The organism is Sphingomonas sp. AX6 (assembly GCF_902506605.1).
GTDB lineage: Bacteria > Pseudomonadota > Alphaproteobacteria > Sphingomonadales > Sphingomonadaceae > Sphingomonas.
Map to the genome: position 1 here is coordinate 1,294,536 of NZ_LR733979.1, position 57,671 is coordinate 1,352,206.

The 57,671-nt window shown below is 64.1% G+C and carries 51 protein-coding genes and 1 tRNA gene (2 of these 52 cut by a window edge); 39 read left to right on the forward strand and 13 right to left on the reverse strand.

Annotated features, from left to right (window positions below):
- From leuC to ENHY17A_RS06410, 15 genes are all read left to right on the forward strand, one after another.
- Positions 1–458, forward strand: the end of a protein-coding gene (gene leuC, locus ENHY17A_RS06340) for a 3-isopropylmalate dehydratase large subunit (RefSeq protein ID WP_159711127.1). 988 nt of this gene lie to the left of the window's left edge; the window shows 458 of its 1,446 coding nt (coding positions 989–1,446); the start codon falls outside the window, past its left edge; the stop codon is at positions 456–458.
- Positions 459–607: 149 nt separating this feature from the next.
- Positions 608–1,237 carry a 3-isopropylmalate dehydratase small subunit gene (leuD, locus tag ENHY17A_RS06345; RefSeq protein WP_159711129.1) on the forward strand — a complete coding sequence of 210 codons (630 nt, stop codon included), beginning with the start codon at positions 608–610 and terminating at the stop codon, positions 1,235–1,237.
- Positions 1,200–2,201 carry an NADPH:quinone oxidoreductase family protein gene (locus ENHY17A_RS06350; RefSeq protein WP_201296347.1) on the forward strand — a complete coding sequence of 334 codons (1,002 nt, stop codon included), beginning with the start codon at positions 1,200–1,202 and terminating at the stop codon, positions 2,199–2,201. The genes leuD and ENHY17A_RS06350 overlap by 38 nt, the downstream gene beginning before the upstream one ends.
- A gap of 212 nt (positions 2,202–2,413) precedes the next feature.
- Positions 2,414–2,737, forward strand: a complete 324-nt coding sequence (locus tag ENHY17A_RS06355; protein ID WP_159711131.1) for a DUF1476 domain-containing protein — start codon at positions 2,414–2,416, stop codon at positions 2,735–2,737.
- Between the two features lie 4 nt (positions 2,738–2,741).
- The gene (locus ENHY17A_RS06360; protein WP_159711133.1) at positions 2,742–2,984 is read left to right on the forward strand and encodes a BolA/IbaG family iron-sulfur metabolism protein; all 243 of its coding nucleotides are present in this window, start codon (positions 2,742–2,744) and stop codon (positions 2,982–2,984) included.
- 5 nt (positions 2,985–2,989) lie between these two features.
- Entirely contained in the window at positions 2,990–3,313 is a 324-nt protein-coding gene (gene grxD, locus ENHY17A_RS06365; protein WP_159711135.1) for a Grx4 family monothiol glutaredoxin, read from the forward strand.
- A gap of 60 nt (positions 3,314–3,373) precedes the next feature.
- Positions 3,374–4,645: a glycosyltransferase gene (locus tag ENHY17A_RS06370; protein WP_159711137.1), complete on the forward strand. Its 1,272-nt coding sequence runs from the start codon at positions 3,374–3,376 to the stop codon at positions 4,643–4,645.
- 274 nt (positions 4,646–4,919) lie between these two features.
- Complete coding sequence (locus tag ENHY17A_RS06375) at positions 4,920–5,288, forward strand: BlaI/MecI/CopY family transcriptional regulator (protein WP_159711139.1); 369 nt, start codon at positions 4,920–4,922, stop codon at positions 5,286–5,288.
- Positions 5,285–6,880 (forward strand): M56 family metallopeptidase, encoded by a 1,596-nt coding sequence (locus ENHY17A_RS06380; RefSeq protein WP_159711141.1) that lies wholly within the window; start codon positions 5,285–5,287, stop codon positions 6,878–6,880. Before ENHY17A_RS06375 ends, ENHY17A_RS06380 begins: the two co-directional genes overlap by 4 nt.
- A gap of 320 nt (positions 6,881–7,200) precedes the next feature.
- Positions 7,201–8,055: an MBL fold metallo-hydrolase gene (locus ENHY17A_RS06385; RefSeq protein ID WP_159711143.1), complete on the forward strand. Its 855-nt coding sequence runs from the start codon at positions 7,201–7,203 to the stop codon at positions 8,053–8,055.
- Positions 8,052–8,759 (forward strand): DUF4230 domain-containing protein, encoded by a 708-nt coding sequence (locus ENHY17A_RS06390; protein ID WP_236547776.1) that lies wholly within the window; start codon positions 8,052–8,054, stop codon positions 8,757–8,759. Before ENHY17A_RS06385 ends, ENHY17A_RS06390 begins: the two co-directional genes overlap by 4 nt.
- A gap of 71 nt (positions 8,760–8,830) precedes the next feature.
- Positions 8,831–9,841, forward strand: coding sequence for a quinolinate synthase NadA (gene nadA / locus ENHY17A_RS06395; RefSeq protein ID WP_159711147.1), 1,011 nt, complete (start codon positions 8,831–8,833; stop codon positions 9,839–9,841).
- Between the two features lie 4 nt (positions 9,842–9,845).
- Positions 9,846–10,688, forward strand: coding sequence for a carboxylating nicotinate-nucleotide diphosphorylase (gene nadC, locus ENHY17A_RS06400; RefSeq protein WP_201296348.1), 843 nt, complete (start codon positions 9,846–9,848; stop codon positions 10,686–10,688).
- Positions 10,689–10,725: 37 nt separating this feature from the next.
- A complete protein-coding gene (locus ENHY17A_RS06405; protein WP_159711151.1) occupies positions 10,726–11,151 on the forward strand; it encodes a hypothetical protein in 426 nt (141 codons plus the stop codon).
- Positions 11,148–11,849: a ribonuclease T2 family protein gene (locus ENHY17A_RS06410; RefSeq protein ID WP_328799130.1), complete on the forward strand. Its 702-nt coding sequence runs from the start codon at positions 11,148–11,150 to the stop codon at positions 11,847–11,849. The genes ENHY17A_RS06405 and ENHY17A_RS06410 overlap by 4 nt, the downstream gene beginning before the upstream one ends.
- Here ENHY17A_RS06410 and ENHY17A_RS06415 read toward each other — a convergent pair whose 3' ends face one another.
- The 7 genes from ENHY17A_RS06415 to gntA form a co-directional block, all read right to left on the reverse strand.
- Positions 11,850–12,281 carry a DUF4112 domain-containing protein gene (locus tag ENHY17A_RS06415; protein WP_236547777.1) on the reverse strand — a complete coding sequence of 144 codons (432 nt, stop codon included), beginning with the start codon at positions 12,279–12,281 and terminating at the stop codon, positions 11,850–11,852.
- Between the two features lie 6 nt (positions 12,282–12,287).
- Positions 12,288–13,757: an ABC transporter substrate-binding protein gene (locus ENHY17A_RS06420; protein ID WP_236547778.1), complete on the reverse strand. Its 1,470-nt coding sequence runs from the start codon at positions 13,755–13,757 to the stop codon at positions 12,288–12,290.
- Positions 13,758–13,802: 45 nt separating this feature from the next.
- Positions 13,803–15,200, reverse strand: coding sequence for a UdgX family uracil-DNA binding protein (locus ENHY17A_RS06425; RefSeq protein WP_159711155.1), 1,398 nt, complete (start codon positions 15,198–15,200; stop codon positions 13,803–13,805).
- Positions 15,201–15,214: 14 nt separating this feature from the next.
- On the reverse strand, positions 15,215–16,462 hold the full coding sequence (locus tag ENHY17A_RS06430) for a putative DNA modification/repair radical SAM protein (protein ID WP_159711157.1): 1,248 nt from the start codon (positions 16,460–16,462) through the stop codon (positions 15,215–15,217).
- 50 nt (positions 16,463–16,512) lie between these two features.
- Positions 16,513–17,343 (reverse strand): alpha/beta hydrolase family esterase, encoded by an 831-nt coding sequence (locus ENHY17A_RS06435; RefSeq protein ID WP_201296349.1) that lies wholly within the window; start codon positions 17,341–17,343, stop codon positions 16,513–16,515.
- A 98-nt stretch (positions 17,344–17,441) separates the two neighbouring features.
- Positions 17,442–18,074: a DUF1989 domain-containing protein gene (locus ENHY17A_RS06440; protein WP_159711159.1), complete on the reverse strand. Its 633-nt coding sequence runs from the start codon at positions 18,072–18,074 to the stop codon at positions 17,442–17,444.
- Positions 18,035–18,721: a guanitoxin biosynthesis heme-dependent pre-guanitoxin N-hydroxylase GntA gene (gene gntA, locus ENHY17A_RS06445; protein ID WP_159711161.1), complete on the reverse strand. Its 687-nt coding sequence runs from the start codon at positions 18,719–18,721 to the stop codon at positions 18,035–18,037. Before gntA ends, ENHY17A_RS06440 begins: the two co-directional genes overlap by 40 nt.
- 109 nt (positions 18,722–18,830) lie before the next feature.
- Between gntA and ENHY17A_RS06450 the strand changes: the two genes are divergently transcribed.
- The gene (locus ENHY17A_RS06450; protein ID WP_159711163.1) at positions 18,831–19,289 is read left to right on the forward strand and encodes a MarR family winged helix-turn-helix transcriptional regulator; all 459 of its coding nucleotides are present in this window, start codon (positions 18,831–18,833) and stop codon (positions 19,287–19,289) included.
- A 68-nt stretch (positions 19,290–19,357) separates the two neighbouring features.
- Complete coding sequence (locus tag ENHY17A_RS06455; RefSeq protein WP_236547779.1) at positions 19,358–19,735, forward strand: Rap1a/Tai family immunity protein; 378 nt, start codon at positions 19,358–19,360, stop codon at positions 19,733–19,735.
- On the opposite strand, the gene ENHY17A_RS06460 is transcribed toward ENHY17A_RS06455, so the two are convergent.
- A complete protein-coding gene (locus tag ENHY17A_RS06460; RefSeq protein WP_236547780.1) occupies positions 19,729–20,766 on the reverse strand; it encodes a YihY/virulence factor BrkB family protein in 1,038 nt (345 codons plus the stop codon). The two genes, ENHY17A_RS06455 and ENHY17A_RS06460, sit on opposite strands and share 7 nt — an antisense overlap.
- 187 nt (positions 20,767–20,953) lie before the next feature.
- Here ENHY17A_RS06460 and ENHY17A_RS06465 point away from each other — a divergent pair, with 187 nt between their 5' ends.
- From ENHY17A_RS06465 to ENHY17A_RS06490, 6 genes are all read left to right on the forward strand, one after another.
- Entirely contained in the window at positions 20,954–23,164 is a 2,211-nt protein-coding gene (locus ENHY17A_RS06465) for an autotransporter assembly complex protein TamA (RefSeq protein WP_443018304.1), read from the forward strand.
- Positions 23,164–27,399: a translocation/assembly module TamB domain-containing protein gene (locus ENHY17A_RS06470; protein WP_159711167.1), complete on the forward strand. Its 4,236-nt coding sequence runs from the start codon at positions 23,164–23,166 to the stop codon at positions 27,397–27,399. The genes ENHY17A_RS06465 and ENHY17A_RS06470 overlap by 1 nt, the downstream gene beginning before the upstream one ends.
- 94 nt (positions 27,400–27,493) lie before the next feature.
- On the forward strand, positions 27,494–28,969 hold the full coding sequence (locus ENHY17A_RS06475; RefSeq protein ID WP_159711169.1) for a flavin-containing monooxygenase: 1,476 nt from the start codon (positions 27,494–27,496) through the stop codon (positions 28,967–28,969).
- 219 nt (positions 28,970–29,188) lie between these two features.
- Positions 29,189–29,953, forward strand: a complete 765-nt coding sequence (gene otsB, locus ENHY17A_RS06480) for a trehalose-phosphatase (protein WP_159711171.1) — start codon at positions 29,189–29,191, stop codon at positions 29,951–29,953.
- A complete protein-coding gene (locus tag ENHY17A_RS06485) occupies positions 29,950–31,749 on the forward strand; it encodes a glycoside hydrolase family 15 protein (protein WP_159711173.1) in 1,800 nt (599 codons plus the stop codon). Before otsB ends, ENHY17A_RS06485 begins: the two co-directional genes overlap by 4 nt.
- Positions 31,746–33,137 carry an alpha,alpha-trehalose-phosphate synthase (UDP-forming) gene (locus ENHY17A_RS06490; protein WP_159711175.1) on the forward strand — a complete coding sequence of 464 codons (1,392 nt, stop codon included), beginning with the start codon at positions 31,746–31,748 and terminating at the stop codon, positions 33,135–33,137. Before ENHY17A_RS06485 ends, ENHY17A_RS06490 begins: the two co-directional genes overlap by 4 nt.
- A 19-nt stretch (positions 33,138–33,156) precedes the next feature.
- Here the strand turns inward: ENHY17A_RS06490 and ENHY17A_RS06495 are convergent, their stop codons facing one another.
- Both ENHY17A_RS06495 and ENHY17A_RS06500 read right to left on the reverse strand, forming a co-directional pair.
- Positions 33,157–34,635 (reverse strand): lipopolysaccharide biosynthesis protein, encoded by a 1,479-nt coding sequence (locus ENHY17A_RS06495; protein ID WP_236547782.1) that lies wholly within the window; start codon positions 34,633–34,635, stop codon positions 33,157–33,159.
- Entirely contained in the window at positions 34,632–35,858 is a 1,227-nt protein-coding gene (locus ENHY17A_RS06500) for a GNAT family N-acetyltransferase (protein WP_159711177.1), read from the reverse strand. Before ENHY17A_RS06500 ends, ENHY17A_RS06495 begins: the two co-directional genes overlap by 4 nt.
- A gap of 151 nt (positions 35,859–36,009) precedes the next feature.
- Between ENHY17A_RS06500 and ENHY17A_RS06505 the strand changes: the two genes are divergently transcribed.
- The 3 genes from ENHY17A_RS06505 to ENHY17A_RS06515 are packed head-to-tail and all read left to right on the forward strand — an operon-like array spanning position 36,010 to position 40,384.
- Positions 36,010–37,164 (forward strand): acyl-CoA dehydrogenase family protein, encoded by a 1,155-nt coding sequence (locus ENHY17A_RS06505; protein WP_159711179.1) that lies wholly within the window; start codon positions 36,010–36,012, stop codon positions 37,162–37,164.
- On the forward strand, positions 37,161–38,786 hold the full coding sequence (locus tag ENHY17A_RS06510) for an AbgT family transporter (protein ID WP_236547783.1): 1,626 nt from the start codon (positions 37,161–37,163) through the stop codon (positions 38,784–38,786). The genes ENHY17A_RS06505 and ENHY17A_RS06510 overlap by 4 nt, the downstream gene beginning before the upstream one ends.
- Positions 38,783–40,384 carry a carboxyl transferase domain-containing protein gene (locus ENHY17A_RS06515; RefSeq protein ID WP_159711181.1) on the forward strand — a complete coding sequence of 534 codons (1,602 nt, stop codon included), beginning with the start codon at positions 38,783–38,785 and terminating at the stop codon, positions 40,382–40,384. Before ENHY17A_RS06510 ends, ENHY17A_RS06515 begins: the two co-directional genes overlap by 4 nt.
- A gap of 32 nt (positions 40,385–40,416) precedes the next feature.
- On the opposite strand, the gene ENHY17A_RS06520 is transcribed toward ENHY17A_RS06515, so the two are convergent.
- The gene (locus tag ENHY17A_RS06520) at positions 40,417–40,833 is read right to left on the reverse strand and encodes an endonuclease domain-containing protein (protein WP_159711183.1); all 417 of its coding nucleotides are present in this window, start codon (positions 40,831–40,833) and stop codon (positions 40,417–40,419) included.
- A gap of 77 nt (positions 40,834–40,910) precedes the next feature.
- Here ENHY17A_RS06520 and ENHY17A_RS06525 point away from each other — a divergent pair, with 77 nt between their 5' ends.
- From ENHY17A_RS06525 to ENHY17A_RS06540, 4 genes are all read left to right on the forward strand, one after another.
- The gene (locus ENHY17A_RS06525; RefSeq protein ID WP_159711185.1) at positions 40,911–42,770 is read left to right on the forward strand and encodes an acetyl/propionyl/methylcrotonyl-CoA carboxylase subunit alpha; all 1,860 of its coding nucleotides are present in this window, start codon (positions 40,911–40,913) and stop codon (positions 42,768–42,770) included.
- 95 nt (positions 42,771–42,865) lie between these two features.
- Positions 42,866–43,318 carry a MaoC family dehydratase gene (locus tag ENHY17A_RS06530; RefSeq protein WP_159711187.1) on the forward strand — a complete coding sequence of 151 codons (453 nt, stop codon included), beginning with the start codon at positions 42,866–42,868 and terminating at the stop codon, positions 43,316–43,318.
- On the forward strand, positions 43,318–44,142 hold the full coding sequence (locus ENHY17A_RS06535; protein ID WP_159714242.1) for an HpcH/HpaI aldolase/citrate lyase family protein: 825 nt from the start codon (positions 43,318–43,320) through the stop codon (positions 44,140–44,142). Before ENHY17A_RS06530 ends, ENHY17A_RS06535 begins: the two co-directional genes overlap by 1 nt.
- A gap of 115 nt (positions 44,143–44,257) precedes the next feature.
- On the forward strand, positions 44,258–45,544 hold the full coding sequence (locus ENHY17A_RS06540) for a methyl-accepting chemotaxis protein (RefSeq protein ID WP_236547784.1): 1,287 nt from the start codon (positions 44,258–44,260) through the stop codon (positions 45,542–45,544).
- A gap of 9 nt (positions 45,545–45,553) precedes the next feature.
- Here the strand turns inward: ENHY17A_RS06540 and ENHY17A_RS06545 are convergent, their stop codons facing one another.
- Entirely contained in the window at positions 45,554–46,636 is a 1,083-nt protein-coding gene (locus tag ENHY17A_RS06545) for an AI-2E family transporter (RefSeq protein WP_159711191.1), read from the reverse strand.
- A 141-nt stretch (positions 46,637–46,777) separates the two neighbouring features.
- Here ENHY17A_RS06545 and ENHY17A_RS06550 point away from each other — a divergent pair, with 141 nt between their 5' ends.
- The 5 genes from ENHY17A_RS06550 to fghA all read left to right on the forward strand — a co-directional run bounded on the left by ENHY17A_RS06550 (position 46,778) and on the right by fghA (position 53,671).
- Positions 46,778–50,143, forward strand: a complete 3,366-nt coding sequence (locus ENHY17A_RS06550) for an amidohydrolase family protein (protein ID WP_159711193.1) — start codon at positions 46,778–46,780, stop codon at positions 50,141–50,143.
- Positions 50,144–50,337: 194 nt separating this feature from the next.
- Positions 50,338–51,450, forward strand: coding sequence for an S-(hydroxymethyl)glutathione dehydrogenase/class III alcohol dehydrogenase (locus tag ENHY17A_RS06555; protein WP_159711195.1), 1,113 nt, complete (start codon positions 50,338–50,340; stop codon positions 51,448–51,450).
- Positions 51,451–51,583: 133 nt separating this feature from the next.
- Positions 51,584–51,967: a VOC family protein gene (locus tag ENHY17A_RS06560; RefSeq protein ID WP_159711197.1), complete on the forward strand. Its 384-nt coding sequence runs from the start codon at positions 51,584–51,586 to the stop codon at positions 51,965–51,967.
- Between the two features lie 7 nt (positions 51,968–51,974).
- Positions 51,975–52,829, forward strand: a complete 855-nt coding sequence (purU, locus tag ENHY17A_RS06565) for a formyltetrahydrofolate deformylase (protein WP_236547785.1) — start codon at positions 51,975–51,977, stop codon at positions 52,827–52,829.
- Positions 52,826–53,671: an S-formylglutathione hydrolase gene (fghA, locus tag ENHY17A_RS06570; RefSeq protein WP_159711201.1), complete on the forward strand. Its 846-nt coding sequence runs from the start codon at positions 52,826–52,828 to the stop codon at positions 53,669–53,671. Before purU ends, fghA begins: the two co-directional genes overlap by 4 nt.
- 16 nt (positions 53,672–53,687) lie before the next feature.
- Here the strand turns inward: fghA and ENHY17A_RS06575 are convergent.
- Positions 53,688–53,761 (reverse strand) — tRNA-Cys (locus ENHY17A_RS06575).
- Between the two features lie 159 nt (positions 53,762–53,920).
- Here ENHY17A_RS06575 and ENHY17A_RS06580 point away from each other — a divergent pair.
- From ENHY17A_RS06580 to ENHY17A_RS06595, 4 genes are all read left to right on the forward strand, one after another.
- A complete protein-coding gene (locus tag ENHY17A_RS06580) occupies positions 53,921–54,598 on the forward strand; it encodes a protein-L-isoaspartate O-methyltransferase family protein (RefSeq protein ID WP_159711203.1) in 678 nt (225 codons plus the stop codon).
- Between the two features lie 17 nt (positions 54,599–54,615).
- Positions 54,616–56,181 carry a TolC family outer membrane protein gene (locus ENHY17A_RS06585; protein WP_159711205.1) on the forward strand — a complete coding sequence of 522 codons (1,566 nt, stop codon included), beginning with the start codon at positions 54,616–54,618 and terminating at the stop codon, positions 56,179–56,181.
- A 15-nt stretch (positions 56,182–56,196) separates the two neighbouring features.
- Positions 56,197–56,778: a DUF2497 domain-containing protein gene (locus tag ENHY17A_RS06590; protein ID WP_328799131.1), complete on the forward strand. Its 582-nt coding sequence runs from the start codon at positions 56,197–56,199 to the stop codon at positions 56,776–56,778.
- 63 nt (positions 56,779–56,841) lie between these two features.
- Positions 56,842–57,671 carry the 5' portion of a histidine kinase famiy protein gene (locus tag ENHY17A_RS06595; protein ID WP_159711207.1) on the forward strand. It continues 778 nt past the right edge of the window, so 830 of the gene's 1,608 nt are visible here — the first part of the coding sequence; the start codon lies at positions 56,842–56,844; its stop codon lies beyond the right edge, outside the window.

Sequence of the window (57,671 nt, forward strand, 5' to 3'; positions counted from 1 at the left end):
AGTCGCTCGATTATATGGGGCTCGAACCCGGCACCCGGATGCAGGATGTCGCGGTGGACAATATCTTCATCGGCAGTTGTACCAACAGCCGGATCGAGGATCTGCGCGCCGCGGCGGAAGTGGTGAAGGGGCGCCATGTCGCGGACGGCGTGCGTCAGGCGCTGATCGTCCCCGGATCGGGCCTCGTCAAACGCCAGGCCGAATCCGAGGGCCTCGACCGCATCTTTACCGAGGCCGGTTTCGAATGGCGCGAACCCGGCTGTTCGATGTGCCTGGCGATGAACCCGGATAAAGTGCCTCCCGGCCAACGATGTGCTTCCACTTCGAATCGGAATTTCGTAGGGAGGCAGGGTCCGGGTGCGCGAACGCACCTCATGTCGCCGGCAATGGCCGCGGCAGCAGCCGTCACGGGGCGGTTGACCGACGTTCGCGAACTGTTGGGGGGTCGAGTATCATGAAGCGCGTAATGTATCTGCTGATTGCCGGCACGTTGTTGACCGGCGCTGCCGCCATTTATTCCACCGGCTCGATGAAGGCCGAAGCGGCCGATAAGCCGGTCCGCGCCGCAAACTAAATCCGCGCGGTTCGCGCCGGGGGGAGTGACAAGATGCAACCCGTCGTCACCGTATCGGGCCGCGCCTATCCGTGGGGCGCGAAGAATGTCGATACCGACATCATCATCCCCGCGCACTGGTTGAAGACGACGACGCGCGAAGGGCTGGCGAAGGGCGCGTTCGAAACGGTGCGCGCGGAACCCGGCAACCTGTTCGACGACCCGACCTACCGGCGCGCGCCCATCCTGATCGCGGGCGAGAATTTCGGCTGCGGGTCGAGCCGCGAGCACGCCGCCTGGGCACTGGCCGATATGGGCGTGGCAGCGGTCATCGCGCCGAGCTTCTCCGACATCTTTTCGGGGAATGCGTTCAAGAACGGCATCGTCCCCGTGGTGCTGCCGCAGGAAGCGGTGGACCGACTGGTCGAAGTCGCGCGCGATCATCCGATCACCGTCGATCTCGATACGATGACGGTCACCACGCCTTTGCAGGACCGGTTTTCCTTCGAGCTCGATCCCTTTCGCCGCGACTGTCTGATGCAGGGGTTGGACGAGATAGGGTTGACCTTGGCCAAGGATACCGCGATTTCGAAATTCGAGGACGGCACGTCGCGTGCGCGTCCATGGATATCGAGGGAGAGCGGAAATGCGCGCATTGCTGTCGAAAGCGCCGGGCGGACCTGAAACTCTAGAATTGGCCGATGCGCCCGATCCGGTGGCGCGCAAGGGCCAGGTGGTGGTCGCGGTGAAGGCCTGTGCGATCAACTATCCCGACGTCCTCATCATCCAGGACAAATACCAGTTCAAACCCGAACGCCCCTTCGCGCCCGGCGGCGAGGTGTCGGGCCTGATCGACAGCGTCGGCGAGGGGGTCGAAGGCTGGGCGGCCGGCGACCGGGTGATCGCGATGACCGGCTGGAACGGCCTGGCGGAGAAGGTCGCGGTCGACGCGGTCAAGCTCCAGCGCCTGCCCGAAGGCCGCAGCTTTGCCGAAGGATCGGCGCTGCTGCTGACCTATGCGACGACGATCCACGCGCTGCTCGATCGGGGCAAGTTGCAGGCCGGGCAAACCCTGCTGGTGCTGGGTGCGGCTGGCGGTGTCGGGCTGGCCGCGATCGAACTCGGCAAGGCCTATGGCGCGCGTGTCGTCGCTGCGGTGTCGAGCGAGGAAAAGGCGGAGGCGGCACGTCAGGCGGGTGCCGACGACACGATCATCTATGGCCGCGCACCGTTCGACAAGGATGCGTCGAAGGCGCTGGCCGAACAGTTCAAGGCTGCGGTTGGGCCGAACGGTGCCGACGTGATCTATGATCCGGTCGGTGGCGACTATGCCGAACCCGCGCTGCGCTCGATAGCGTGGGAGGGGCGCTATCTGGTGGTCGGTTTTCCCGCGGGCATTCCGCGCCTGCCGCTCAACCTGACCTTGCTCAAAAGCTGCGACGTCTGCGGCGTGTTCTGGGGCGCATTCGCTGCGCGCGATCCCAAGGCGAATGCCGCGCATACCGCGACGCTGTTTCGCCTGTGGGAAGAAGGAAAGATCAACCCGCGCGTCACCGAAACCTATGCCTTCGCCGATGGCGGGCAGGCGATCGCCAAGATGGGTGACCGTGGCGCAATCGGGAAGCTGGTGGTGACGGTGGCGGAGTAGCGCACTCCGTCACCCCGGCCGAAGTGCCGGGGTCCACCTAGCCGCTTGCGCAACGAGACGAACTCATTCGCTCCGCTTGCTGCCCGGTGGACCCCGGCACTTCGGCCGGGGTGACGATAGTGGATGTGCTGGTGGCCACGCGCTCCCCGTTGCCAGTGCGCCCCGCCGCCCCTATCTCGGCTGTTCACAGCTTTCAGGAGACGGTGACCGAGATGACGACATTCGATGATCGCGAAAAGGCGTTCGAGGCGAAGTTTGCCCGCGATGAGGAAGTTGCCTTTCGCGTTACCGCGCGCCGCAACCGGCTGGTCGGCCAATGGGCCGCCGCCAAGATGAACCTGACGCCGGAAGAAACCGACGCCTATGCCAAGGCGGTGGTCCAGGCCGATTTCGAGGAAGCGGGTGACGCCGACGTGATGCGCAAGATCGTCGGCGACCTGACGGCGGCAGGCATCGAAACCGACGAAGCCGAAGTCGAAAAGGCGATCGAGGATATGACCGTCGAAGCGCGCCGCCAGATCATCGAGGCGATCTGACCCGATGCCGATGGCAGCGCAAGATATCGAAACGTTGATCAAGACCGGCATCCCCGATGCCGAAGTGGAGATCACCGACCTGGCGGGTGACGGCGACCATTATGCCGCGCGCGTCACATCCGAAAGCTTTCGCGGAATGAGCCGCGTCGCCCAGACCCGCGCGGTTTATGCCGCGCTGGGCGGGCGGATGGGCGGCGAGCTTCACGCGCTGCAACTGACGACTGCGGTTCCGGCCGCCAAGGAGTGACGACTATGACCGACGATCCCCAGGCCCGCATCGACGGGCTCGTCAAATCGAACGATATCGTGCTGTTTATGAAGGGCAGCCCGCTATTTCCGCAATGCGGCTTTTCCAGCCGCGCGATCGCCATCCTCAACCATCTCGGTGCCGAATTCGAAAGCGTCGACGTGTTGCAGGACCAAGGCGTCCGCCAGGGGATCAAGGCCTATTCGGACTGGCCGACGATTCCACAACTCTATGTGAACGGCGAATTCATCGGCGGTTCCGACATCATGATGGAAATGTACGAAAGCGGCGAACTGGCCGAACTGCTGGGTGGCGAAAAGCCCGAGTGATGCCGGTGTCGTCGCACGTGTGAACCGAAACCCCTCGCCTCGCGAGGGAGGGAGCGCAACATGCTGCGACACGCCGATCATCCCTCCACGCCGGGCGGGCATCCGTTGCTGATCTGCGACCTGACGCAAAGCTATAGCCCGCATGGCGGGGGCGGAATCAGCACCTATCTACGTGAAAAACGCGATTATGTGCTGAACCACACACCGCACCATCTGCTTCAGATCGTGCCGGGTCCGGTGGACAAGGTTACGGTAGAGGGCCGCCACATCTTTGCCGAGGTCGGGGCGGACCCGGTGCGCGGCAGTCCGAATTACCGCTTCATTCTGCGCACCGGCGTCGTGCGTAAGCAGCTGGCCGAATATCGCCCCGACATCATCGAATCGCTTTGTCCCTGGGTGCTGCCCTGGACCGCGATTCGCCATCGCAAGGCACATCCGAAAACCGCGCTGGTCGCGGGCTACCGCACCGATTTTCCCAATGCACATGTCTACCGCGTCGGACGCGAAAAGTTCGGCGAGACGGTGGCGCGGGGGTTGCGCTGGCTGATCTATGGCTATGCGGAGATCACCTATCGCGAGTTCGACGGGGTCTATGCCTTGGGCCAGGATGCGCGCGACCGGCTGGGCGAGCGCGGGGTCACGCCTACCGACCTGTTGCCGCTTGGCGTCGATACGGTAATGTTTTCGCCCGACAAGCGTGATCCCGGCTACCGCGCCGAACTCGGATTGCCGGGCGATGGGCCGCTGCTCGTTTATGCGGGGCGGATCGATAACGAGAAGCGTGCCGATCGCCTGATCGGGATGTTCCGCGCGCTGCCGCCCGAACTGGGTGCGGCGATGGTGATGATCGGCGACGGCAAGCTGCGCGCGCCGCTGATGGAACGGGCGCGTGGCTTGCCGATCGCCTTTCCGGGGTTCGAACGCAATCGTGCCTGCCTGGCGCGGTCGCTGGCGTCGTCGGATATCTACGTCTCGGCGATGGCGGACGAGACATTCGGGATTTCCGTGCTGGAGGCCCAGGCGAGCGGACTGCCCGTGGTCGGTGTTGCTGGCGGGGCCATGCCCGACCGGGTCCCCGAGGGGCTGGGGCTGCTTGCCCCCATCGATGACACACAGGGGATGGCACGACACGTCCAAACGATTTGGGAGCAGGGGGCGGGGGCAGTCGGTGAACGCGCCCGCATTGTGGTCGCCGAGCGCTATGGCTGGGATCGCACGTTCAAAACGCTGCTTGAGGAGATCTATCCCAAAGCGCTTGCCCAAGCCGCGCGGCGAAGCGCGTCCGGCATGGAGGCGGTGCGCGACCGCGAAACGACAGCGATGGCCGGGTAGGCGGGCCGACGCGAGAGTCGGAGAAGAGCGTCAGCCCGCCTGGAAGCTTCGAGATGTTCGAGCTGTCCAGAGATAAGCAGACAGCGTGCCAATCGCGACAAAGGCCTAAAATGCCTGAGTTTCTTGGTTAATCCCTTCGGCGACTGCCCTCAAGGTGTAAGCGCCGCCGACACTTTGTAAAATCGTTACGGCCGATGATCGTTCAGCCAGCGTTCAGACCCTTGACTACAGGCGTAATCGAGTTGATTACAGGCGTAGTCGAAAGAGGGTGATCATGAGCGAACGGATCAGCGATGCCGAACATGCGGTGATGGAGGTGCTCTGGGACGAGTCGCCCCTGTCGGCGCAGGACGTATCGGAACGCGCAGCGCCCGACCGGGCGTGGAGCGCCAACACGGTCAAGACGCTGCTGGGTCGTCTGCTCGCCAAGAACATTATCGCGCATGAGGAGGATGGGCGGCGCTATCTGTACCGTCCGCTCGTCCAGCGCGAGGATTATGTCGAGGGCGAGTCGCGGCGATTGATGGACCGGTTGTTCGGGGGCAAATTGTCGCCGCTGGTCGCGCATCTCGCCGAGCGCGATGCGTTGAGTGCGCAGGAAATCGAAGAGATCGAGGCGCTTTTGCAGGCGTTGAAGCAATGATCGCCTGGGCCATCGAGACGCTGGTCGCGACGACGCTGTTGATGCTGCTGGTGCTCGCGATCCGCAACCCCGTTCGCCGCGCGTTCGGGCCTAATGTCGCCTATGCGCTGTGGCTGCTGCCGGTACTGCGCATGGTAATGCCGCCGCTGCCCGCGACGGTGCCCGATCACGGCATTGCACCGCTGTCGGACGCCAGCCAGCAGATGCTCTATTATGTCGTCGAACCGCTGGCCGAGACGCCGGCCGTCTATATCACCGGAGAGGGCGTGCCCTGGGCGCTGATCCTGCTGACGGGCTGGGCGATCGGGGCGGGCGGGTTCATCGCCTATCACCTGATTTCCCATCGGCGGTTTTGCGCCAATGTTCGCCGACAGGCACGCGCCACCGACTGGATGGCCGATGGCCGGGTCGAGGTAATCGAAAGCGATGTCGCGCACGGGCCGCTGGCGTTCGGTATCTTTCGCAAGACCGTCGCGTTTCCGCGCGATTTCGCAGAGCGTTACGACGACGTCGAACGCGATCTGGCGCTGGCGCACGAGCTGGGCCACCACGCCCGCGGCGATCTGATCGCCAACTGGGTCGCGCTGGTGATGCTGGGGCTGCACTGGTTCAATCCGGTCGCCTGGAAAGCATTCCGCGCGTTTCGCGCCGATCAGGAAATGGCGTGCGACGCGCTGGTCCTGTCGGGCCGCGAACCCTCGCTACGCCACGCCTACGGCCTCGCCATCGTCAAGTCCGCGCATGGTGGCGCGGTGTCGGCGGCGTGCCATCTGCATACGATCAACGATTTGAAGGGGAGGCTGAAGATGATGCTCGACAATCAGAAACGCTCGCGGGGGCGCGTGCTCGGCGGAACCGCGGCGACCGCCGCGATCGGCTTTGTCGCGCTGGGCCTGACGGCATCGGGAACCCATGCGGCGGAGACGGTCCGCACCACCGTCGAGGACAAGATCGGTATGAAGCTTGCGGATGTGACGCTGCCGTCGCTGGCGCCGCTGGTCGCGCAGGAGGTGCCCGCCGCACCCGAGCCGGTCGAAGCACCGCTACCGCGCAAACCCCGTACGGCGGACGCGCCCGAAGCGCCGACCGAACCGCGCCTTTTCATGAAGAAGGAGGGGATTGGCATCTATCGCGGGGAGCGTGACGGCCGTGAGATCGTCATCCGCAGCCGCGAGGACATGGACCCCGCCGAACTCGACCGGATACTCGCTCGCGCCGAGCGTTCGCGGATCGATGGCGAAAAGCTGGCTGCTGATCTGGAGAAGCGGATTAAAATCGTCGAAGGCAAATGCGGGCCGGGCGAAGGCGCGATCCGGCCCGGCCTAACGCCGATGGCGGACGGAAAACGAGTCACCATCATTTGCACCGACCGGATCGAGAAGCTGGCCGCCGATGCGTCTGAACGCGGTGCGCACGACCGGGTGCTGGCGCTGTCGTCGGCGCGCATGGGTCGTGACATGGCGCGGATGAGCCTGCGCAACGCCCGTCGCGCGATCGAGGCGCAGGCCGACCTTTCGGCCGAACAACGCGCCCAAGCATTGGCCGGGGTCGATCAGGCGATGGCCGAACTGGAAAGCCAACGAGACGACTAATCCCTCGGGGAGGGAGAGGGGCTTCGTCCGCGTGTTTGCCCTATTTCGCGCGTGAGGTCCTTCGACGGGGCCGGCTCTTCCTTCGTGGAGCCGGTCCCGTTTTTTCTGACATGGTCTTGCTCCCCCACACTCCGCACCGTTCGTCCCGAGTAGCCTTCGAGCGAAGTCGAGAAGGCGTATCGAGGGAGGGTGGCCATCAAACACCCTGTCTCGATACGGGTTCTCGACAAGCTCGAACCCTACTCGACACCAACGGAGAGGCGGGTGCGTCCTGTCTGCAAACCCTTGCCTCGCGCGCTTCCACCCGCCATCTGAATCCAATGACCGAAGCATCCCCAGGCACGCTCGAGCAACTGGAACCGCTCGTCGCGCGGGTGCTGGCGGGCAATCCGTCGCCCTATACCTATACCGGCACGCAGAGTTTTCTGGTCGGCACGAGCGATGTCGCGGTGATCGATCCGGGGCCGGACTTGCCCGAACATCTGGACGCCCTGCTGGCCGCCATCGCAGGCCGTCCGGTCCGCGCCATCCTGTGCACGCATACCCACCGCGACCATAGTCCGCTAGCCGGACCGCTGGCGAAGGCGACGGGCGCGCCGATCATCGGTTGTGCCGCGCTGGTGCTGGAGGATGGCGGTCCGCGCGCCGACGCGGCGTTCGACCGCGACTATGCGCCCGACCGGGTGTTGGCCGATGGCGAGCGGATCGCGGGCGAGGGCTGGACAATCGAGGCGGTGGCGACGCCGGGCCATACGTCGAACCATCTGTGCTTCGTGCTGATTGAAAGCGGGGCGCTGTTCACCGGCGACCATGTGATGGGGTGGGCGACCAGCGTGGTTTCCCCCCCGGATGGCGACATGAGTGATTACATGGCGAGCCTGGAAAGATTGCAGGCACGCGAGGACCGCATTTACTATCCCGCACACGGCCCCGCGGTCGAACGACCGCAGCGGCTGGTGCGCGGGATGCTGGGGCACCGCAAGCAACGCGAGGGCCAGATCGTCCGGTTGCTCGACCGCGGGGTCCATGCGATCCCCGATATGGTGCGTGAGATGTATGTCGGGCTCGACCCGCGATTGCATGGTGCGGCGGGGCGATCGGTGCTGGCGCATCTCATCGATCTGGAACGCCGTGCGCTGGTGCGGGTTGATGGGGACAGATGGTTCAAGGTTTGACGTCCCAACCCCGCTGGCTGGTCCCCGCGCTTGTCGGATTGCTCGCGATCGCAGTGTTGGTCGCGGGCTATTTCGCGTGGGAGCATTATCGTGAACGCTATACCGTCACCGAGACCGAAACCGGCGACACCGTTACCCAGATCATCGCCGCGCGGCTGTCGGCGACAAGTTCGCTCCGCGTCGCGCAGTTGAACGGCACGGTGCAATCGACCGCGGAGGATGTTCGCGGCTTCGGGATGCTCAAGACCGATCAGGTGGTGAAGATGCCGTTCGTCGTCGATTATTTCATCGATGCGTCGCAGATCGGCCCCGACGATATCCGCTGGGTGCCGGAAGCGCGCACGCTGATCGTCGATGCACCCGATGTCTCCGTCGGTACGCCCAATGTGATGGAGGATCAGCGCAGTCTGGTCCGCACGCAGGGCTTGTACGTGACGCGGGAGGCAGGCGAAGCGCTGGCGCGACAGGTGTCGCAGCGCGCCAACGCGCGGGCGCGGGCGGAGGCGCAGTCGCCCGAGCGCATGGCGCAGGCGCGCGAGAATGGGCGTCGCGCGCTCGCAGAATTGCTGGGTGCCCCGCTCGAATCGTTGGGTTACGGTGATGCGCAGGTGGTCGTCAGTTTTCCTTATGACCGCCCGGACCGCTTGCGCGAGCAATGGGACGTCACCAAATCGGTCGATGAGGTTCTGGCCAATCGGCAATGACCCGGCGCGGGCTTGTTTAACCGCGCGCTTTGCGGCACCCGCCGCGGGATATTTTCTAAAGGGCTAAGGTGATGGACGCACGTAACGGTATCGGTGGATCGCTTACTGGCGTCGATCTGCTCGCCGAGATCGATCGGCTGCGCAAGGAGCGCAACGCGGTCATCCTGGCGCACTATTACCAGCGCCCGGAAATCCAGGACCTTGCCGATTTCGTCGGCGACAGCCTGGACCTGTCGCGCAAGGCGGCGGAGACCGATGCCGATGTCATCGCGTTTTGCGGCGTTCGCTTCATGGCGGAAACTGCGAAAATCCTGTCGCCCGGCAAAACCGTGATCCTGCCCGACATGGATGCCGGATGCAGCCTGGAAGACAGCTGCCCGCCCGATCAGTTCGCCAAGTTCCGCGCCGATCATCCCGATCATATCGCGCTGACCTACATCAACTGTTCCGCCGAGGTGAAAGGGCTGAGCGACATCATCGTTACCAGCTCGTCAGCGGAGAAAATCCTGTCTCAGATCCCGGCCAGCCAAAAGATCATCTTCGGCCCGGATAAGCATCTCGGTGGGTATCTCTCGCGCAAGACCGGGCGCGACATGTTGCTGTGGCCCGGCGTGTGCATCGTGCATGAGGCGTTCAGCGAGACCGAGTTGCTGAAGCTGAAGGCGCAGCATCCGGACGCGCCCGTGCTCGCGCATCCCGAATGCCCGCCGCATGTGCTGGACCATGCCGATTATGTCGGTTCGACCAGCGGCATCCTGGAATATGCCAAGACCACGCCTGCCGAGACTGTGATCGTCGCGACCGAACCGCACATCATCCACCAGATGGAAAAGGCGGTGCCCGAGAAGCTGTTCATCGGCGCGCCGGGTGCGGACGGCAACTGCAACTGCAACATCTGCCCCTATATGGCGCTCAATACCGTCGAGAAGCTCTACATCGCGTTGCGCGACCTGGAGCCGCGGATCGAGATCGAAGAGGGCTTGCGCGTCCGCGCCAAGAAATCGCTCGACCGGATGCTGGCGATGGCGAGCGGAACCGTCGGCATGGGCGACCTTGGCCCCGCACCCGTCACTGGCGACTGAGCGGATGGCATTGCCAGACGGGTTCGATCTCGACGCGTTCGTTACCGCGACGTTGGCCGAGGACATGGGCGAGGGCGGGGACATCACTTCCGACGCTGTGATTCCCGCCGATGCGCGCTTTGCGGGCGTGATGGACAGCCGCGACGCGATCACGGTGGCGGGACTTGAGATTGCCGAGGCGTTTTTCCGGCGACTCGACCCAGATGTGGTGATCGAGCGACTGGTGTCGGACGGCGACCGGGCCGCGCCGGGGAGCGACCTGATGCGGCTGACCGGCAATGCCCGCGCGATGCTGACGGCGGAGCGGTCGGCGCTCAACACCGTGCAGCATCTGTCGGGCGTGGCGACACTGACGCGAAGCTATGTCGATGCGATCGAAGGCACCGGCGCGACGTTGCTCGATACGCGCAAGACGATTCCTGGACTGCGGGTGTTGGAGAAATACGCGACCCGGATGGGTGGCGCGACCAATCATCGCATGGGCTTGTGGGACGCGGCGATGATCAAGGACAATCATGTCGCGGTCGCGGGCTCCGTCGGCGAAGCGGTGCGGCGGGCGGTGGCAGCGGGGATCATGCGGATCATCGTCGAGGTCGATCGCATCGACCAGATCGAACCGGCACTGGCGGCGGGCGCAACGCACTTGCTGCTCGATAATATGGGCGTGGAGACATTGCGCGAGGCGGTCGGCGTGGTCAAAAACCGCGTCCATACCGAAGCATCGGGCGGCGTACGGCTCGACACGATCCGCGCGATTGCGGAGACCGGCGTCGATTTCATCAGTGTCGGGCGGCTGACCCAGTCGGCACCCGCGGCCGATATCGGGCTCGACTTCCGCAGCATCTAACGGCACATCTGCCCCTTCGAAATTCTGAGGGGAAACCATGCGTCCGAAGTCGATCCAGCTGTTCGAACGGCTTTATCTCGCGTCTATCGCGCTGACGTTGATCGCGACCGCGCTCGGTTGGGACGCCTTGGTGCGCGGCGCGACGATTCCGGGGGCGGAGGGCGGCGCGGCTGCGGTCGCGGGCATCGCCATCGGCGTCGTCGTGCTGGCCCAGCTGATCGTCTGGTTCTTCGTGGCCAAGCGGGGAAGCAGCGTTGCGAAATGGGCAGCGGTCCTGTTCTTCCTGCTCAATCTGTGGGGCATCGGCGCGACGGTTCAGTTGGCGATGAACGGGTCGCTGCCGTCGGTGCTGACCATCGCCGCGCGCATCGTCGAACTGGCCGCCATCGTGATGCTGTTCCGCGCCGATGCGAAGCCCTGGTTTGCCTATGAGGACGAGGAAGACGAGGCACCCGGCGCGTGATCCGGCTGGGATTGGCGATCGGGCTGGTCGCGCTGCCCGCGCCCGCCATCGCGCAGGCCTATCGCTGCGCCTTGCCAGCCGAACTCCCGCGCCCGCGTCCAGACGGTCCGACCCAGAGCCAGCCCAAGCGCGACATCCCCATCGGCAGCTATACGTTGGCGATCAGTTGGCAGCCCCAGCTATGCCGCAATGCCGGGCGTGACGATCGCCTCGCGTGCAGCAGCGGCAATCGCTTCGGATTTACGCTTCATGGGTTGTGGCCCGACGGAAAGGGGCGCGACTGGCCGCAATATTGTCGCCCCGCCGCGCTGCTTTCCGAACGCTTGATCCGTGCCAATCTGTGCATGACGCCCTCAGTCCAATTATTGCAGCACGAATATGCCAAGCATGGGACGTGCATGGGGGTTTCGCCCGCGCGTTACTTTGCCGATGCATCGCGGCTCTACGCGGCGGTGCGCTATCCCGACATGGATGCGCTGTCGCGGCGGCGCGGGCTGACCGTGGTTCAGTTCGCAGCCGCCTTTGCGCGCGCCAATCGAGGCATGACACCGCAGATGGTCAAGGTCGCGACGACGAAAGACGGCTGGCTGGACGAAGTGCGGGTGTGCATGGACACCCGATATCGCTATCGCATCTGTCCGCCCCGTCAGGGGGCCACCAACAGCGCGCCCCTCAAAATCTGGCGCGGGTCGCGCTGATCAGCCGTTGAGCGTCACCGTCGCCGGGTGATGCTTGTCGAGATGCTTTTTGATGATGCGCAGGTTGCGGGTGTTCGACCGGAAGAAAAAGTCCGGGATCGCACCGATCAGCGGGATCGCGCCCAACGCCCAGTCGATCGCGACATTGCCCGCCATCCGCGACATCGCCAGCTTGCTCATGCCCAGATTGCGCGCTTCCCAGATCATGTAGCTCGAAAACCCTGCGCCGATGAACGAGCCAAGCACCGGCACCGCGTTAAGGATCAGGTCGAGGCCGAAGGGCTGGTTCGTGCCGGGAATGACGAAGCTGCGTTCCAGCAATCGTTCGAGCGCAACCAGGCGCTTGCGGATCGAGGCCGGATCGCTGCCGATCGGGAGCGTCTTTGCATAAGCGCCGAGGCCGGCGGGCTTCATCGGGGTAGGTTTGACCATGAAAATCTAATTGGGGTCGCCGCGCAAGTGGTTCAATGGATGCGACGCGCGCACGTTGGGCTGGAAACGCTGGAGCCGCTGCGCGACCAGTGACCAACGCAGCGGACGTGCGATCAGCACGAAGGGCGTATCGGCGGCCACCGCGATATCGGCGATGGCGATCGCGGCGCGGCGCTCCGCCAGTGTGGGCGCGGCGCGGGCGGCATCGACCGCGGCTTGCGCGTCGTCCGAACAGGGATTGCACGCCATCGCCAGATACCAGCGCGCACTGTCATATGGCGCGACGCGATCGACCAGTCGAAGGTCGGCGTCGGCATCCATCGCCACGCGCGTCACTGGCAATCCGACGCTGGCAAAGCCGTTCGAAAGGAACGCCCATAGCGCATCGCTCCCCGATCCGGACGGCAAGGCGACGCGCAGCGCCGCCGTTTCCTCGCTTTGTGCGCGCCAGATCGAAACCCGCGCCCGCGCCGCCAGCCGCCGGGTGGAGAGGTCGAGCGTCGCCCATTCGGGGATGGCGGGGGACGAAGCGGAATCGAGTTGATCGGGAAGCAAGGTTTCCGCAGCTGCCCAGTCGGGGCGGAGCGCGGTGGTGAACCGCGCGCGGTCGAAAATTCCGGCAATCGCCGCGCGATTGACCGGCTCGGCCAGAAAGCCGTCGCGATTGACGATCGCCAGACCGAACAGCCCGGCGGCGGGATCGATGCGGATCGATGCCGGGGGCAGCTCTGCGGCGCGGACAATCAACCAGTCGTCGAATCCGCCACCCAGCACCAGATCGCTTTGCCGTTCGACGAACCGTGCAACGGCCAATGCGGCGCGTTCGCCACGCAGGCGGACATGCTCGGCTGGCGTCGGCGGATCGATGCTTTCGTCGGCAATGGCCTGAGGATCGCGATCGGGGCGCAGAAGCACGCTCGATCCGTCATCTTCGATGATGCGAAACGGTCCCGACCCCGCAAGCCCGCGCGCCTGAAAGATGGCGAGTTCGGGTTGAGCAAGGATCGACAGTAAATCGGGACGCGGTGCCGACAGTCGGATTTCGATGACCTGCGGCGTCATCACCACGATCTGGTTGATGGCGGTCAGATAGGGGGCGAGCGGATTGCGGCTGTCGGCGGCGGCCACGCGCTTCAATGCGGTAACGACATCCTGGGCAGTGACTTGCGTCCCGTCCGGCCAGCGCGCGGCACCGATCCGAAAGATGTAGCTGCGACCGTCGTCGATCACGATCCAGCGCTCGGCGATCCCCGGCTCGATCCCGCCCGCCGCGTCGAACCGTACCAGCCCCTGTGCAGTGGCACCCAACAGCGCGCGTTCGGTGGGCTCGAGCCAGCGCGCATTGGGATTGGCAAGCTGCGCCTGATCGCCAATCACGCTGGCGACCACAGGCACGTCGTCCGGCCGTCGCTCGCACCCGGCCAGCAGCGATGCGGCGATCAGTGCGGCGAAAGGGAGGATGGAACGACGGGTCACGGGTGCAGGTCTATGGCCCGCCCGCCGCGCTGCCAACCCCGTGCGTTAATCGACGGCCACCCGCTTTGCCGCCATGCCGATTTCCTCGACGAAGCGGTGATATTCCTCGTCCGCCTGTACCGCGTCGGGCAGCCGCAACAGATAGCTGGGATGGATCGTCACCCAGGCCTCGCTGCCATCGGCGAGTTCGTGCGCGCGGCCGCGGGTCGCCTTGATCGTCACCGCCTTGCCGAACAAGGACCGCGCGGCGGTCGCGCCCAGTGCCAGCGTGACTTGCGGGCGAACCAGCAGGCGCTCTTGATCGATCCACCAGCGGCATGCCTCGATCTCTCCCGCATCGGGTTTCGAATGGATGCGTCGCTTGCCGCGCGGCTCGAATTTGAAATGTTTGACCGCGTTGCTGAGGTAGAGGGACGAACGATCGACCCCCGCCGCCGTCAGCGCTTCGTCCAGCTTCTGTCCCGCCGGGCCGACGAACGGGCGTCCGGCCAGGTCCTCCTGATCGCCGGGTTGTTCGCCGACCAGCATCAGCGCTGCATCGACCGGGCCTTCGCCGAATACCGTCTGCGTTGCGCATTTGTGGAGGGGACAACGCGTGCAATGCGCTGCTTCATCACGCAGTTTTTCCAACGCAACCCCGCTATTTCCGCCGGGGCGACTCCGCGACGCTTCGACCATCTTCACTTCCCGCGCCTGAGCCCCAGCGATCAGTGCCGGGATCAGCGCGGTCTCGGGCATGTTCTTCCAGTATTTGCGCGGCATCTCCTTGGTCATCGCGCCGATCTTCACCCGAGCGGGATTGAAGATCGAGGCGTAATAGGTGCGCCACATCTCCTCCAGCGGATCGCCCTGCGGGGCATCCGCTTGGGTCGCGCCCGGCCCTTCCGTCAACCGTTCGCCGTCCCAGTGGATCGAAAGCTCGGGCGTCAGGATCGACCAGTGCATCGATGCGAAGCGACGGACGAAGAAACCGGCATTGGTTCGCACGATATGATGATCGGGTTCGAACCAAGCGACGAAGCGGGGTTCGGCATCCGCGCTGGCGGCGATCTCACGAAAGCGGACGAAGGCGCGCATCTTGTGGATGTCGCGACGCACGGCCTTTGCCATATCCTCGATCCGGCGCAGCAACGGGTCGGCGCGGTCGCCCATGCTGCCGGGCCGCGCGCGGAGTTGCAGCAGCAGCGTGTAGAGCAGCGCGAAGCGTTCGGGGTCGGAATGGCAGATTGCCGATTTGGCCAGCGTGACGAAATCGCGCGATACCGAAAATGCGCCCTCGGTAGCATCCATGGGCGCATCAGCATCGGCGGCGAACAGGTCGCCGGGAATGTCGCCGACTTGCCAGACGATGTCGGCGGGCGAGGTATCGGCGAGCGCAAACCGCCGTGCGGCATCACGCCACCCGTCGAAATCATCCTCGTCCGCGAGATAGGCGATATGCATCCCGCCCCAACCGATCAGGCGGCGAAGAGTTCGAGTTGTTCGCGTTTCGGTGCCACCAACGGTTCCAGGTCGGCCCGGTCACTCAGCACATTGGGCTTCCAGCCATCGGCGATCAGGAACGGGCGAAGCTTGGCGATCGATACCGTCAGCCGTGCGACATCCTCTATCCGCAGCCGCCGCCAGCGTCGCGCCGACAGAATGCCGTTGACCGCCTTTACCCCCAGCCCCGGCACGCGCAACAACGCTTCTCTCGGCGCGCTGTTGACGTCGAGCGGGAAACGGTCGCGGTGTTTCAATGCCCAGGCGAGCTTGGGATCGATATCGAGGCGCAGCATTCCCGATGTGTCCGCTGCCGCGCCGACCTCTTGCGGGGAATAACCGTAGAAACGCATCAGCCAGTCGGATTGATAGAGCCGGTGTTCGCGCATCAACGGCGGGCGCTGAAGCGGCAGCACGCTGCTCGCGTCCGGGATGGGGCTGAACGCCGAATAATAGACGCGGCGCAGGCCAAACCGTCCGTACAAGCCGCTGGCCTTCGTCACGATCTCGGTATCGTTGGCGCTGTCGGCACCGACGATCATCTGCGTCGATTGTCCCGCGGGCGCGAATTTGGGTGCCGACTTATATCGTTTGCGTGCGTCGTGGCCGTCCTCGATCGATCCCCTCAGATGTCGCATCGCGCCTTCGATGCGGGGCGCGGATTTTTCGGGGGCAAGGCGCGAGAGCCCGGAGACCGTGGGCAATTCGACGTTGATCGACAGCCGGTCCGCATAGAGCCCGGCGGCATGGACCAGATCGGGGTCTGCATCGGGAATGGTCTTCAGGTGGATGTAACCGCGAAACTGATGTACCTCGCGCAATTGTCGCGCCACCTCCACCAATTGCTCCATCGTGTAATCGGGACTGCGAATGATCCCCGACGACAGGAACAGACCCTCGATATAATTGCGGCGATAGAAGGAGAGGGTGAGGTCCACCACCTCCTCGACCGTGAATCGCGCACGCTGGACGTTCGAACTCTTGCGATTGATGCAATAATGGCAATCGAACACGCAGGCGTTGGTCAGCAGAATTTTGAGCAGCGAAATGCAGCGGCCGTCGGGCGCATAGCTGTGACAGATGCCGCTGCCTTCGGTCGAACCGAGCCCGCCCTTCTTGCCGCTCGAATCGCGTTTGGACGTCCCCGACGACGCACAGGACGCATCATATTTGGCGGCGTCGGCAAGGATCGAAAGCTTTGCGCGGGTATCGAGTCTGGACATCGATGTTCTAATAATGTTCTTTGGCATCGATGTCTAGAACGCGTTTCAAATCAGCGGTTTGCGGTCGGCCTCCGATGGCGCGAGAAGAACGCCCACATCGCGTCGTTGTCGGCGACGGTCCAGTTGTGGCCGCTATCGGTGTCGATCACCGACACGACCTCTGACTGCGCGTCGCAACCTGCGTGTGCGTCGACGGTGATGTCGGCGGCGCGATGATAGCGGGGAAGGGCAGGGCCGCAGCGGTTGATCGTCGCCCAGCGCGCGACTGCGGTGTCGAGGCTGTAGCCCCAGCGCGCACCCTCGCCGCCTGCATTGGGGTTGGTGCGATCCGCGCCGCCCGAAAACGCCATGACCGGCATCGCATTGGCGGGCGCGCAGTTGCCCTCGTCCACTCGTGTCAAATCGTCCACGCGGGCACGGCCGGCGCGCAGCCCCACGACCGGCGCGATTGCCGCAATCCGGGCGGAGAGTGCACAGCCAAGCCACGAGCTCATCCGTCCGCCCCCCGACAGTCCTGTGGAATAGACGCGGGACTTGTCCACGCACGCGCGCTCTGCGAGCGTATTGATCAGCGCGGCGGTAAAGGCGACGTCGTCGGCATCGCCCGGTCCCGGCACGTCACCCGTGACGGTCGGCACGCCGGGGATGTTCCAGACAAAACCTTTGCCGTCGTTTACGGGAATGCCCGCATCGGGCGCGGCGACGATAAAGCCGTGCTTGTCTGCGGTCGCGGCCATCCCCGAGCTTTTGAGTTGTTCGGCGCCGCGCGATCCACTGCCGTGCAAGTTGAGCACCAGCGGCAACCGCATCTGGCCGTCATATTGTGTCGGCAGATAAACCAGAGCCTGTCGCGTGCCCTTGTCCGTAGCGACGGGGATCATATTCGACCCCGGTTGCAACCCCGGCCCGCACCCTTGCGCCGCAGCGGGTGCCGCAACCATGACAAGGGGGAGGGCGAACAGGGTCAGTCGGGACGTTGTCAGTCTGAACACGGCTCGATCCGGTAATGAATGGGCTTGAAGCTGCCGCCGTTCGAATCGGGTGCGGAGCAGGCGGTCAGGCCGATTACCAGATCGATGGCGGCACGAAAAACGATGCTGTCGCCCGCCTTGCTGATCGGGGGCAACACGCGAATCTTTCCGGTCTCGCCATCGACGGGGACGTTCATGAAGCAATTGAACGCGGTCGGGATGCGATCGGGGGTGACGCCATAAGGCGCGAGCGCTTCGACAAGGTTGCCGAAACAACCGCGATGGCGATCGAGTTTGGGGTAGAAATGGTCGAACGTATCGACGCTGCATGGGGTCAGCAGGAAATCGTGACGCCCTACCGTGTCCGCAACGATCTCCAGCAGCACGTTCGACCGGTTCGAATAGAGTTTGTGACCCGCCGTCAGATAGATCGTCTCGGCATAATCGAAGGTGCGACCCGACGACATGACCTCGTCAATGTCAGCGGCATTGAACGCCAACAGGTCCGCCACCTGTTCGCCGCGCGGGTCGATGACGTGCAGCAATTCGCCCGCCTTCAGTTCGAACGCGGTGCCCGATCGTTCGGAGATGTGACGGGTTTCTATGGTTTCTCTCCACTGTATTCGAACGGGGCCTGCCATTCGGGACCGACGACGCGTCCGCTATATTGTCGCGCTTCGCTGCTGTCGCCGTGCCGCGCCAGCATGGGGTTGCGCGATCCGGCCAGGTCTTCGTCGCGAACCAGGATCTTCTCGCGCATCCCTTCATATTTTCCCTCCGCACGCAGCGTTTCAAACTGGTCGTGGAGGTTGAAGATGATCGTCGGGCGATCGAACCGCCGCGCCGGGCGGCTGGCATTGGGGTGCAGCCCGACCAGAAAGAAAGCCGATCCGCCGAAGCTCAACGAAAAATGGGGGTTGGCGGGATCATGGCTGACGCTTTCGTCATAGGACTGGCCGCGCCACACATCCTTGTCGGACAGCGATTGCGCGCGCTTCCACATCGCCTGTTCGAACTCGCCTTCGCTCAGATCGCCGGGGCCGTCGAACACGACTGCGAAACTGCGAAAAAGGCCGGGATCGCGGCGATACTCCTCGGCCCATTTCAGCAGACCGTCATGGATGCGCAGATCGTCCCACGCGCTGTCGATCCGGTTGCAGGCGAGCACCGCAAGCGTGCCCTTCGCAAGGGCGGCTTTTGCGCCCACGCATGGAAAGCTGTCCGCCTTCACATGGGCGAACAACATCTGTTCCAGCCGTTCCTGCGCGTCGTGCCTCCAGGCAAACATGGATCAAGATTCCCCGGTTTTCTTGGGTTTGCAACGCCTATCATACGTTTCTACCGCCATGATGTTCCGGCTGCTGGACGATGGTTTGTCGATACGACAAGATGCAGGGATGACGACGTTGCGCCTGAACGAATTCCTCCCCTATCGCCTGTCGGTCGCGTCCAACCGCGTGTCGGACCTTATCGCGCGAAGTTACCGTGCGCGGTTCGGGCTGCGGATTCCGGAATGGCGGATGATCGCGGTGCTCGCCGAAAGCGGGGGAATGACCCAGCAGGCGCTGACGCATCGCACGCGGATGGACAAGGTAACGGTCAGCCGGGCTGCGATCGCGCTCGCCGACCGCGGATTGATCGAGCGCCTGCCCAACGACGCCGACCAGCGGTCGCACCTGCTGGCGCTGAGCGGTGAGGGGCGGGCGCTGTACGAGGAGATCGCTCCGCTGGCGATCGAGACCGAGCGGCGGTTGTTCGCGGGCTTTGCTGCCGATGAGGTGGAGCGATTGTCGGAGATGCTCGAACGGCTGGAAGCGGCGGCAGAGGCGTTGGGGCGCCAACAAGGGGCGGAATAATTCGGACCAACGGGGAAGAGAGAAGCGAGAGTTTGCGACCGTCGCATGATCCGCTATCTCCTGCCGCCATGAAAATCCTGTTTCTCGCAGCCGTTTCACTGGCGCTCTGCGCTATGCCCGCCACCGCGCAGGACACGCGTGCCCCCGGCGTGTTCAAAACCGGCGAGCAGCTTTACCAATCCTGCATCTCCGACGTGGCGAGCGATGTGAAGGCGTGCGACTGGTTCCTGATGGGGGCGCACGACATGGCGGCGATGGCCCGCGACCTCGGCTGGATCGACCGGGACAATTTCTGCATGCCGCGCGATGTCGATATCGTGCGGCTGCGCACCCTGGCGGTCGAATTGTGGCGCGATAACGAAGAGTCACGGCGTTATTCGGCCGTCAGCGCGACGCTGAACGCGATCACCGCGGCCTATCCGGGGGCCTGCAAGACCGATCAGTAACGGTCGCGGCGCGGCTTCACCTGGCGCTTGCTGGGCAGCGTATCGGCCATCGTCGCGCCGCGTTTGCCAAGCGGACGTTCATGCCCCGTCGTAGTGTCGATTCCCGTCTGGCGTTCGGATTCGGCGTTGATTTCGGCCCCCAAGAGGATCGCCAGGCTGGAGACGAACAGCCACATCAACAGCACGACGACCGCCCCGAGCGCGCCGTAGGTCGCGTTGTAATTGGCGAAGTTGGCGGCGTAAACACCGAAGCCGACGGTCGCGACCAGCCATAGCACCGTCGCTGCCACCGATCCGATCGACAGCCACGACCAGCGCGCGCGTGCCCGGTCAGGGCCATAGCGATAGACGAAAGCGAAGCCCGCGCTCGCGATCGCGCCTGCCACCAGCCATGTCGCGATCTGAATCAATACCACTCCGGTCGAACCCAGCACGCCGGCATATTGCCCGAGATAGCCGAGCGCACCCGCCGCGAGCAATCCGACGATCGCCGCGAGGACCGCGCCCACCGTCAGCCCTGCGGCGAGCAGCGTCGTGACCAGAAAGTTACGGCTTTCCTCTTCCTCGTAGATCACGTTGAGCGCCTGGATCATTGCGCTTGCGGCGCGCATCGCGCCATAGATCGAAATGGCCAACGCGACCGCCAGCCCGAGCCCGGCCTGTTCGGCTGCGGTCGTCACCACCGAAATCAATTGATCCTCAATCAGGCGCGCGGCATCGACCGGCACGATTTCGAAGATGGTGTCCATGTGCCGCCCCACCGTCGCCGGATCGGCAATCAGCCCGTAGGACATGACGATCGCGCCGAGCAGTGGAACGAACGAGAGAAACGCGTAAAAGGCGACGCCTGCCGCCATCAGCGTCAAATTGTGATAGCCGGTCATCGCATAGATGCGCAGCAGGATGGCGCGCCAGGCCGGCCAAGGATGCTGCCACGGACGCACGGACTCGACTCCGGGAATAGGCTTCCCCTCGTCGCTTTTTCCGGTCGCGTCTGTTTGCGCTGCGGCATCGTCGGCCATCGCGTTCATTCTCCCCGTTTGACATGGCCAACGCGGTCTGTGGCGATTTGGATGCAATGCAGCAAAAAACTTTCGCGTGCAAAAAGAGAAGGATGGGCAAAGGTTGCCGGATCGTTTATCGGACCTGCTCGTTCGAACCGGGTTCGCTATGGACGGCAAAGGCCTGGCCATGCGGATGCGAAGGGGGAACTGCGTGATTTCATCGGGTCGTGATCGTGTCGTGTTGAGCGCATTGCTCGGCGTCGCGGTCATTCCAGCGCTGATCGCGACGGGCGATGCGAGCGCTCAGCAGGCGAATCAAACGACGCCAGCCCCAAGTCCGACTCCGACCGTCACGCCGCCCCCCATCGCCGAAGTCGATCCGGTTGCCGATCCCGATGGCGACGCGCCGATCATTCCCGATGCGGAGTTCGAGGAATCGGTTCCCGAAATCTCCGGCGATATCGATGCACCGCTGGAGGCGATCGACGCCGCCCCGGTCCAGACCGTCCAGCCCATCGCACCGCCAAATCCCGATGCGCCGGTGGCCGAGACCGAGATCCTGGTGCCCGCCATTCCCGCCGGGGATACCCAGGAACTCGCAGCACCGCTGCCGCCGATCGATAGTTTCGACGCGACGCCGGTCGAAGTGGCTGGCGTCGAAGAAGAGGAAGCGGTCGAACTTCGCTATGACGTGGTCGTCAACGGCCTCGACGAACTTGAACTCGAAAGCCGCTTCCGCGATTTGTCCGCGCTGGAGGAGGGCGACGGCCGCGCGGCAAATGCAACGATGGTCGCGGCGCGCGCCCGTGAGGATGAGGGGCTGGCGGTGCGCCTGCTCCAGTCGCTTGGCTATTATGATGCGACCGCACTGTCGGTGATCGAGCCTGCGACCGCCGATCAGCAACTGCGCGCGGTCATCACTGCGACGCCGGGGCGGCGCTACGACCTCGGCTCCATCGATATTCGTGCAAATCCGGTAACGCCGCCCGATCTCATCACATCCAACCTTCCGCTCAAGGTCGGCGATCCGATCGAGGCGGAACGCATCCAGGGCGCGGAGGCCAATGTCAGCCTGAAACTGCCCGAAAACGGCTATCCGTTTGCCGAGGTGGGTCAGCGCGACATCCTGCTCGACGAAACGAATTTTACTGGCGCCTATACCCTGCCGGTCGAAACCGGTCCGCGCGCATCGTTCGGCGGCTTCCGCAGCGAAGGCGATGCCGTGTTCGACATCGACCATATCGAGGTGCTCAGCCGGTTCGAACGCGGCGAGCTCTATGACAGCCGCATGGTCGAAGATCTGCAAAAGGCGTTGGTCGCGACCAGCCTGTTCTCGACCGTATCGGTCGAACCCGTACGCACCGGAGAAGCGGGTCCCGACGGCACCGAGTATGTGACGATGCTGGTGCGGCAGGATGCCGGGCCGCCGCGCACGCTCGCTGCCGAAGCCGGTTTCTCTACCGGACAGGGTTTCCGGATCGAGGGAAGCTGGACGCATCGCAACCTGTTCCCACCCGAAGGTGCGCTGATCGCCTCTGCCATCGCGGGCACCCAGGAACAGGGGATTGCGGGGACATTCCGCAAATCGAACTGGAAACAGCGCGACCGCACGCTGCAATTGACCGCGTCCGCCAATCGGCAGGATTACGAGGCATTCGAAGCCTTTACCGGCGTGTTGTCGGGGCGCGTATCCTATGATTCGACCCCGATCTGGCAAAAGCGCTTTACCTATTCCTATGGGTTGGAGTTGATCGCGACCAATGAGGACCGGTTCGATTTCGATCTGAACGACCGGGTGCGCGATACCTATTTCGTCGGCGCAGTTCCGCTCTTTGCTGGGTTCGATACCTCGGACGATCTGCTGAACCCGACCAGCGGCTATCGGTTGAAACTGAACCTCAGCCCCGAAGCCGCGATCAACGACGGCACGCGGCCTTATGTGCGGGCGATCGTCGAGGGGACGGCCTATTATCCGATCAACGACAGCCTGGTGATCGCGGGTCGCGCACGCGCGGGCACGATCCAGGGGATCGAGCGCGATGCGCTGGCACCGTCGCGGCGTTTCTACGCGGGCGGCGGCGGATCGGTGCGCGGCTTCGGCTTCCAGCAACTGGGGCCGCAAACGCCCGAACTGAACGAGGATGGCGAGCCCGATCCGCGTCCGATCGGCGGGCGCAGCTTCAACGAGTTTTCGATCGAGGCGCGTTACCGCTTCGGTAATTTCGGGATCGTGCCGTTCCTCGACGCGGGCAACGTCTATGAAAGCGAATTCCCTGACGCGAGCGGATTGCGGTTCGGCGCAGGGATTGGCGGGCGTTTCTACACCAATTTCGGACCATTCCGTATCGATCTCGCCACCCCGATCGGTCGTCGCGAAGGCGAACCGCGCGTCGCGCTGTACCTCTCGATCGGGCAGGCCTTCTGATGGTCGAGGATACGCCTCCGATCGCAGACCAGCCCATCCACGAGAAACGCGTCGTCGTGCGCCGTCCGCTGTGGCAGACCGTCGCCAAATCGACCGGGATCGTCATCGGCAGCCTGGCGCTGCTGATCGTCGCGACCGTCTTTTTGATCAATACCGGGCCGGGCAAGCGTTTCGTCGTCGAACAGATCGCCGGATACGAACTGGAAAGCGGCCTGAACGTCCGCATCGGTCGGATCGACGGGTCGCTCTATGGCGCGATGACGTTGCGCGACGTGCGGGTGTACGACCAAAATGGGGTGTTTGCCGCCTCGCCTGAGATCAATGTCGACTGGCGACCCTTCAAATTCGCCAACAATCATGTCGATGTTCGGTCGCTGACCAGCCCGCTCATTCGGCTGGCGCGGCTGCCCGAATTGCGACCATCGAAGACGCCGACCGATCCCGATGCGCCGCTGCTGCCCGATCTCGACATCGACATTGGTGAGCTTCGAATCGACCGACTCGACATCGGCGCGGCGGTCAGTGGCGAGCGGCATGTCGCGCAAATCACCGGTCGCGCGCGGATCGCGGATCGTCGCGCGCAGGTCGTCGCCGATGCGCGCACGCTCGATCTGGCGGGTGCGGCGGGTGGCGACCGCGTAAGCCTACGACTCGACGCCGTGCCCGACGACGACCAGTTCGACCTCGCGCTGCGTATCGATGCACCGCAGACCGGGTTTATCGGCCGCATGGCATCGCTCGAAGCGCCGCTCGCGTTCGCGTTGGGCGGGCAGGGAAGCTGGTCGAGCTGGCAGGGCAATGCGTTCGGCACGCTGGGCGGGGCTCAACTCGCCAACCTCAACCTTTCGGCCCGCAATGGCGCGATCCAGGTGCGCGGCGGGCTGCGTCCCGGCCTCTATCTCGAAGGCCCGGTCGAGCGGCTGACCGCTCCGTTCATGCAGGTCGGGATCGATGCCACGCTGGACGAGCGCCGCGCGGATACGCGGATCGCGCTGCGCTCCGACGCGCTGATGGTGCGTGCCAATGGTGGCCTTGACCTCGGCAACAGCCGGTTCGAGAATTTCCGCACCGAAGTGATGCTGCTGACACCGGGTGCGATCGCCGAAAATCTCAACGGTCGATCGGTGCAAGCGGCAGTCGTGCTCGACGGCCAGTTCGCGACGCCGACGGTGGACTACAAGGTTCAGGCCGCGTCGATCGGTTTCGGCGATACGGTGGTCGAGCGGCTCTATGCAGAGGGCCGTGCGACGGTCGATGCCGATCGCATCCTGATCCCGGTCAATGCGCGCGCGCTGCGAGTCAGCGGTTTGAACGCCGCGGTCGGCGGTCTGGTTACCAATGTCCGCATTCAGGGTGACCTGGCGATCAGCGGCAGCCAGATCTTGTCCGATAATCTGGCGATCCGGTCTGACCGGGTGAACGCGACCGCGATCGTCGTCGCGGACATGTCTACCGGCCGCTATACCGGCGCGCTGAAGGGGCGGATCAACGATTACATGATCGACGGGATCGGGATCGTCGATCTCGAGACCGATGCCGATCTCTATACCGCGCCGCAGGGTGGGTTCGGGATTCGCGGTCGGGTGTCGGCGCGAACGCAGGAAATCTTCAACGACGGCGCGCGCGAGTTTCTGGGCGGCAATGCCTATCTGTCGGCCCAGGTCGCACTCGATCCCGATTTCATCGTCAATGTCTCGCGCATCCGGATGAACGCACCGCAGTTCCGCATCACCGATGGCTCGGGGCGATACGATCCGGCGGGGCCGATCGCGTTCAATCTGAGCGCGGTGTCCAGCCAGTACGGCCCGCTCACCGCGACCGCTTCGGGCACGCTGACCGCGCCAGTCGTGCGACTGCGCGCGGCGCGCCCTGGCGTCGGCATCGGTCTGGTCGATCTCGACGCGACATTGCGCGGGCAGGGCAATGGCTATGCCGTCGTCGCATCGGGCGGGACCAATTACGGGCCATTCAACGCCGATCTGCTGATCGCCACCGCGCCCACGCTGACCGTCGATATCCGGTCGGGAACGTTCGCGGGCATGGACCTGTCTGGCCGGGTGCAACAGACTGCTGCCGGGCCGTTTGCGGGGCAAGTGCGCTTTGCCGGTTCTGGCGTGAACGGCCTCGCGACGCTGGGCGCACAGGGTCAGTATCAGGCAGCGAACGTCTCCGCGCGCGCGTATGATGCCCGTATTCCGGGACAGGCGGAAATGACCATCGGTCGCGCGATCGTCGATGCGCGCGTGGTGCTGTACGACGACGCGCCTGCGATCGTTGCCGATGCTCAGCTTGCCAATTTCCGGTCGGGCAACTTCGTCGTTCAGCGTGGCCGCGCCAAGGTCGATTATCGCGGCGGGCGCGGCACCGCGCAGTTGCTGGCCGAAGGATCGACCGGGGTGCCGTTCCGCCTGGCCGCGAACGCGCAACTGACGCCCGAACTCTACACGATCGCACTCCAAGGCCGCGGCGACCGCGTCAATTTCCGTACCGGTACGCCGATGCGGATTCGCCCCGAAAGCGGTGGATACCGCTTGCTCCCCACGCGGATCGATTTCGATCAGGGGACGATGCGGATCGCTGGGCTGTATGGCGACGGCCTCGCGATGCAGGCACGGCTCGACAAGATGGACTTGGCGGTCATCAATGGCTTCGTCCCCGGACTGGGCTTGCAGGGCAATGCTACCGGCAGCCTGGACTTCACCCAACCGAACCCGAGTGCGTTCCCCGATGCGAATGCGCAGCTCAACATCACCAATTTCCGTCGCACCAGCCTGTCGGCGGTGTCGGACGCAGTGAATATTGCATTCGTCGGCGCACTGGAGCCCGAAGGCGGAAGCGCGCGAGCGCTGATCAAGCGTGGAACGACCACCGTCGGTCGGATGAATGTCGGCCTTAGCCCTCTGCCGCCCGGTGCGGGAAGCTGGACGACACGCTTGCTCGCAGCACCGCTTTCGGGTGGCATCCGGTATAATGGGCCGTCGGCAGTGCTGTTCTCGTTTGCAGGACTGCCCGACCAGCAATTGTCGGGACCGATCGGGGTTGCTGCGGATTTCTCGGGAAGGGTGCAGGCGCCGCAACTTACGGGCGTCGTGCGGGCGTCGAACCTGACCTATACCAACGAAACCTATGGCACGCGGTTGACCAATATGCGGCTCGACGGGCGGTTCACCAATGACCGGTTCGAGCTGACCAACATTACCGCGCGCGCCGGGCAGGGGACGGTTCAGGCGCAGGGCCGGGTCGGTCTGGGGTCGGATGCGGGCTTCCCGATCAATATCGTCGCCAAGCTCGAAAATGCGCAATTGGCCGAAAGCGATGCGCTGGGTGCCGATGCCTCCGGTACGATCCAGGTCGTGAACGACGGCGAAGGCGCGCGCGTGATCGGCGATCTCGTGATCCCCGAAGCGCGCTACGTCGTGATCCGTCAGGGTGCGGCCGAGGTCGCGACGCTGACCGGCGTGCGCCGCCGCAGCGATGCGCGCAACCGCGAGGAACAGGCGGAAGCCGCCGGGCCTCCGGGCCTGTTCGCGCTCAACATTCGGGTGCGCGCGGACAACCGCCTGTTCGTCAGCGGCATGGGGCTGGAATCCGAATGGTCGGCGGACATCCGCATTCGTGGCACCTCTGCCAATCCGCAGGTTACGGGCCGGGCGGATGTGATCCGCGGGACGTTCAGCTTCTCCGGCAAGCGTTTCGATCTCGAACGCGGCATCGTCCGGTTCGAAGGTGGGCCGATCGGCAATCCGGTGCTCGATATCCTTGCGACCACCGAAGCCGAAGGCATCACCGCAAATATCGCGGTGACCGGCAGCGGTCAGAACCCGCAGATCGCATTCACGTCCACGCCTGCGCTGGCACAGGATGAAGTGCTGTCGCGGTTGCTGTTCGGAAGCTCGGTGACCAACTTGACGCCGGTCCAGGCGATCCAGCTTGCGTCGGCGCTCAACGGCTTGCGCGGTTCGGGAGGCGGGCTCAATCCGCTCGGCGAATTGCGTTCGGCCACCGGCGTCGACCGGTTGCGCATCCTGGGCGCCGACGAGGCGAGCGGTCGGGGTACGGCATTGGCGGCGGGTCAATATCTGACCGACGACATTTACATCGAGATCATCACCGACGCGCGTGGCTTCACCGCGACCCAGTTGGAAGTGGCACTCAGCCGAGCACTTAGCGTGCTCACGCAGACAGGGTCGTTCGGCGGATCGAGCCTGAACGTGCGGTATCGTCGGGATTACTGATCGACTTACCGACATTCGTGTCAGTTAGCGGTTGACCTCAACCCGCTTTTGCGATGCCATGCGCATTCGAACGTGCGGTATGGGATGAGGGTCGATGGTCGAGCATTTCGACGTGGTGGTGGTGGGTGCCGGAATTTCCGGCATCGGTGCGGGCTATCATCTGCAAACGCGCTGTCCCGACCGCAGCTACGTCATCCTCGAAGGGCGTGAGGCGATCGGGGGTACGTGGGACCTGTTCCGCTATCCCGGTATCCGATCGGATTCGGACATGTATACGCTGGGCTTCGGGTTCAAACCCTGGACCGCGGCAAAGGCGATTGCCGACGGTCCATCGATCCTGGCCTATCTCGACGAGACGATGCGCGAGAATGGGATCGACCGGAAAGTCCGGCTGCACCACCGAGTCCTGTCCGCGAAATGGTCGACCCCGGACGCACGCTGGACGGTCGAGGTCGAGCGCGGGCCTGAACGGGAACGGGTGCAGTTCTCCTGCAACTTCCTCCATCTCTGCTCGGGCTATTATAATTACGAGCGTGGGTATTCGCCCGAATTCGCGGGCGCGGACACGTTCGCGGGCCGCATCGTCCATCCGCAATTCTGGCCAAATGACCTGGACTATGCCGACAAGCGCGTCGTCGTGATCGGCAGCGGCGCGACCGCGGTGACGCTGGTGCCCGAAATGGCGAAGCAGGCGGCCCATGTCACCATGCTTCAGCGATCGCCCACCTATGTCGTGTCGCGCCCTTCCGAGGATGCGGTCGCGGAGTGGCTGAAGCGACGACTGCCGCCCAAGGTCGCGTATGGCGCAGTGCGGTGGAAGAACGTGCTGCTCGGCCAATTCTTCTTCTCGCGCACTCGGAAATACCCGGCCAAGGCAAAGGAGCGGATTCTGGGGTGGGCGCGCGACCATCTGGGGGAGGAGACGGTCGCCAAGCATTTCACGCCGACCTATAATCCCTGGGATCAGCGGCTGTGCCTCGTCCCCGACGCCGACTTGTTCGGGGCGCTGAAACGTGGCGATGCGTCGGTGGTCACCGATCATATCGACCGGTTCACGCCGACCGGGATCAGGCTGAAATCTGGCGAGGAACTGCCCGCTGATGTCATCGTCACGGCGACGGGGCTGGAGTTGCAGTTGATGGCGGGGATCGAGCTGTCGATCGACGGCACCCGGGTCGATCCGGCGCAATCGCTCAATTACAAGGGGATGATGTTCAGCGACATTCCGAACCTGGCGCTGTCGTTCGGCTATACCAACGCATCGTGGACGCTGAAGGCTGATCTGACCTGCGGCTATGTTTGTCGGCTGCTGAACACGATGCGTGATCGCGGCGTCCGGCAATGCACCCCGCGACTGGACGGCGAGCCGATGGAGGAAGTGCCGTTCCTCGACTTCACGTCGGGTTATGTCACGCGCGCGATGGACAAGTTTCCCAAACAGGGCAGCAAGGCACCCTGGAAACTGCACCAGAACTACACCAAGGACATCATCGCGCTGAAATACGGGTCGATCGACGACCATATGGAATTTTCTAACCCCGAGCCGGGGAGGACGAAGCGGGCGGCGTGAGCGGGCAAGGCGCTCTAGCTCTGCGTCATTGGGAGCGTAGCGAAGCAATCCCGTCGGTTTTCGCGGCGCGCTGGATCGCTTCGCCACGCTCGCAATGACGGGAAGCAGGCACCCAATCTGCCGCTTTTTTCGCTATCGCAACAAATTTCGGAACCCACGGCGCTCGCTCGTGTTGGCCTATCAACCCGGGAGGCACTGATAGACATGACAGCTTCGGCGATGACCGATGACGCCCGCGCCACATCCGGCGTACCCCTGACGCGCCCGCCAACCGATTTGCTGCGTGGCGCGGCCCTTTTCCTCGATTTCGATGGAACGCTGGTCGATATTGAACCGCTGCCCGATGCGGTTGCGGTCGATGCACGGCTGCATGCGCTGATCGCGCGGCTGGCCGATCGTTTGGATGGCCGTGTCGCGATCGTCAGTGGGCGCTCGATCGAACAACTCGATGCATTGTTCGGCGGGCTGACGCTGGCGACCAGCGGCAGCCACGGGGCCGAGTTGCGCGCGGCGGGGGGCAGCGGCGAGGTGCCCGATCGACCCCGAGCGCTGGATCAGGTGATCGGGACCATGCAGCGTTTTGCCGACGCCAATCCGGGCGTGGTGGTCGAGGTGAAGAGCTTCGGCGTCGGGCTCCACTATCGCGGCAAGCCGACCGCCGAGCAGGCCGCCGAGGCGCTCGCCACCGGTCTGGCGGCGGATCATGATCTGAGTTTGCAGCGAGGCAAAATGGTATTCGAAGTTCGCGTCCCCGGCGACAAGGGTCAGGCGATCGCACATTTCCTGGATGGCGCTCCGTTTGCCGGTGCCCGTCCGATCTTCCTGGGAGACGATTTGACCGACGAGCCCGGTTTCGAAGCCGTCGTCGCGAATGGGGGCGCCGGGATTTTGGTCGGGCCGCCGCGAGATACCGCTGCGACCTATCGCCTGAACGATGTTGGCGACGTGCTCGCCTGGTTGGACGAAGCAGGAGAAGCGGCATGACCCAGCCCAGCCTTGATCTGTGGCCGATCGGAAATTGTCAGGTGTCGGCGTTGATCGATACCTCCGCGCGATTCGTTTGGGGGTGCGTACCGCGTGTCGATGGCGATCCGTTGTTTTCGTCGCTGCTGGACGGGCAAGATCCCGACAAGAACGGCGCGGTGGGCCTGTGGGCGATCGACCTGATCGACCGTGTGTCGGTGACGCAGGAATATCTGCGCAACACGCCGATCTTGGTTTCCACGCTGACCGATGCGCACGGCGGCGCGATCGAGATCATCGATTTCTGTCCGCGCTTCGAGCGGCTTGGACGGATGTACCGCCCCGTCGCCTTTGCGCGGATCGTGCGCCCGTTGCGGGGTAGCCCGCGGATCAAGGTTCGTCTTCGCCCCACGCGCGGCTGGGGCGATCCCGCCGTTCAGACGACCAGCGGGTCGAACCACGTCCGCTACTTGCTCGAAGGGTTGCAATTACGGTTGACCACCACCGCCCCGGTCGGCGCGTTGACCGACGAGCGGGTGTTCCGGATCGAAAAGCCGCTGCACTTCTTCCTCGGCCCCGACGAGAGTTTCGGCGGCGATATCGCGATCACCATCGAGGAGATGCTGACCTATACCACGCGCCACTGGCAGGGCTGGTCGCGCGGATTGGCGACGCCGTTCATGTGGCAGGATGTGGTGATCCGTTCGGCGATCACGCTGAAGCTGTGTCAGCATGAGGAAAGCGGGGCGATCGTCGCGGCGCTTACCTCGTCCATCCCGGAACATGCCGGTTCCGAGCGGAACTGGGACTATCGCTACTGCTGGATCAGGGACGCCTATTATACCGTGCAGGCGCTGAACCGCGTCGGCGCGCTGGACGTACTGGAGGGCTATCTCGGCTATCTCCGCAACATCGTGGACGAGGCCAAGGGCGGCGACATCCAGCCACTTTATTCGGTGCTGGGCGAGGCTGAATTGACGGAGGTTCAGGCCCCGCGATTGGCGGGGTATCGCGGCATGGGGCCGGTGCGGGTCGGCAATGAGGCGTATGTTCAGGTCCAGCACGACGCGTACGGCCAGATCGTCCTGTCGAACGTCCAGGCATTTTTCGACGAGCGGCTGTTCCGGATGGCGGGCGAAGAGGATTTCGAGAGCCTGGAACGCGTCGGCGAGCGTGCATGGCAGTTGCACGACAAGCCCGATGCGGGCCTATGGGAATTGCGCACGCGGCAATCGGTCCATACCTATTCGACCGCGATGTGCTGGGCGGCATGCGACCGGCTGGCGAATGCCGCCGACCGGCTGGGTTTAACCGAGCGCCGCGATTTCTGGCAGGATCGCGCCGACCGGATCAAGGCGACGATCCTCGACAAGGCATGGCGGCCCGACACCAACCGGCTTTCGGCGACGTTTTCGGGCGACGATCTCGACGCAAGCCTGATCCAATTGCTCGACCTGCGGTTCCTCGCGCCTGACGATCCCAAGTTTCTGGGCACGCTGGAAGCGGTCGAACATGGGTTAAGGCGCGGCAGCCATATGCTGCGCTATGATACCGAGGATGATTTCGGACTGCCGGAGACCGCATTCAACGTCTGCACCTTCTGGCTGATCGAGGCGCTGCATTTCACCGGGCGTGACAAGGACGCGCGGGAATTGTTCGAGGAAATGCTGTCGCGGCGGACGCCTGCGGGGCTGCTGTCCGAAGACATCGACCCCGTGACGGGGGAGTTGTGGGGAAATTACCCGCAAACCTATTCGCTGGTCGGCATGATCAATTGCGCCGTCCTGCTGAGCAAACCGTGGAGTGCGATCCGTTGAGCCGCCTGATCATCATTTCGAACCGCGTATCCGCGCCAAAGGCGAAATCGGATGCGGGTGCGCAAGGCGGCCTCGCGGTCGCGCTATCGGCGGCGCTGCGCGAATATCGCGGTTTGTGGTTCGGCTGGTCGGGTGAAGTCACGGACAAATTCAGCGGCCAGATCAATTTCGAACGCGTGCAGGGCGTCACCACCGCGACGATCGATCTCGAGCAGCAGGACGTCGAGGAATATTACAACGGATACGCCAACCGGACGCTGTGGCCGCTGTTCCATTATCGCATCGATTTGGCCGAGTATGAGCGCGGCTTTGCGGGTGGGTATGAGCGCGTCAATGAACGATTCGCCGACACCATCCGCCCGCTGATCGAGCCGGACGACGTTTTGTGGGTGCAGGATTATCACCTCTTCCCGCTGGGCCACGAATTGCGCGCGCGCGGGTGCGAAAATCGGATCGGGTTTTTCCTGCATATTCCGTGGCCGCCACGTCGCCTGCTCGGGTCGCTTCCCGAAGCGGCTGAACTGGTCAAAAGCCTGTTCGCCTATGATCTGGTTGGTTTTCATACCGAGGAATGGCTCGACAGTTTCCGTGATTATGCGATCAAGGATCTGGGTGCGGTCGAGAGCGAGGATGACGTCCTGTTGCTCGATGGTCGGGCGCTACGCGTGGTTGCCGCGCCGATCGGCATCGACACCGCGGAATTCGTCGAAGCGTCGAAATCCCCGATTGCTCGGTTGGCCAACCGGCGCATGCGCGATTCGGCGGACGGGCGCGACATGATGGTGGGGGTGGATCGCCTCGATTATTCAAAGGGGCTGGAAGAGCGATTCCTGGGGTATGAGCGCTTTCTTGCCGAACATCCCGAGGAGCGCAAAGAGGTGTTTCTGCTCCAGATCGCGCCGCCATCGCGCGGCGAGGTGGAGAGCTATCAGAAAATCCGTGCGACCCTGGAGGGGCTGTCGGGACGGATCAATGGCGCATTCGCCGATACCGACTGGGTGCCGATCCGCTACGTCAACCAGGGCTATCCGCGCGCGCAACTCGCGGGCATTTATCGTGCGGCGAAGATCGGGCTGGTGACGCCGCTTCGCGACGGGATGAATCTGGTCGCCAAGGAATATGTCGCGGCGCAGGATCCCGACGACCCCGGCGTCCTGATCCTGTCGCGCTTTGCAGGCGCGGCGAAGCAGATGGAGGGCGGGGCGGTCCTGATCAATCCGTACAGCGCCGAAGAGATGTCGGACGCGATCATCAAGGCGCTGAAAATGCCGCTGCGCGAACGCAAGAAACGCTGGCGCGCGATGATGGACAATGTGGAAGCGGAAGACGTGATCTGGTGGCGCAAGCGGTTTACGGATGCGTTGATGGGGGAACGGGCGACGGCTTGAGTATCAAGAACTGCGCGAATCAGCGGTTGCGCAACAACGCCCAGGCTTCGCGAACGGTGTTGCGCGCGAATAGCCACAACAGCACGGCATAGGTCGCGACACCCAGCCCGGCGAGAACCAGTAGCGTCAATGGTGGCGAAAGCGCGGGCAGCACGCCGTCGATCCCCACCACCACCACGCCCATCGCCAGTGCCGCTAACAAGCCCGGCGCGATCGCCGTACCCAGCGCGCGCCACGATGCGCCGATCACCGGCATCGAACGGATCGCCGTCACAATCGTGAGCGCCGCCATTCCCGCGAACCACGCAATCGACAGCCCGGTGATGCCCCACGCGATCCCCACGCCGAACGACACCGGCAGCACGAGGCCCCCCGCGACCGAATTGCCGAGTGCAATCCCCGGCTTCCCCAATGCATTGGTGGCGGGCGCGAACAGGATTTGCAGCGTCAGGAACGGCATGGCGAGCGCCAGGATCGGGATGATCGCTGCGGTCTCGACCCATTTTTCACCCAGAAACGTCAGCACCATGGGCTCGGCGGTCGCGGCCATACCGACATAGGCGGGCAGGGTGACGAGCAGGATCAGTCGCACGGTCTTGGCAAAGCTGCTCGCCAGCATCGCCCGGTCGTCCTGGATCTGGGCGTAAGCCGCGAATGCGACCTCGTTGAGCGCGGGCACGAATTTGGACGCGAGAATCTGGGTCAGGAACAATGCCGTCGTGTAGATGCCCAAGTCGTGCGCCGACAAATAGCGTCCGCCGATGAACACGTCCGACTGGCTCTGCACGAACCAGAAGAACTGGACGAGCATCATCGCCCCGCCGAAGCGGAACAGATGCGTGGCGCCGCGGAAATCGAAGCTCGGCCACATCCAGGCGCGCGCCGCCCAGCTCATGCCGATCCCTTCGGCGAAGAAATAGACCATCGGTGCGGCGACCAGCGTCCATACGCCCCAGCCGGTGGACGCGCAGGCGAACGCGGTGATCGCCCCCAGCGTCGCCGACACCATCCGCACCTGAGCCTGACGTTTGAAATCCATGCGGCGGGCAAGCAGCGCACTGGGCAACGCCATGAACGGATTGGCGATATAGAGGATCGCCTGCACCCGCAACAGGTCGGCCACCATCGGCTCGTTGAAATAATCCGCTGCCAGCGGCGCGAGCAGGAATTGCCCCGCGCCCAAGCTGAAATTGAGCAGCACCAGCATACCGAACACCTGACGCTGCTGGTGGTGCGTGCAATGTTCGTCGCGCACCAGCGCCGAGGCAAAACCCCAGCCGTTCATCAGGTTGAGCAGCACCAGCACGACCTGAGTCATTGCGAACAGGCCGTAATCCTCGGGCTCCAACAACCGGATGACGAGGAACGTCGATGCCCACATCACGAGTTGCGCCGCGAACTGGCTGCCCGATCGCCAGAATACCGCCGATCGCACCCGCGCGATCATGCCGCTTGCCCGGTCCTCCGGCGCAGCTTCGATGGGGGTCTGGATCGTCATTCCACAAGCGCGATTGATGTCGCGGCGAGCATTCCGGCGAGCAATATCTGTTCCAGATTACCGATTGGATCGCGCTTCGCCGCACCCAGTGCGGCCGCCGCGATCAATTCGTCGTCCCACGGTTCGATCGGCGTGTCGTCATCATTGTCGCTGCGTGCTCGGCCTTCCCATTTGAGCCGCAACAGCGCGGCCGCGGAGCGATTGCGGACGAACAGATAATCGTGGATTTCGAAAGTTGGCACCGCGCCGATCTCGCGTTTGTAGCCGCTGTCTCCGGTGCCGAAATCGACCTGCGCGACGCCTGCTTCGCGCGCCTCTGCCAATTGGTGATAGGTGACGATCTTGCCCACGCGGTGTTCGCTGAACTCCGCGTCGAAACTCGACGCGATGGCATATTGCCGGTTGCCGGAGGTCAGGTCGAAGCTGAACGCGATGGGTCTGTCGCCGAGCCACAAGATGGTCGCCGACAACGCGTTGGCCAGGACCGGATCGGCGACAACCCGCTGCCAAATTGCGCGCTGTTCTGGACGCAGGAACTTGGCACCGCTGCCGTCGGTGGAGGTGCCGACCCAGCTTGCCGCCTCGACCTCGCCCAGCGATTCGAACACGCTGGTTGTCCAGCCATCACCACGCACGGTTTCGATTCGGAGATCGCCCATGGCTTCCAGCCGTCGGCGATACCCGCCCAGCCGCTTGATCGTCGATCTGCGCGGCCAGTCCGGGGCGTTCAGATCAAGCGTGAAACTGCGCCCCAGCGACCGCGTCAGCACCGTCCATCGCGCGCGTTTCGCCGCGCGGACCAAGGCCACTGTCGCCGGTTCGTCGGCATAGACCGGCCCCATCCGCCACATCGGGGACAGTGCCGCGCGCGTGCCCGCATGGGCCAGCATCGCGGCGAGTTCGGACCAGCTTGCCCCGGCATCGACAACGGCGTATCGAAACGGCCAATAGGCGCCGGGTACGTTGCCCAGCCCGATCATCATCGGCCCCACGGGCGACACCGGGATGGCGGCGATCGGTGATCCGTCCAGCCTGCGCCCGATGAGCGTCGAGCCGCCTTCGGGTGCGGATGCCGCAAACCAGTTGGCGCGGAGAAACCGGTGGCCGGGATGCGCGCGGCCCGCCAGCGCATCGATCGCCGCCGGAAACCCGGCATAGAGATCGACATCGACCGCGCTCGTCCGACGCGCGCCGATCGTGGAGATACGGTCGATTGCCGCCATTATGTCACCGAATGTCGCGTCGTGTCCCGCATGGTCGCGGGCGTAGCGCACAATCCCTAACGATCGGGAAAACGCGGCGATCTTTTTGCGCGACGGCGATTTTCAAATGCTGACGGGATCGGCTAGGGCTGCGCCCCAAGGAGAGACGAGAATGCACGATTTCGATTTCGCGTTGGGCGAGAATGCGGACATGATCCGCGACGTGACGCGTCGGTTCGCTGCCGACCGAATCGCGCCGCTCGCTGCGAAGATCGACGCCGAGGACTGGTTTCCGCGCGACGATTTGTGGACCCAGATGGGCGAACTCGGGCTGCATGGGATTACCGTCGCGGAAGCGGATGGCGGGCTGGGCTTGGGCTATCTGGAACATGTCATCGCCTGTGAAGAAGTCAGCCGGGCCTCCGCTTCGATCGGTCTGTCTTATGGTGCGCACTCCAACCTCTGCGTCAATCAGATCGCGCGCTGGGCGAACGAGGATCAGAAGGCAAAGTACCTGCCCAAACTGATTTCGGGCGAGCATGTCGGCAGTCTGGCGATGTCCGAAGCGGGCGCGGGCAGTGACGTCGTCGGCATGAAGATGCGCGCCGAGAAGGCCGATGGTGGCTATGTCCTCAATGGCACAAAATTCTGGATCACCAACGCCCCCTATGCCGATGTGCTGGTCGTCTATGCCAAGACCGGCGAAGGGTCACGCGGCATCACCACGTTTCTGATCGAAAAATCGTTCAAGGGATTTTCGATCGGTCAGAAGATCGACAAGATGGGGATGCGCGGCAGCCCGACCGCGGAACTGGTGTTCGACGATTGTTTCGTACACGACGACGCGGTCATGGGGCCGGAAAATGGCGGTGTCGGCGTGCTGATGTCGGGACTCGATTACGAACGCACCGTGCTCGCTGGTATCCAGCTTGGCATCATGCAAGCGTGCCTCGACGTGGTCCTTCCCTATGTCCGCGAGCGCAAGCAGTTCGGGACGCCGATCGGGTCGTTCCAGTTAATGCAGGCCAAGATCGCCGACATGTACGTCGCGCTTAATTCGGCGCGCGCCTATGTCTATGCGGTCGCCAAATCCTGCGACGCGGGCAAGACCACGCGCTTCGACGCGGCGGGCGCGATCCTGCTGGCGTCCGAAAGTGCGTTCAAGGTGGCAGGTGAGGCGATCCAGGCGCTGGGCGGCGCGGGCTATACCAAAGACTGGCCGGTCGAACGCTTCCTGCGCGATGCCAAGCTGCTCGACATTGGCGCGGGCACCAACGAAGTCCGGCGCATGTTGATCGGACGCGAGCTGATCGGGGCGGCATCTTGAGCGCCGACACCAACTACGCCGAGGCGCCCGATCTGAGCCGCCGACAACGCGGTTTCCTGGGCTTTGTCGAACGGGCGGGCAATATGCTGCCCGAACCGACGATGATCTTCGTCTATCTGATCATTGCGTTGATGATCCTGTCGGCGTTCGGGCAATGGCTCGGTTGGTCGGCCGATCTTTCCTATACCGGCGACACCGCACCCGCCTGGGCTAGCCTTGAAAACGGTACGCTGACCTATTCGGCGACCAGCCTGTTTTCCGCGGAGAATATCGGGCGGTTGCTGACCGAAATGCCGCGCACGATGAGCGGGTTTGCGCCGCTGGGGCTGATCCTGGTCATCATGCTGGGTGCCGCGGTGGCCGAGCGGTCGGGGCTGTTTTCGACGCTGATCCGCGCGTCGCTGCGCAATGCGCCGCGCGCCATCCTGACGCCGATCGTTGCGATCATCGGTATGGTGTCGCACCATGCGTCGGACGCCGCCTATATCGTGTTCATTCCGCTCGCGGCGATCATCTATGCGTCGATGGGGCGGCATCCGCTGGCGGGGCTCGCCGCCGCATTCGGCGCGGTCTCGGGCGGTTATGCGGGCAATATCACGCCCGGGCAGATCGACGTGCTGCTGTTCGGCTTCACGCAGGAAGCGGCGCGCATCGTCGAGCCCGGCTGGACGATGAATCCGCTGGGCAATTGGTGGTTCATCCTGTCGATCGTGGTGATCTTCACCCCCGCCATCTGGTTCATCACCGACAAGGTGGTCGAGCCGCGATTGGGCAAATGGGGCGGCGAGGCGGATGCCGATATGAAGGCCGAGCTTGAGCGATCGGAAGTCACGCCTCAGGAAAAACGCGGATTGCGCTGGGCGGGGCTGGCGGCGCTGGCGATCGTTGGACTGTACGCTGCGCTGACGATGATCCCCGGTTACAGTCCGCTGATCGACGCGGAAGCCGAAGGGACCGCGCAGCTCCAGCCCTTTTACGGCGCGCTGATTGCCGGTTTCTTCCTGCTGTTCGTCAGTTGCGGTATCGCGTTCGGCGTTGCCGCCGGCACGATCAAGAAGTCCGACGACGTGACCGCGATGATGCGCGAGGGCATTGTTACCCTCGCACCGTACATCGTCTTCGTGTTCTTCGCCGCGCATTTCGTTGCCATGTTCAACTGGTCGAGACTGGGGCCGATCATCGCGATCAACGGCGCGGAAGCGCTTCAGACGTTGAGCCTGCCCGCACCGTTCCTGCTGGTCAGCGTGCTGCTGCTCTCGTCCTTCCTCGACCTGTTTATCGGCTCTGCCAGCGCCAAGTGGAGCGCGCTTGCCCCCGTTGTCGTGCCGATGTTCATGCTGCTCGGGATCAGCCCGGAGATGACCACGGCCGCGTACCGGATGGGTGACAGCTACACCAACATCATGACGCCACTAATGAGTTACTTCCCATTGATCCTGGCGTTCGCGAGACGGTGGGACAAGTCGTTCGGGGTGGGGTCGCTGCTGGCGCTGATGCTACCGTTCGCGCTGACCTTCATGGTGCTGGGGATTTCGATGGTGGTGATGTGGGTGTTCATGGACTTTCCCTTGGGGCCGGGGGCGCAGGTCTTCTATGCCGCGCCCGGCATCGTCGGCCAATGAGCGCACCGGTGATCGCGTCCAAGGTCGCGCCCGACAGCGACGATTTCCACGCCAATGCTGCGCACAACCGCGCGCTTGTCGACCGGCTGCGCGGCGATGTCGCGAAGGCGGCGCTTGGCGGCAGCGAGAAAGCGCGAGAGAAGCATGAGGGGCGCGGCAAATTGCTCCCCCGCGACCGTGTCGAGCGGCTGCTGGATCCGGGGTCGCCGTTTCTGGAAATCGGACAGCTTGCTGCCGGCGACATGTATGGCGGCGAGATTCCGGGCGCGGGGATGATCGCCGGGATCGGTCGCGTGTCGGGCCGACAGGTGATGATCGTCTGCAACGACGCGACGGTGAAGGGCGGCACCTATTATCCGATGACGGTCAAGAAGCACCTCCGCGCGCAGGAGATTGCCGAGGCCAACCGGTTGCCGTGCATCTATCTGGTGGATTCGGGCGGCGCAAACCTGCCGCATCAGGCGGAAGTGTTTCCCGACCGCGACCATTTCGGGCGCATCTTTTTCAATCAGGCGAACATGTCGGCCAAGGGCATTCCGCAGATCGCCTGCGTGATGGGGAGCTGCACCGCGGGCGGAGCTTACGTGCCTGCGATGTCGGATGAGACGGTCATCGTGCGCAATCAGGGCACGATCTTCCTCGCCGGACCACCGCTTGTGAAGGCGGCGACCGGTGAAGTCATCAGTGCCGAGGATCTGGGTGGCGGCGACCTGCACGGGCGCAAGTCGGGTGTGGTCGATCATGTCGCCAAGAATGACGAACATGCGTTGACCATCGTGCGCGATATCGTCAGCCATTTGCCAGCCGACCGCGCCGTCGATGTGGCGCTGAAAGACCCGCGCGCGCCGAAATACGACGCGAGCGAGCTTTACGGAATCGTGCCCCAGGACGTCCGCGCACCCTATGACGTGCGAGAGGTGATCGCGCGGCTGGTCGATGCATCCGAGTTTCACGAGTTCAAGGCGCTGTACGGCACCACCCTCGTCTGCGGCTTCGCGCATATCTGGGGGATGCCGGTCGGGATCATCGCCAATAACGGCGTGCTGTTCAGCGAAAGCGCACAGAAAGGCGCGCATTTCATCGAACTGGCGTGCCAGCGGCGCATTCCGCTGCTGTTCCTCCAGAACATTTCGGGCTTCATGGTCGGCGGCAAGTACGAGGCGGAGGGGATCGCCAAGCATGGCGCGAAGCTGGTCACTGCGGTCGCCACCGCGACCGTGCCCAAGATCACGGTGCTGATCGGCGGCAGCTTCGGCGCGGGCAATTACGGCATGTGCGGGCGGGCATACGATCCGCGCTTCCTGTTCACTTGGCCCAACAGCCGGATTTCGGTGATGGGCGGTGAGCAGGCGGCATCGGTGCTCGCGACGGTCCACCGCGATGCCGAGACCTGGGACGAAGCGCAGACCGAGGCGTTCAAGGCACCCGTCCGTCAGAAATACGAGGATGAAGGCAATCCCTGGCACGCCACCGCGCGGCTGTGGGACGACGGCATCATCGACCCGGCGCAGACGCGCGACGTGCTGGGGCTGGCGTTCGCCGCGACGCTGAACGCCCCAATTCCGGAGCGCCCGGCGTTCGGCGTGTTCCGGATGTGATGAGACATAGCGGCTCTTCAATCCTCCCCGAGCTAGTCTCGGGGAGGGGGACCGCCCGGCACAGCCGGGTGGTGGAGGGGCAACCGCGCCCGAGCAGTATGCACGATGTGGTGAATAACGGCGTCCAAGTCTTGCAACACCTCCGAGGCCGGAATCCGCAACGTCGCAATACCGTGACGCTCAAACCATGCGTCGCGCGCCGCGTCACGAACGGGTCGATTTCCACGCGAATGCGCCTCGCCGTCGACCTCAATCGCCAGCCGCGCGTCGCCGCAGTAGAAATCGAGCGTGTAGACGTCGCTCGGATGCTGTTTGCGAAACTTGAGTCCGTCGGGTCGCCTGCGCAGCGCCTGCCACAGCAGTACTTCCGGCAGAGACATCGCTTTGCGAAGCTTTCTCGCGTGCATGACGCCACCCGGCGCGGGCTTGGGCGCAATATCCCTGAGCATGTCGATACCCCCTCCACCATGCTTCGCATGGTCCCCCTCCCCGAGACAAGCTCGGGGAGGAATTGGAAGTAGCACCCATGATCCAGTCCCTCCTCATCGCCAATCGCGGCGAGATCGCTTGCCGCATCATCCGTACTGCGCGCGACATGGGCATTCGTACCGTCGCGGTCTATTCGGATGCCGACGCGCAGGCGCTGCATGTTCGCCAGGCGGATGAGGCGGTGCAAATCGGGCCGTCGCCTGCGCGCGAAAGCTATCTGGTTGGGGACAAGATCATCGCGGCGGCCAAGGCGACGGGCGCGGAGGCTATCCATCCCGGCTATGGCTTCCTGTCCGAGAACGCCGAGTTCGCCCAAGCCGTGATCGACGCCGGACTGATCTGGGTCGGACCCAATCCCGACAGCATCCGCGCGATGGGACTGAAGGACGCCGCCAAGGAGCGGATGATCGCGGCAGGGGTGCCCGTTACGCCCGGCTATCTGGGCGAGGATCAAAGCGCCGACCGGTTGCAGGCGGAAGCCGACGTGATCGGCTATCCGGTGCTCATCAAGGCGGTTGCAGGCGGTGGCGGCAAGGGGATGCGGCGCGTCGATGCAGCCTCCGACTTCGCCGACATGCTGCTGTCGTGCAAGCGCGAGGCGGCGTCGTCGTTCGGCGACGACCGCGTCCTGATCGAGAAATACATCCTGAGCCCACGCCATATCGAGGTCCAGGTATTCAGCGACCGCCACGGCAACGTCGTCCATCTGTTCGAACGCGACTGCTCGCTCCAGCGCCGCCACCAGAAAGTGATAGAGGAAGCGCCCGCGCCCGGCATGGACGAGGCCACGCGACAGGAAATTTGCGCAGCCGCAGTACGTGCTGCAAAGTCGGTCGATTATGTCGGTGCGGGGACGATCGAATTCATCGCCGACGCCAGCGAAGGCCTGTGCGCCGACCGCATCTGGTTCATGGAAATGAACACCCGGCTGCAGGTCGAGCATCCGGTGACCGAGGAGATTACCGGCGTCGACCTGGTCGAATGGCAGTTGCGGGTGGCGAGCGGAGAGCCCTTGCCGAAGCGGCAGGACGAGTTGTCGATCGACGGGGCGGCAATGGAGGTCCGGCTCTATGCCGAAGATCCGGCCAAGGGATTCTTGCCCAGCACCGGTCCGCTCACCGAATGCTACCTCGCCGATCACGGCATCCGCGTGGATACCGGCGTAGAGGAGGGCGGCGAAGTCACGCCGTTCTACGACCCGATGATTGCCAAGTTGATCGCGCATTCCCCGAACCGCGACGAGACGATCGAATTGCTGTCCGATGCGGTGGCGTCAAGCATCGTCTGGCCGGTCAGGACGAATGGCGCGTTCCTGCTCAAGGCGCTGGCGGACGAGGATTTCGTCGCTGGGCGGCTCGATACAGGGCTGATCGAGCGGCGAGGTGATGCGTTGATGCCCGACGCGCAGCCGTCGTCCTTTGCGCTATCAGCGGCGGCGGCGCGATTGATGGAGCCGTTTGCCGCGACGCCCGCCATACCCGGCTTTCGCCTCAATGCCGATTCGGTGCGCCGGGTTCGCGTGTCGGTGGCGGGGCAGATGCACGATGTCGAGTCGTCGGACGAGCAAAGCACTTGGGTCCGCGTTGACGGGGATCAGGTTCGTATCGACGAAGGTGGGCAGACCTTTGCGATCACGCTCGCGCGCACCGATGGCGTCGCGGGCGGTGCCGCGTCGGACGGCGCGATCCTCTCGCCGATGCCGGGTAAGGTGATCGCGGTCGAAGTGGCGGCGGGCGATGTCGTAGTCACGGGGCAGAAATTGCTGACGCTCGAGGCGATGAAGATGGAGCATTCGCTCACGGCGCCGTTCGACGGAGTCGTGGCGGAGTTCAACGCGAGCGTTGGTGGGCAAGTGAGCGAAGGCGCGCTGCTGGCAAAGGTGGAGCGGGCGGAGTAACCTTATCCCCGTTCGTTTCGAGCGAAGTCGAGAAACGCAGCGGCAGGAAGGGGTTTCTCGACTTCGCTCGAAACCAACGGGTTGAGGACGGATATATGGCTGGTAAGCATTACGACGAATGGCAGGTCGGTGATGCGATCGCGCACGACCTGCACCGCACGGTGACCGAGACGGACAATCTGCTGTTCTCCACCATGACGCATAATCCGCAGCCGCTTCATCTCGATGCGGAAGCCGCCAAGGCGAGCGAGTTCGGTCGCATCCTCGTCAACGGCACCTTCACCTTTGCGCTCATGGTGGGACTGTCGGTGGGCGACACGACGCTGGGCACGCTCGTTGCCAATCTGGGGTACGACAAGGTCGTTATGCCGAAGCCGGTATTCATCGGTGACACGATGCGCGCGGAAACCGAAGTGGTCGAACTGCGCGACAGCAAATCGCGGCCCGAAGCAGGGCTTGTCACCTTTCGCCACCGATTGATCGACCAGCATGGCGATGTGGTGTGCGAATGCCTGCGCACAGCGCTCTTGAAGCGCAAGGCTTCATGATGCGGCTACGCTCGCTACTGTTCGTGCCCGGCGACCGTCCCGAGCGCTTCGAAAAGGCGCTGGCGTCGGGGGCGGATGCGCTGATCCTCGACCTCGAAGATTCAGTCGTGTCCACCAAGAAGGACGAGGCACGCGACGCCGTCGCGGCGTTCTTGAAGGGCACCCACACCGCGCATGTCTTCGTCCGCGTGAACCCGATCGACAGCGATTTTGTCGATGCGGACGTCGCGGTTGCGCGCCATGCCGATGGCGTGATGCTGCCCAAGGCAGAAGGCGCGGCATCGGTCGATGCGTTGGTCGCGAAACTGGGGCCGAACGCACCGCCGATCCTGCCGGTCGCGACCGAAACCCCGCGTGCTGTGTTTCTGCTCGGCGATTACGGCGCGGTCGCCCATCGCTTGTGCGGGTTGACCTGGGGGGCGGAGGACTTGCCCGCCGCGATCGGCGCGGTGTCGAGCCGCGAGGACGATGGCGGCTATACCGACCCGTACAAGATGGTCCGGGCACTGACCTTGTTCGGCGCACATGCCGCGGGTGTGCCCGCGATCGAGACGGTCTGGCCGAACATCAAGGATGTCGACGGGCTGACCGCCTATGCCGCGCGCGGCAACCGCGACGGATTCACCGGCATGATGGCGATTCACCCGGCGCAGGTTGCGGCGATCAACGCGGCCTTTACGCCCGACGAGGCGGCAATCGCGCACGCCCAGGCAGTGATCGCGGCGTTCGAGGCGAACCCGACCGCAGGCGCATTGCAACTGGACGGCAAGATGATCGACGCCCCGCATCTGAAACAGGCTCGGGCGCTGCTCTCACGGGTGTAACAAAGCGCGGAAAACCGCCATTTGTCATCAAAGTGTCACCAAATCCTAAGCCAGTGTTTACCACTGATCGGTTAGCGACTGCGGCATGGTCGCATTTGCCTCTCCGCCCGCGCCGATGCGCGACTCGGCTCCCTGGTTGACGCCTGACGAGCGCCGTCCGCAACGGGTACGGCACGACGCACCCTTTGGCGAAGTGATCGAGTTGTTTCGCAGCCAGCCCGACATGCGCGTGCTGCCGGTAGTCGATATCGACGAACGCCCGGTCGGCGCGGTGTTCGACCGCGACGTTCGGCAATTGCTGCTGAACCCATATGGCCATGCGCTGCTCCGCAATCCCAGCTTCGGTGGATCGCTGGGCGCGTTCGTCATGCCGATGCCGGTCGCCGATGCCAGCCATTCGGTGCCGCGCCTGATCGACATCTATCGCACCGCGCAAGGATCGGAGGGCATGATCCTGACCGAAGGCGGCAAGCTGATCGCGGTGCTGACCAACCGGCGGCTGGTCAATCTGGCCGCCGAACACGAGGTGGCGCGCGCCAGACGTCAGCTGGAGCGTAGTCAGCGCATTGCGGTGGCCACCGCCACGTTCGAACGCCATGTCGAGACGTTACTTGCCGACATGACCGAACTTGCGCGCACCGTGCACGAAAACGCAGCGACCACCGCCGAGCGATCGATCCGGACCGGCGCCCATGCCGGGGCGGTCGCAGCCGCGATTACGCAGGGCAGCGCGCATCTTGCTGCGATCGAGGATCAGGGGCGGGGACTCGTCGCATCGCTGGGGCAGGTCCGGCGCAGTACGGGGGATGCGCGCGCGCTGGTGGACACCACGGTGTCGCTGGTCGCGGACGGCAGCCGCCGCACCGACGACCTGGCGCGATCGGTGGCGTCCGTCGATCACGTCATCGCGTTGATCGGCGACATCGCGACCAAGGTCAGCCTGCTCGCGTTGAATGCCGGGATCGAGGCGGCCCGATCTGGCGATGCCGGACGAGGGTTCGCGGTCGTGGCCAACGAGATCAAATTGCTGTCGCACCAGACGTCGGCGGCCGCCACGCGCGTTGTGGGTCATGTCGCCGATATCGGAGAGGCGGTTGGCGAAGTGCGATTGGCGCATCAGGCGGTCGAGGCAGCGATCACGCGCATCGACCAGCGTTCGGAAGCCATCGAATCAGCCGTCGCCGAACAGGAATCGCTGACCCATTCAATCGCCGCCAATGTGGCGGAGGCAGCGCAGGCAGCGTCTGGCGTGGAACAGGATGCCAGCGCGATCGCCACCAACGCCCGGACGGCGTCCGATCGCGCGCAGGCGATGTGCGTCACCGCCGAACGGCTGCATGTGAGCGCGGAAGCCGTCGCTCGCGAAACCAAGGAACTGATCGATCAGATGCGGGCGATCTGACCGGCTCGGTCAGGCGCCGTTGTCGCCATCCGCTTCGACCGCGATGCGGATCGGCTTGCCCAGGATGGTCTGCACATAGACGCGCTGGATCAGGACATAGGTCACGACCGTGATCGGGGCCGCCAGCAGCACGCCCAGAAACCCGAACAAGGTGCCTGCGCCCACCACCGCGAACAGCAGTACCGCGGGCGGCACATCGACCGCATGCTTTTGAATCAGCGGTTGCAGGACGTTGCCCTGAACCTGCTGCACCAGCAGGAACAGCGCCATCGTCCACAGTGCGGTTGCGGGCGATACCGTGAAGGCCAGGATGACAGCGGGCACCGCCGCGATGATCGGGCCGACGAACGGAATGATGTCGAGCAATCCTGCGATCAGACCCAGACCGCCTGCCGCGGGTACGCCCAGCAGCAGCAGCCCGAACCAAGTGAGGGCGGCGACCACCGCCATCGACATCAATTGCCCGACCATCCAGCCGCGCAACGCTGCGGTCGAATCGTCGAGTGCCTTCTCCGCAGTCGGTTCGGCGCGCTTGGGGATCAGATAGAGGAAGCCGCGGCGATAGACGGCGGGCTGGGTCGCGAGGAAGATCGCACCGACCAGCACCAACGCGAAATCCGCGAGCCCACTGCCGACCGAAACGACATAGCCGCCCGCGCGGCTCATGATCGACGAAATGTCGCTGGTGCCGCTGGAAATGACGGTGCGCAGTCGTTCGCCCAGACCCCAAGTGTTGAGCTGCGCCTCGATAGCAGCAAGCGCCTTGGGGAATTGCTCGCGGATGGTTTCGAATTCCTGCGCGAGTTGCGTGCCGAACAGCACGAACACGCCCGCAAACGCACCCAGCAGCAACAGGATGCCCAAGGTCAGCGACCAGCCACGCGGCAGACGCGTGATCCGGGTGATAAGGCGCGACATGGCGTCGAACACCACCGCCAAAACGATCGCGGCGAACAGCAGCAGGAACAGGCCGGTCAATTGCAATAGCAGCGCCGCGACACCGACCAGCGCGATCAGGATGACCACGCGTCCGGCAAAGGTTGCGGCACTTGGCGACAGCCAGCCGCCTGCGCGTTCATTCTGTTCGTGCATCAAAAAGACCCCCCGCGACTGTCTTAGCCGCCTGATACGCGACAAAGCGTGAGGTCGGCAATCGTTCCCGCATTGCGCTTGGTGCTTTACGCCGCAATAGTCGCGCCCAACCAAAGATCAGAACATCCAAAGGGGAAGTCCATGAAATCGCTCGCGCTTGCGCTCGTCTCGCTTACCGCGCTCGCCGCTGCCGATGTGCAGGCTCAGGTCGCACCGCAGCCCGCTCCGCCGGTAGAGGCAACCGAAGCTCCCGAGGATGAGACGCTGCGCCAAGGCGAAGAACCGAAACCCTTGCCCCAGCCCGCGCCCGCCGTGGCGCCCGCCGCACAGCCGGCGCCGGCCGCAGCAACTACGCCGGCCAAGCCCACTAAGTGGGATGTGAATCGTCCGACCGGCGCGCCGATCCGTCAAATTCCGATCCGCGTTTCGGAGGGGAGCTGGATGGACGTGGACGTGTCGCCCGACGGGAGGACGATCGCGTTCACGCTGCTCGGTGACATCTACACCATGCCGATTGCGGGGGGCACGCCGACGCGGATTTCCGAAGGGCTGGCCTGGGAAGTCCATCCGCGCTTCTCGCCCGATGGACGCCGCATTGCCTTCACTTCCGATCGCGGCGGCGGCGACAATATCTGGGTGATGAACGCCAACGGGTCCGACAAGCGTCAGGTGACGAAGGAGGATTTCCGCCTGCTCAACCAGCCGAGCTGGTCGCCGGACGGGCGCTACATCGTCGCCAAGAAGCATTTCACCACCGGCCGTTCGCTCGGCACCGGAGAGGTGTGGATGTACCATGTGTCTGGCGGGGGAGGGGTGCTGCTGGTCAAGCGGCCCAACGAACAGCATCAGAAGGAACTGGGCGAGCCGGTCTACGCCCCCGATGGCGAGAGCGTCTATTATACGCGCAACGTCACGCCGGGGCCGATCTTCGAATATGCGCAGGATTCGAACACCGGTTTGTTCGACATCGAACGCTATGATCTGGGCACTGGCGAAGTGACCAAGGCGGTGACCGGGCTGGGCGGATCGGTGCGTCCGCAGCCTTCGCCCGATGGCAAGAAGATCGCGTTCGTCCGGCGCGAGGCGACGCGGTCGAAGCTGTACGTCAAGGATCTGGAATCGGGCGTCGAGCGCAAGATCTACGACGATCTCGATCAGGACGTTCAGGAGACCTGGGCGGTGACCGGCGTCTATCCCAACATGGCGTGGACGCCCGATAGCGATTCGATCGTGTTCTGGGCCAAGGGCAAGATTAACCGCGTCGATGCCGACGGCGCGAATGCGCGCGAAATTCCGTTCACGATCAACGACACGCGTGACGTGATCGACCCGCCGCAATTCGCAGTCGATGTCGCGCCCGATCAGTTCACGACGAAGATGCCGCGCTTCGCGAGCGTCTCGCCCGACGGACGTCAGGTGGTGTTCGAAAGCCTGGGCAAACTGTACGTCAAACCGATGGGTGGCGGCGCGGCCCGGCGGCTGACGCGCGGGGGCGACGGGTTCGAACTGTTCCCCAGCTGGTCGCGCGACGGGCGGCAGATCGTGTTCGTCGGCTGGACCGATGAGGGTCTGGGCACGATCCGCACCGTTGGTTCGGGCGGCGGCAATGCCCGAGACGTGACGACGCGGCCGGGTCATTATGCGCGCCCGCATTTCTCGCCCGATGGCGATACGATCGTGTTCGAACGCAACGCGGGCGGCAACCTGACCAGCCCGCGCTGGTCGGAGGACCCCGGCGTGTACCGCGTCGCGGCGTCGGGTGGCGCGCCGGAGATGGTCGCGCGCGGCATGGGCGCACCGCATTTCGGATCGTCGAGCGACCGCGTGTTCATGATCGGCCAGGATGACGGCAAGCGTCAGTTGGTCAGCACCTCGCTGACTGGCGAAGCTAAACGCGTTCACGCGGCGGGCGAACTCGTCACCGATTACGTCGTGTCGCCAACCGGCGAATTCGTCGCGTTCCGCCAGAATTACGAAGCCTATGTCGTGCCGCTGATGCCCGGCAACCAGACGGTGGAACTGTCGGCAACGTCGAAGGCGCTGCCGGTGACCAAGGTTTCCGGATCGGGCGGCGATTACATCCATTGGGCATCGAACGGTAACCGGCTGCACTGGAGCCTGGGGCCGACGGTCTACACGGCCGAGACCGCGCAGCTCTTCCCGATGGCCCCGCGGCCCGAGGGTGTGCCGGGCTTCGTCGCGCCGACATCGGGTGTGTCGCTGGCGATGCAGCAAGATGCAGCCATCCACCGCGGCACGACAGTGCTGACCGGTGCGCGGATCGTCACGATGGCGGGCGACAATGGCGGGGTGATCGACGATGGTGTGATCGTCATCCGCGACAACCGCATCGCCGCAGTCGGTCCGCGGGCGAGTGTGCAGATCCCGGCAGGTGCGACCATGGTCGATGTTGCGGGCAAGACGATCATCCCCGGCCTGATCGACGCACACGCGCATGGCCCGGCGGGGACGGGGGAACTGATCCCACAGACCAACTGGTCTATGGTTCAGAATTTGGCGCTGGGATCGACCACGATCCACGATCCGTCGAACCGGGCGAGCGAAATCTTTGCCGCGTCCGAAATGCAGCGTGCCGGTCTGATCGTCGCGCCGCGTATCTTTTCCACCGGCGAGATCGTCTATGGCGCGCGCGCTGCCGACGTCTATGCGGAGATCAACAGCCTAGACGATGCGCTGTCGCATGTCCGGCGGCTGAAGGCGCAGGGCGGGCATTCGGTCAAGAACTACAACCAGCCGCGGCGCGAACAGCGGCAACAGGTGGTCGAAGCCGCGCGGCTGGAGAATATGCAGGTCGTGGCAGAGGGTGGCTCGCTCTACGGCATGGACATGAATCTGGTTGCCGATGGCAATAACACGCTGGAGCACAACATCCCGCTCGAGATATTCTACGACGATGTGGTGCAGATGTACCGCCAGACGCGGGTCGCTTACACGCCAACGCTTGGCGTCACCTATGGCGGTCTGGCGGGCGATCCCTATTGGCGTCAGGCGACCGATGTCTATGCGCAGCCGCTGCTGAAAGCGCATACCCCGCCGGCACGATTGTTGGCTGACAATGCGCGGCGAGTGAAGGCACCGGACAGCAACTTCGTCGACGACGAATCCGCGCGCGAAGCGAGGAAGCTGGCGCAGGCAGGCGTGCCGGTCGCGGCGGGCGGGCATGGCCAGCAGGCGGGGATCGCGATCCACTGGGACATCTGGTCGTTCGCACGCGGCGGGATGACCCCGGTCGAGGCGCTGGCGACGGCGACCAGCGAAGCGGCGCGTTCGCTGGGCATGGCGCGCGACATCGGCACGCTGGAAGTGGGCAAACTCGCCGACCTGCTGGTGCTGGACGGCGATCCCACCGAGAATATCCGCAACACCGAACGCGTGTCGCGGGTGATGCTCGGCGGGCGGCTCTACGATGCCGCGACGATGCGCGAGGTCGAGACCGGTACCGGTGGCCGCGGTTCTTATTGGTGGGAGGGTGAAGCGGAGCGCTGAGCCACACCCATCCCGTTCGTGCTGAGCTTGTCGAAGCACTGTCCTTCTTGGCACGAAGAAAAGGACAGCATTTCGACAAGCTCAATGCGAACGGGGTAGGGATGGTTCTGGGAAAACGAGCGTTTCGTCCAAGCCTGCGCTTGACGCGGCGGGGGCCAGTCGGCGACTGCTCCCCCAACACAGGAGACTCCCCCATGAAAACCCGCGCCGCCGTCGCCTTCGAAGCGAAACGCCCGCTCGAAATCGTCGAACTCGATCTCGAAGGGCCGAAAGCGGGCGAAGTGCTAGTCGAAATCATGGCGACCGGCATCTGCCATACCGACGCGTACACGCTCGACGGGCTCGACAGCGAAGGCATTTTTCCCTCGGTGCTGGGCCATGAAGGCGCCGGGATCGTGCGCGAAGTCGGCGCAGGCGTTACCAGCGTCGCGCCGGGCGATCATGTCATCCCGCTCTACACGCCGGAATGCCGCCAGTGTAAGTCGTGCCTTTCGGGCAAGACCAATTTGTGCACCGCGATCCGCGCCACGCAAGGCAAGGGGCTGATGCCCGACGGTACGACGCGGTTCAGCCACAAGGGCCAGCCGATCTTCCATTATATGGGCTGCTCGACCTTTTCGAACTTCACCGTCCTGCCAGAAATCGCGGTTGCGAAGATTCGCGAGGACGCGCCGTTTCAGACGAGCTGTTACATCGGTTGCGGCGTGACAACGGGCGTCGGCGCGGTGGTGAATACCGCCAAGGTTCAGGTCGGCGAGACGGTTGTCGTGTTCGGGCTGGGCGGCATCGGCCTGAACGTCATTCAGGGCGCACGGCTGGCGGGGGCGTCGATCATCATCGGTATCGACGTCAATCCGGACCGCGAAGACTGGGGCCGCCAGTTCGGCATGACGCATTTCCTGAACACCAAGGGCATGAGCCGCGAGGAGATCGTCGCCAAGGTCGTGGAGATGACCGGGGGCGGGGCGGACTACAGCTTCGACTGCACGGGCAATACCGAGGTGATGCGCACCGCGCTTGAATGCTGCCACCGCGGCTGGGGCGAATCGATCGTCATCGGTGTGGCCGAAGCGGGCAAGGAAATCGCGACGCGCCCCTTCCAGCTCGTTACCGGGCGCGTGTGGAAGGGCACCGCGTTCGGCGGCGCGAAGGGGCGGACGGATGTGCCCAAGATTGTCGATTGGTATATGAACGGCAAGATCGCCATCGACCCGATGATCACCCACGTCCTGACGCTGGACGAGATCAACAAGGGGTTCGACCTGATGCATTCGGGCGAGAGCATTCGAAGCGTGGTTGTGTATTAAATGAGCCGTCACCCCGGACTTGTTCCGGGGTCCACCGGACGGCAAACGAAAGCGTAAGAGAAGCTTGCTCCACGCAAGCGGCTTAGTGGACCCCGGAACAAGTCCGGGGTGACGGTTTCTAGGAGAGAGAAAAATGTTCAGCCATGTCATGCTCGGTGCCAACGATACCGAGGCGTCCAAGACCTTTTACGACGCAACCCTCGGCGCATTGGGCGCGCGTCCCGGGCGCGCCGATGACAAGGGTCGGGTGATGTGGATGCACAATGGCGGCATATTCATGTTAACCAAGCCGATCGACGGCAATCCCGCCTGCCACGCCAATGGCGGAACGGTCGGGTTCGCTGCGGCGTCCAAGGAAGAGGCCGATGCCTGGCACGAAGCGGGCCTTGCCAATGGCGGCACCGCGATCGAAGACCCGCCCGGCATCCGCTCGAATGCGTTCGGCAGCCTTTATCTCGCCTATCTGCGCGATCCGGCGGGGAACAAGGTCTGCGCGATGCACCGCCCCGCGCAGTGAGCAGGGCGTGAGCGAAGCAAGCTGGATATTGACGCTGACCTGTCACGACCGGGTCGGCGTCGTGGCGGGGGTGACCGGGCTGCTGGCACGGCATGACGGGTTCATCCTCGACAGCCAGCAATATGCCGATCTGGAGACGGGGCGCTTCTTCATGCGCGTCGTCTTCACCGGCGGCGGGCCGCGCTTTCCGGCGGATGGCGAGCGGTTGCGCCAGGCGCTCGGCGGCGTCGCCGCGGAGTTCGAACTCGACTGGTCACTCTCGCGCGCCGACCAGCGACCGCGGATCGTCGTCGCGGTGTCGAAGGGCTCACATTGCCTGAACGACCTGCTCCACCGGCAGCAATCGGGCGCGCTGTCGGCAGAAATCGTCGCGGTCGTGTCCAACCACGACAAGTTGCGCGGGCTGACCGAATGGCATGGTCTGCCCTATCATTTGCTGGACGGCGACAATGCCGCGCAGGAAGCAGCGATCGACGCAGTAATGGCGGATGCGGACGCCGACTTTCTGGTGCTCGCGCGCTACATGCAAATCCTGTCGCCTGAATTTGCTGGCCGGCTGGCTGGCAAGTGCATCAACATTCATCACAGCTTCCTGCCCGGCTTCAAGGGTGCGAAACCCTATCACCGGGCGCACGAGCGTGGCGTCAAACTAATCGGCGCGACCGCGCATTTCGTCACCAGCGATCTCGACGAAGGACCGATCGTCGAACAGGCGGTCGAGCGGGTCGACCACCGCGCGTCAGTCGACGACCTGATCCGCATCGGCCGCGATATCGAGGCGCAGGTGCTGGCCCGCGCGGTAAATGCGCTGGGCGACCGGCGCGTGTTCCTGAACGGCAACCGGACGGTGGTATTTCGATGAGCATGAAGACGGTTTCGACCAACAAGGCGCATGGCGGGGTGCAGGGCGTCTATCGCCACGCATCGACCGCGACCGGCACCGATATGACTTTCTCGGTCTATGTCCCGCCGCACGAAGACGGCGCGAAGCTGCCCGTGCTCTGGTATCTGTCCGGGCTGACCTGCACCCATGCCAACGTCACCGACAAGGGCGAGTTTCGCGCGGCCTGTGCCGAGCATGGCGTGATCTTCATCGCCCCCGACACATCGCCGCGCGGCGAAAGCGTGCCCGACGACGATGCCTATGATTTCGGGCAGGGTGCGGGCTTCTACGTCGATGCAACGCAAGAATCCTGGGCGGAGCATTTCCAGATGCGCCGCTATATCGAGGATGAATTGCCTGCACTGATCGCCGCCGAATTTCCCGCTGCCGACATGACGCGCCAGTCGATCACCGGGCATTCGATGGGCGGTCACGGTGCGCTGACCATTGCTCTTCGTCATCCCGATCGGTTCAAATCGGTTTCCGCGTTCGCGCCGATCGCCGCGCCATCGCAAGTCCCTTGGGGAGAAAAGGCGTTGGGCGGCTATCTGGGCGACGATCGCGCGGTCTGGCGGCTGCACGATGCCTGCGCGATGATCGAGGATGGCGCGCGCCTCGCCGAACTGCTGGTCGATCAGGGCGATGCCGACCAGTTTCTGGCCGAGCAGTTGAAGCCCGAATTGCTGGAGGCGGCATGCAAGGATGCGGGCATCGACCTAACGCTCCGAATGCAACCCGGCTATGACCACAGCTATTATTTCATTGCCACCTTCATGGCCGACCACATCGCCTGGCACGCCGAGCGATTGAAGCAGGAATAAGCTGCAGGAGTGGTTCTGGAGGCCCGAGCCGGAATCGAACCGGCGTGCACGGATTTGCAATCCGCTGCGTCACCACTCCGCCATCGGGCCGAGAGCGGCGCAGATGGGCCACGTGGGGGTGCGGTGTCAACTCCCGGAAAGCGATAAAAGGCTGACGTCGCCCCTTGGCGTAGCTAGGGCTCACGGATAGAAGCACAAAGTCCCAATGTGTATTGCAACACTAACACAGTTATGCGACAGGGGTTGTCGATGATCAGCACTGCCACCGATTCTACCCGAACCGCCACCCCGTTCGCGGCGATGCGCGATGCGATGGTGGTCAGCCAGCTGCGCACCAGCGCGGTCGACGACAAGCGCGTGATCGAAGCGATGGCGCGCGTTCCGCGTGAGGATTTCGTACCGAATGCGGTCAAATCGCTGGCGTATCGCGATACGCAATTGTCGCTGGGCGACGGCCGCATGCACAATACGCCGCTTGCGACCGGGCGGTTGATCAACGAAGCGGCGATCCAGCCGGGTGATCGGGTGCTGCTGATTGGTGCGGCGGGCGGCTATGCCGCAGCGGTGCTTTCGCGGCTGGCAGCCACGGTCGTGGCAGTCGAGGAAGCGCCGCTGGCAAACGAGGCGCGCGTCGCGCTGAGCGGCTTCGCCAATGTCGAGATCGTCGAAGGCGCGTTGGCAAACGGTGCGCCTGGTCATGAGCCGTTCGACGTGATCATGATCGATGGCGCGGTGGAGGCGCTACCCGACGCGCTTGTCGAACAGGCGAAGGACGGTGCGCGCATCGTCACCGGGCTGGTCGATCGCGGCGTGACGCGACTGGCAGCGGGCAGGCGCACGGCGGGCGGGTTCGGCCTGTTCGATTTCGTCGATCTCGATTGTGCGATATTGCCGGGCTTCTCGGCACCACGCGAATTCAAGTTTTGAACCAGGGACGTTCCGTTATGCCCAGCCGGCTGTTGATCCTGAGCGCGAGCATCTTCGCGTTGTCCGCGCCGGCGATCACCTTCGCCCAGACGATCCAACCGTTGCCGGTACGGCCCGCCCCGCAGCCGGTGTCGACGGTCGGCGAAAGTACGCTGGGCCAGGCACTGGCAAGGGCCTATCGCGGCAATCCGACGCTGGCGGCCGAGCGCGCGAATCTGCGCGCCAATGACGAAAACGTGCCGATCGCGCGGTCCGCCGGCCTGCCGCGGGTGGTCAGCTCGGGCACCTATCTCGAAAATCTTCATGATTCGAGCAACAATGACAGCGTCAACAGCTTCGGAAACCCGGCGCGTCAGGTGACCGCAGGCGTCGATCTGACCGTGCCGATCTATTCGGGCGGCGCGGTGCGCAACTCGGTGCGCGCGGCCGAAACTCGCGTCCGCGCGGGCCGCGCCGATCTGCGCACGGTTGAAGCCAACATCTTCACTGACGTCGTCGCCGCGTACATGGATGTGATCCGCGACGAATCGATCGTCGCGCTCAATCAGCAGAATGTGCGCGTCCTGGACGTCAATCTTCAGGCGTCACGCGACCGGTTCGAACTGGGCGACCTGACTCGCACCGACGTCGCTCAGTCCGAAGCGCGGCTCGCGATTTCTCAGGGCCAGTTGCGCAGTGCGGAAGCGCAATTGATTTCCAGCCGCGAAAACTACATCCGCGTGGTGGGCGAAGCGCCCGGCGCGCTGGCGTCGCCACCGCCGCTTCCCGGTTTGCCGGGCAGCGTCGAGGATGCGACGCGGGTGGCGCTCGACCAGAATCCGGGACTTGATTCGATCCGGCTGGCGGCAGAGGCAAGCGATTACGACATCGACGTTGCCCGTGCCGCTCGCCTGCCGCGCCTATCGGGCTTCGTCGGGGGCGATTATAGCAATTTCCTCGGATCGCTGGGGTCTGGCACGGGGGTCGATATCCGTCAGGACAGCACGTCCGCGCAGGCCGGGCTGACGCTGTCGATGCCCTTGTTTCAGGGCGGTCTACCTGCCGCTCAGGTGCGACAAGCGCAGGCGCGCCGCAGCCAGACGCTGGAAATCGCCACCGAGGTCGAACGCGGCGTCGTCGCCCAGACACGCTCGGCCTTTGCCGTGTGGCAGTCGGCACAGCGCGTGATCGCCTTTTCGCAAGTCGCGGTTGATGCGAACCGTTTGTCGCTGGAGGGCGTTCGCGCCGAAAACAGCGTGGGTACGCGTACGATCCTCGACATCCTCGATGCGGAGCGAGAATTGCTCAACAGCCAGGTGACCTTGGTCGCGGCCCAGCGCGATGCTTATGTCGCCGGGTTCGCGCTGCTCGCGGCGATGGGCCAGGCGGAGGCGCGCGACCTGGGCCTCGACGGCGGGCCGCTTTACGATCCGACGGTCAATTACAACCGGGTGCGCGGGCGGATTTCGGATTGGGCGGACGATCCCGAACCGGTGTCGGTCAGCACGACGACCACCGCGACGCCCGCGCAGAACGCGACCGTGGTCAACCAGCCCGATCCATCGACCATTGCCCGCCCGCCGGAAACGCCCGTCGGCGACTGACCGCGTCGCTCGCCCGTGGTTGACAGCGCCGGGCTTCTGACCGAAACCGACGGCCAGGTGACGGTTCGGGCGATGAAGGTGCCGGATATGGGGGATATCAGTACCGAGCGATCGATGGAGGACATCCTGTCCTCGATCAAACGCATCATCGCCGAGGAAGGCGATGTGGGCCAGCGTCCGCGCCGCCCCCGTGCGCCAGAGCCCGCGCCGATCGAGATCGACGAAGCCGGGGATGCCGACGAAGCGGTGCTCGAACTCGAAGACTATGCCGACGAGCCTGCGCCGACGAGCGATGGCGAGCCCGCCACGGCCGAGCCCGAGCCCGAGCCGGAACCCGAAGCAGTTGCTCAGGTCGAACGTTCCCGTGCGCGTTCGGAAGAGGCAATCCTGTCCGAACGCACGGCTCAGGCGACCCGCGGATCGCTCGATGCCTTGTCCAAACTGATCGTGCGGCCACAATCTACGGGTTCGGACACGCTGGAGGGGTTGGTGCGCGACATGCTCCGCCCGATGCTCAGCGACTGGCTCGATGCGCATCTTCCGGAAATCGTTGAACGAATCGTGCAGCGCGAAGTCGAACGGCTGACCAAGCGTTGAAAAGCCCGTGAAGTTTGCGAATGAGGGTCGGAACTTGTGCAGGGTCGTCGGGTTTCTGGCGGCATGAATGACGGTAGGGATACGCCTGACGATCGTGACCACCTGACCCCGCGCGGGCACAGCGAGGTGTCGAACGCTGCCGTTCAGGCCAATGACCGGCACGACATTTTCTTCGCGGCGGTCGATGCTACGCGGATGCCGATGGTCGTCACCGACCCACACCGTGACGACAATCCCATCATCTTTTGCAACCGCGCGTTCGAGCGGATGACCGGTTACGGTCAGGATGAGATCCTGGGTCGCAATTGCAGGTTCCTTCAGGGGCCGGAAACCGACCGCGACGTCGTTTCGCAAGTCGGTGCCGCGATCCGCAATCGCGAAGAACTGGCGGTCGAGATACTGAACTATCGCAAGAACGGTTCGACGTTCTGGAACGCCCTGTTCGTCTCGCCGGTCATCAGCGAAGAGGGTGAGCTGAAATATTATTTCGCCAGCCAGCTCGACATTTCGCGGCGCAAGGAAGCCGAAGAGGCCCTGCATCAGGCGCAAAAGATGGAGGCGGTCGGCAAGCTGACCGGTGGCATCGCGCATGATTTCAACAATCTGCTTCAGGTCATCACGGGGTATGTCGACATGCTCGACGCCCGGTTGGACAAGGAGGATCGCGTCGCCCGGCGGTCGGTAGAGGCCATCGCGTCGGCCGCCAATCGCGGCGCGCAACTGACCCAGCAATTGCTGGCGTTTGCGCGCAAACAGGAATTGCGCGACCGGTTGCTCAACATCAATACGTTGATCGGCGACTTCGAATCGATCGTGTCACGCAGCGCGGGTGACAAGGTCCGCGTCAAATACCAGTTTTCGGACGACCTCTGGAACGCCCGCATCGATCCGGT

Bases quoted from the DNA above. Each gene is read 5' to 3' on its own strand.
- leuD (WP_159711129.1), top strand. From the start codon at position 608: ATGCAACCCGTCGTCACCGTATCGGGCCGCGCCTATCCGTGGGGCGCG.
- ENHY17A_RS06350 (WP_201296347.1), top strand. From the start codon at position 1,200: ATGCGCGCATTGCTGTCGAAAGCGCCGGGCGGACCTGAAACTCTAGAA.
- ENHY17A_RS06355 (WP_159711131.1), top strand. From the start codon at position 2,414: ATGACGACATTCGATGATCGCGAAAAGGCGTTCGAGGCGAAGTTTGCC.
- ENHY17A_RS06360 (WP_159711133.1), top strand. From the start codon at position 2,742: ATGCCGATGGCAGCGCAAGATATCGAAACGTTGATCAAGACCGGCATC.
- grxD (WP_159711135.1), top strand. From the start codon at position 2,990: ATGACCGACGATCCCCAGGCCCGCATCGACGGGCTCGTCAAATCGAAC.
- ENHY17A_RS06370 (WP_159711137.1), top strand. From the start codon at position 3,374: ATGCTGCGACACGCCGATCATCCCTCCACGCCGGGCGGGCATCCGTTG.
- ENHY17A_RS06375 (WP_159711139.1), top strand. From the start codon at position 4,920: ATGAGCGAACGGATCAGCGATGCCGAACATGCGGTGATGGAGGTGCTC.
- ENHY17A_RS06380 (WP_159711141.1), top strand. From the start codon at position 5,285: ATGATCGCCTGGGCCATCGAGACGCTGGTCGCGACGACGCTGTTGATG.
- ENHY17A_RS06385 (WP_159711143.1), top strand. From the start codon at position 7,201: ATGACCGAAGCATCCCCAGGCACGCTCGAGCAACTGGAACCGCTCGTC.
- nadA (WP_159711147.1), top strand. From the start codon at position 8,831: ATGGACGCACGTAACGGTATCGGTGGATCGCTTACTGGCGTCGATCTG.
- nadC (WP_201296348.1), top strand. From the start codon at position 9,846: ATGGCATTGCCAGACGGGTTCGATCTCGACGCGTTCGTTACCGCGACG.
- ENHY17A_RS06405 (WP_159711151.1), top strand. From the start codon at position 10,726: ATGCGTCCGAAGTCGATCCAGCTGTTCGAACGGCTTTATCTCGCGTCT.
- ENHY17A_RS06415 (WP_236547777.1), bottom strand. From the start codon at position 12,281: ATGGTCAAACCTACCCCGATGAAGCCCGCCGGCCTCGGCGCTTATGCA.
- ENHY17A_RS06425 (WP_159711155.1), bottom strand. From the start codon at position 15,200: ATGCATATCGCCTATCTCGCGGACGAGGATGATTTCGACGGGTGGCGT.
- ENHY17A_RS06430 (WP_159711157.1), bottom strand. From the start codon at position 16,462: ATGTCCAGACTCGATACCCGCGCAAAGCTTTCGATCCTTGCCGACGCC.
- ENHY17A_RS06435 (WP_201296349.1), bottom strand. From the start codon at position 17,343: ATGATCCCCGTCGCTACGGACAAGGGCACGCGACAGGCTCTGGTTTAT.
- ENHY17A_RS06440 (WP_159711159.1), bottom strand. From the start codon at position 18,074: ATGGCAGGCCCCGTTCGAATACAGTGGAGAGAAACCATAGAAACCCGT.
- gntA (WP_159711161.1), bottom strand. From the start codon at position 18,721: ATGTTTGCCTGGAGGCACGACGCGCAGGAACGGCTGGAACAGATGTTG.
- ENHY17A_RS06450 (WP_159711163.1), top strand. From the start codon at position 18,831: ATGACGACGTTGCGCCTGAACGAATTCCTCCCCTATCGCCTGTCGGTC.
- ENHY17A_RS06455 (WP_236547779.1), top strand. From the start codon at position 19,358: ATGAAAATCCTGTTTCTCGCAGCCGTTTCACTGGCGCTCTGCGCTATG.
- ENHY17A_RS06460 (WP_236547780.1), bottom strand. From the start codon at position 20,766: ATGAACGCGATGGCCGACGATGCCGCAGCGCAAACAGACGCGACCGGA.
- ENHY17A_RS06470 (WP_159711167.1), top strand. From the start codon at position 23,164: ATGGTCGAGGATACGCCTCCGATCGCAGACCAGCCCATCCACGAGAAA.
- ENHY17A_RS06475 (WP_159711169.1), top strand. From the start codon at position 27,494: ATGGTCGAGCATTTCGACGTGGTGGTGGTGGGTGCCGGAATTTCCGGC.
- otsB (WP_159711171.1), top strand. From the start codon at position 29,189: ATGACCGATGACGCCCGCGCCACATCCGGCGTACCCCTGACGCGCCCG.
- ENHY17A_RS06485 (WP_159711173.1), top strand. From the start codon at position 29,950: ATGACCCAGCCCAGCCTTGATCTGTGGCCGATCGGAAATTGTCAGGTG.
- ENHY17A_RS06495 (WP_236547782.1), bottom strand. From the start codon at position 34,635: ATGACGATCCAGACCCCCATCGAAGCTGCGCCGGAGGACCGGGCAAGC.
- ENHY17A_RS06500 (WP_159711177.1), bottom strand. From the start codon at position 35,858: ATGGCGGCAATCGACCGTATCTCCACGATCGGCGCGCGTCGGACGAGC.
- ENHY17A_RS06505 (WP_159711179.1), top strand. From the start codon at position 36,010: ATGCACGATTTCGATTTCGCGTTGGGCGAGAATGCGGACATGATCCGC.
- ENHY17A_RS06515 (WP_159711181.1), top strand. From the start codon at position 38,783: ATGAGCGCACCGGTGATCGCGTCCAAGGTCGCGCCCGACAGCGACGAT.
- ENHY17A_RS06520 (WP_159711183.1), bottom strand. From the start codon at position 40,833: ATGCTCAGGGATATTGCGCCCAAGCCCGCGCCGGGTGGCGTCATGCAC.
- ENHY17A_RS06525 (WP_159711185.1), top strand. From the start codon at position 40,911: ATGATCCAGTCCCTCCTCATCGCCAATCGCGGCGAGATCGCTTGCCGC.
- ENHY17A_RS06530 (WP_159711187.1), top strand. From the start codon at position 42,866: ATGGCTGGTAAGCATTACGACGAATGGCAGGTCGGTGATGCGATCGCG.
- ENHY17A_RS06535 (WP_159714242.1), top strand. From the start codon at position 43,318: ATGCGGCTACGCTCGCTACTGTTCGTGCCCGGCGACCGTCCCGAGCGC.
- ENHY17A_RS06540 (WP_236547784.1), top strand. From the start codon at position 44,258: ATGCGCGACTCGGCTCCCTGGTTGACGCCTGACGAGCGCCGTCCGCAA.
- ENHY17A_RS06545 (WP_159711191.1), bottom strand. From the start codon at position 46,636: ATGCACGAACAGAATGAACGCGCAGGCGGCTGGCTGTCGCCAAGTGCC.
- ENHY17A_RS06550 (WP_159711193.1), top strand. From the start codon at position 46,778: ATGAAATCGCTCGCGCTTGCGCTCGTCTCGCTTACCGCGCTCGCCGCT.
- ENHY17A_RS06555 (WP_159711195.1), top strand. From the start codon at position 50,338: ATGAAAACCCGCGCCGCCGTCGCCTTCGAAGCGAAACGCCCGCTCGAA.
- ENHY17A_RS06560 (WP_159711197.1), top strand. From the start codon at position 51,584: ATGTTCAGCCATGTCATGCTCGGTGCCAACGATACCGAGGCGTCCAAG.
- fghA (WP_159711201.1), top strand. From the start codon at position 52,826: ATGAGCATGAAGACGGTTTCGACCAACAAGGCGCATGGCGGGGTGCAG.
- ENHY17A_RS06580 (WP_159711203.1), top strand. From the start codon at position 53,921: ATGATCAGCACTGCCACCGATTCTACCCGAACCGCCACCCCGTTCGCG.
- ENHY17A_RS06585 (WP_159711205.1), top strand. From the start codon at position 54,616: ATGCCCAGCCGGCTGTTGATCCTGAGCGCGAGCATCTTCGCGTTGTCC.